This window comes from Polynucleobacter sp. JS-Safj-400b-B2 (genome assembly GCF_018881975.1).
Lineage (GTDB): Bacteria > Pseudomonadota > Gammaproteobacteria > Burkholderiales > Burkholderiaceae > Polynucleobacter.
In genome coordinates, this window is record NZ_JACVPJ010000012.1 from 1 (window position 1) to 56769 (window position 56769).

Below are 56769 nucleotides of genomic sequence, written 5' to 3' on the forward strand. Positions count from 1 at the left end.
TTACTCACAGGCTAAGCTTAATGCCATAGCTAGGAAACTGAATGAGCGCCCTAGAAAGACACTAAACTATCAAACACCGGCAGAACGTTTTGCCCAATCTGTTGCGTTGACCGGTTGAATCCAAGGTCGATAAGAGCCATTCAACCGTCAATGGATTTAGAGTTTTTTTGCCTGCCTCTGAAATCTGGTTGCAGTACCTTCTGCACGAATGCGCTGCCATACAGAATCTTTTTCTTCTTGCGAGAAGAATACCCAATTACTTACCTCGCCAAGCGTTCTTCCACAGCCTTGGCAGATCTCGTCGTAAAGGGTGGTGCATACACCAATACACGGTGAGTCAGAGTCTGCATCCCCGGTTGAGAGGGAGTGCGAGCCATCTTGCACAATAGATTTGGTGTCTTCAGAATTCATGGCTGTACTTTAGACGATTTCAAAGGACTGTGCTCGGCGAGCTCATCAACATAAGCTCCGATTCCTTGGTGTTCGCGATCTAGAAAGTGTTGTACGGCTTTGGCAAACTGAGGATCCGCAATAAAATGGGCGGATTGAATAGTTGTTGGCAAGAAGCCGCGCGCCATCTTGTGTTCGCCTTGTGCGCCACCTTCAAAGGTTTGAATCTCATTAGAGATGCAATATTCAATTGCTTGGTAGTAGGCGGTTTCAAAGTGCAAGCAGAGTATATGTTCGATTGCACCCCAATATCTGCCATAAGCCTTAGAGCTTGTGGGGTCAACAACTAGCAAAGATGCTGCAATCGGATTTTCATTGCGCTCTGCAATGATGAGATGTAAGTTTTCAGGCATACGCTGTGCCCATAACTTCAAGAATGTCTCATTAAGATAGGGACTAGATCTATGCTCTAAGTAAGTGTTTGCGTAACAGCGATAAAAGAATTCCCAATCGGCATTGGTTGAAGATATCCCTGGTACATGTCTAAAAGTAATCCGCTCTCGTGCTACCTGTTCTCGTTCGCGTCGAATATTCTTGCGGCGCTTCATAGTGAGGACTGCTAAAAATTGCTCGAAATTTTCAAAGCCTTGGTTATGCCAATGAAATTGCACCGAGTCTCGCAACATGAACCCCTGATCCTCGAGTCCCTTTGCTTCTGAAGCATGGGGAAATAAGACATGTGCTGAAGATAGATTATTTTGCAGAACTAAAGTCTTCAAGCCTATGATTAATTGTTGCTTTACTAAATCAGCATCTATATCTCTGGCGCTCAAAATCCTTGAGCCTTGAACTGGTGTAAACGGAATGGCGCAAAGCGCTTTCGGGAAATACTGCATGCCTTGTTGCTCATAGGCCTGTGCCCAAGACCAGTCGAAGACAAATTCTCCGTAGGAGTGTTGCTTCAAATATAGGGGCATTGCGCCAATGAGCTGGCCGCTATCTTTTAGAAGTAGGTGAGCTACTTGCCAACCAGTATTAGCTCCAACGCAGCCAGTTTCCTCTAGCGCACTGAGAAACTCATGGCGAAGAAATGGCCCTGCGTCTGCAGGAAGCAAGGCGTTCCAGTCGCTACAGGGGATATCGCTTAAGCGATCAACTATTTCTAATCGAAACGAATCGGGCCCTGCCACGATTAGCGCTGAATGAGCTCTATTTTGTAGCCATCAGGATCGGTTACAAAAGCAATGATGGTATCTCCGCCAGCCACGGGCCCAGCTTCACGAGTGACATTGCCTCCAACTGCCTTGATGGAAGCACAAGCAGCATAGGCATCGGGAACTTCTATTGCGATATGTCCGTAGGCTGTACCTAGGTCATAGGACTGAACGCCATGGTTGTAGGTAAGCTCAATCTCAGACTGACCATCACCATTCCCTTTACCAAAACCAACAAAGGCGAGTGAGTATTTTTGCTCGGGACGCTCAGTCGTACGTAGTAAGTTCATACCCAATACTTTGGTGTAGAAATCAATGGAGCGATTAAGGTCGCCGACGCGCAGCATTGTGTGTAGGATCATCATGACTTCAATATACCGCTATTTATTTTTTTGTGTTGAGATGAAAAACCCCGGTATATGACCGAGGTTTGCTGTATGACATTACCTCACATGGATGCGTAGTTAGGGCCACCCCCACCCTCAGGGGTAACCCAGACAATATTTTGAGTTGGGTCTTTAATGTCACAAGTTTTGCAATGCACACAGTTTTGCGAATTAATTTGCAAACGAGGCTTACCATCCGTTTCTACATACTCATACACTCCGGCAGGGCAGTAGCGTTGCTCTGGGCCTGCATAGGTTTTGAGGTTGATATCTACCGGCACAGAATCATTTTTCAGGGTTAAGTGAATCGGTTGATTCTCAGCGTGATTGGTGTTGGAGATAAATACAGAGGATAGGCGATCAAAAGTAATCTTGCCATCTGGCTTTGGATAGTCAATTGGCTTGTGCTGTGCTGCTGGCTCTAAGCATTCATGATCGGCGTGTTTTAAATGCACAGTCCATGGCATATTGCCGCCCAAAACCTTTTGCTCCAATCCCACCATCAATGTACCGAGATAGAGGCCTTTAGACATCCATGGCTTGAAGTTGCGCGCTTGATTGAGTTCGGTATGCAACCAACTGTTTTGGAATGCAGTAGGGTATGCAGACAAAACATCCCCAGAGCGGTTTTCATTAATAGCAGCTACCGCAGCTTCAGCAGCAAGCATGCCGGTCTTAATCGCCGCATGGCTTCCCTTAATGCGTGAGGCATTTAGGAAGCCCGCATCGCATCCAATCAGGGCGCCCCCAGGAAATACTGTTTTGGGGAGACTATTTAATCCACCAGCGGTTAAGGCGCGAGCTCCATAAGAAATACGTTTGCCACCTTCAAATGTTTCACGGATCCTTGGGTGAAGCTTATAGCGTTGGAATTCTTCAAAGGGGGAGAGGTAAGGGTTCTTATAGGAAAGTCCAACCACCAAACCAACGGCAACTTTATTGTCACCAAGGTGGTAGAGGAATGAACCGCCATAGGTATCGCTTTCTAATGGCCAGCCTGCAGTGTGTACAACAAGACCAGGATTGCTCTTAGACGGCTCTACTTCCCAGAGCTCTTTAATACCAATGCCATAGCTCTGTGGATCCGCATCTTTGTCTAATGCAAATTTGGAAATGAGCTGCTTGCCAAGATGACCACGTGCGCCTTCAGCAAAGAGGGTGTACTTGCCACGTAATTCCATGCCAAGCTGAAACTGATCGGTTGGATTACCTTCTTTATTCAAACCCATTGAGCCGGTAATCACGCCACAGACTGCGCCTTGCTCGTTATAAAGAATTTCTGCGGCCGGAAAGCCGGGGAAAATTTCTACACCAAGGTTCTCAGCTTGTTGCCCCAACCAACGGGTCACGTTAGCAAGACTGACAATATAGTTGCCTTCATTCTTAAAGCAGTGCGGCAAAATCCAGTTTGGAACCTGGTATGAGTTATCGCTAGTTAAAAATAGAAATTGATCTTGCGTTACCGGCGTATCGAGTGGTGCACCCAGTTCTTTCCAGTTTGGAAATAGCTCAGTAAGTGCTTTCGGATCCATAACAGCGCCAGAAAGAATGTGGGCTCCGATTTCAGAACCCTTTTCTAGAACGCAAACGCTAATTTCTTTTCCGGAGGCGCTAGCCAATTGCTTGGCTTTAATGGCGGCCGACAAACCTGCAGGACCACCCCCAACAATGACTAGGTCATAGTCCATGGAATCTCTGGGTCCAAATTGCTCAACCAGCTCTGCTGCATTCATACAATTTCTCCGAAATTTCTCAAAAATAGGGCATTTAAGCCCTAATAGTTTAGTTCTAACTGTCAAAAACCAATTTAGTGCCAAGACGGCCTTGATCGTTGGGTCTGAAGCGTTATGATTACTTTTCTACCCATTTTGGCAATATTAGGACAAAAGTAATGAATAAAACTTACCCATCGGCAGTAGATGCCTTGCGGGATATCTTAAAAGACGGACAAAAATTGGCTGTTGGCGGTTTTGGTCTTTGTGGCATTCCAGAAGCTTTAATTCAAGCGGTTAAGGATCTGGGCGCTCAGAACCTCACCGCAATTGCTAACAATGCTGGTGTAGATGGTTTTGGCTTGGGCTTGTTGCTCAATTCACGTCAAGTGAAAAAGATGGTTGCCTCCTATGTTGGTGAGAACAAAGAATTCGAGCGACAGTACTTAGCTGGTGAATTGGAGTTGGAGTTCACGCCACAAGGTACTTTGGCTGAAAAATTACGTGCCGGTGGTTGCGGTATTCCTGCTTTCTACACAAAAACTGGTGTGGGCACTTTAGTTGCTGAAGGCAAAGAGGAAAAAGAATTCGATGGTGAGAAATACATCATGGAGCGTTCAATCATTTCCGATATCTCTTTAGTAAAAGCTTGGAAGGCGGATAAGTCTGGCAACTTGGTCTATCGCTACACAGCACGTAACTTCAATCCAGTAGTTGCAATGGCTGGCAAGATTACTGTTGCAGAGGTAGAGGAGATTGTTGAGAACGGCCACCTGCATCCTGATGAGATTCATACGCCTGGTATCTATGTGCATCGCTTGGTGCTTCATAAGACGCCAGAAAAGCGTATCGAGCAGCGTACTTTGACTGCAAAAGCGTAATTCCCCTAACAGTAAAGCCATAGAACAGCAATAGAACAGAATATTTAGGAAGATTGAGATGCCTTGGACTAGAGATGAGATGGCAGCACGTGCTGCTAAAGAATTAAAAGACGGTTATTACGTGAATTTGGGCATTGGTATGCCTACATTGGTAGCCAATCACGTACCAAAAGATATGGAAGTGTGGCTGCAATCTGAAAATGGGTTATTAGGTATTGGACCATTTCCAACCGAAGAAACCATTGATGCTGACTTAATCAATGCTGGCAAGCAAACGATTACGACTTTGCCTGGCTCATCAATCTTTTCTTCTGCTGATTCATTCGGCATGATTCGTGGTGGCAAAATCAACATCGCAATCTTGGGTGCAATGCAGGTAAGCGAACATGGCGACTTAGCTAACTGGATGATTCCGGGAAAAATGGTTAAGGGTATGGGCGGTGCAATGGATTTAGTTGCAGGCGTAAAGCACGTTGTTGTGTTGATGGAGCACGTTGCTAAGAAAAAAGATGGTACGGAAGAGCTGAAGATTTTGCCGAAGTGCACCTTGCCTTTGACCGGGGTAGGTGTAATTAGCCAGATCATCACCGATTTGTGTGTTCTTGATATCACTCCTAAAGGTTTGAAGTTAGTTGAATTGGCTCCAGGCGTGACTAAGGAAGAAGTCATTGCTAAAACGGGAGCCCCTGTTGACACAACAGGTTTTTAATAGGTTTTATCAATTAATGGAATAATGGGTTCACCATGTCGGGCTCCCATCATTTTCACTCGAGGCCATCTAAGCCCCAGAATCAATCTGGGGCAGATCCTTCCTTACATGCCCATAAAAAGGGCGATGCGCAGCATACCCACAGCAAGCAAGTTTCCAATCAAAACCTTCTATTAATTGCCTTAGTATTGACCTTAGGTTTTTCAGGGGTTGAGGGCGCTGCAGCCTATTTTGCCAATTCACTAGCTTTGATATCAGATGCGGGTCACATGGTGACCGATGCAGCAGCTCTAGGATTGGCGTTATTAGCGCAAATTATTTCTCGTCGTCCACCATCTCCAAAACATTCCTTTGGTTTTGGACGCGCTGAAGCGCTAGCTGCTTTTGTAAATAGTATTGCGATGCTTGCTTTAGTAGTGTGGATTGTTATTGAGGCAATTAGTCGCTTCTATGATCCTCATAAAGTAGATGGCTTTACAGTTACGGTTGTAGCTGCTATTGGCTTGCTAATGAATATCGTAGTGGCTTGGGTGTTATCGCGAGACAAGAAGAGTGTTAATACTCGTGCTGCCTTAGTCCATGTGATGGGTGATCTATTGGGCTCTGTGGCAGCATTGATTGCAGGTGTCGTGATTCAGCTGACAGGCTGGATGCCAATCGATGCCATCCTCTCTATTTTGGTCTCACTCCTTATTCTGAAATCCACCATCTCTATTCTTCATGAGTCTTATCACTTCTTGATGGAAGGCGTACCGCTTCACATTGACTACTTACAAGTAGGCACTGATTTGAAGAATATTCCAGGTGTGCTAGCAGTACATGATCTGCACGTGTGGGAGATGACGCCTAGTTTCCCAGCCTTGATCGGCCATATTGAAATCGCCGAGATGCAAGAGTGGCCAGAAATTATGGCCAGAATTAATGCGATGCTCTTAAATGAGCACGGCATTGATCATGTGACACTACAACCAGAGGAGGTTGGCGATGAGCATGATCACGAGCATGGTCATGCAGACCATGAAATTCATAATGAAGCTCAGGCAGCAAATGTATTTCATGATGGCGACACTTTCTTTGTAGATTGCACTAGCGGAGATGAAAAACACCGCATGGCTTATCACGCTTGGGGAAACCCCGGCAATAAGGTATTGCTGTGTGTTCATGGCCTAACAAGACGAGGCAGTGACTTTGAGACTCTTGCAAAGGCGATGTGCAAGGACTATTACGTTGTTTGTCCAGACATAGTTGGAAGAGGTAAATCAGATCGCTTAACTAACCCAATGCTATATGCGGTCCCACAGTATGTTGCCGATATTGCTGCGCTGGTTAAGAAGTTGGGTGTGTCACAAGTTGATTGGTTAGGCACTTCTATGGGCGGATTAATTGGCATGGTGTATGCCGCAATGTCTAACTCTCCGATTCGTAGAATGATCATCAATGATGTGGGTCCAAAGATTGAACCGGAGGCAATTAAGCGTCTAGGTTCGTACGTAGGGCAACCATTTACTTTTGCAGATCGCACGCACGCACTCCAGCGCTTAAATGAAATCTGTGCCACTTTTGGTGACCACACTGCAGAGGAGTGGGAGACTTATAACGGCCCCATGTTGATTCAGAAGGATGGTAAATGGATCATGCATTACGACCCTGATATCGCTGTGCCATTTGCCTCTGTTAATCCGATCATGGCAAAAGCCGGCGAGATGGCAATGTGGCACGCCTTTAAACAAATCCATATTCCGATGTTGATCGTGCGTGGTGGTGATTCAGACCTGCTGTCAGCAGCAACTGTTGCAGAGATGTGCAAAGTTAATCCTTATGCACGCAGTATTGAGATTCCTAATGTGGGTCATGCGCCTGCATTTGTAAAGACAGAGCAAATTGCTTTAGCAAAAGAGTTCTTCGGTTAATTATTTTTAGTTGCCAATGGCAAACGCTTCCCCTCAATCAGAAAAAGTAGCGCTATTTCAAGACGCCTGGTATGGGGAGCCAGCTGAGCTGCACTCGGCTGGTGTTTCGCAAATACTGCAAACCCTTAATTTAGATGAAGCTACATTAACTGCAGCAAGTAACATTGCTCGCACGCATGGTAAAGAGGCGCTCATTAAACTGATTGGTGAGGAATCTGCAAAATTACTCATTGGTTATCGTGGCTTGCGTCAAGCGCAAGGTAAGTTGGTGCGTGATGATGGTGGTTTAAGTGTCACCGGCCAAGAAGAAATGTTGCGAAAAATGCTATTGGCATTTGGTGATGATCTGCGAGTAGTTCTCATTTACCTCGCATCCCGCTTGCAGACCTTGCGCTGGATTACACAGGAAAAGATAGAGATGCCCGCTCCGTGGGCGCAAGAGATTCTAAATATTGATGCTTCACTAGCCAACCGGTTGGGTATTTGGCAAATGAAGTGGGAGATGGAGGATTTGGCATTCCGAGCCTTATCTCCCCAGACTTATCGTGACATTGCCACAATGTTGGATGCGAAACGGATTGAGCGTCAATCATTTATCGATCAAATTGTCTTGCAGCTACAGGGCGAACTAAAAGCAGCGCAGATTGAGGGTGAAGTGCTTGGTAGGCCAAAACATATTTACAGTATTTGGAAAAAGATGGAAGGCAAAGCATTAGACTTTGCAAATCTTTATGATGTCCGAGCATTTCGGGTATTGGTTGATGATGTCAAATCCTGTTATGCCGTATTAGGAATTGTCCATAACGTTTGGCAACCAGTGCCAAGAGAGTTTGACGATTACATCGCTCGTCCTAAGCCTAACGGATATCAATCTTTGCATACTGTAGTGATGAATGATGACGGTACGGCATTTGAAATTCAGGTACGTACACAAGAAATGCATCAGCAGGCTGAGTATGGTTTAGCTGCCCATTGGCGATATAAAGAGGGTGCTTATGTTGGTATAGCAACTCCGCCTAATCCTGCAAAAACGAATAAGCCTAACGTCAATCATCAACAAGGCACGCATAGCGCAGAGGAAGCCTACGAGCGGCAAATTGCTTGGGCCCGTCAGCTCATCTCCTGGAAAGAAGACGCTTGGGAGCGGCTCAAGCACCATGAGATAGATGATCATATTTACGTGCTCACCCCCCTAGGAAAAGTAATCTCTCTGGAAAAGGGTTCTACACCAATTGATTTTGCTTATGCAGTTCATACCAACCTGGGTCATCGCTGTAGGGGTGCTCGGGTAGATGGTGCAATGGTGCCTCTTGAGACGGCATTGAAGAATGGCCAGACCATCGAGATCATTGCTGTCAAACATGGTGGACCATCACGAGATTGGATCAGCCCCGATAAACACTATGTTCGCTCGCAAAGGGCACGTCAACGAGTGCGGGCCTGGTTCAATGCCCTTGATGACGAGGAAGCTGGTCAGCCTGCTAAGGTTGTTGATAACAAGGCTGAGTCAAATCCAGAAATAAAACCAGCGACACCAGAAATCGTTTTACGTCATAGCAGTCATAAAGCGGGGCGGGGTGGTGATGTTTTAGTGGTTGGGGTAGATTCGTTGCTAACGCAGTTGGCGCGTTGCTGCAGACCCGTTCCACCTGACGCCATTGCGGGATTTGTGACACAAGGTAGAGGCGTTTCGATTCATCGTCGCTCCTGCAAAACATTTAGAGGTCTTCTCGAAAGGGCGCCGGAGCGAGTAATTCAAACGGCCTGGACAGCTTCGGCTGCAGATCCGGTGGCTAATCAAGAGCAAAAACGCGTATTTCCAGCGGATTTAGTGGTGATAGGCTTAGACCGTCCTGAGTTAATGAGGGAGCTCTTTGAGATTCTGACCCGTCAAGGCGTCCATGTCATCGATCTACGTAAATCGGCTAAAAAAGGTCTTGCCCAGATCCTTTTAACGATTGAGGTAAAGGATTCAGAAGTGCTTCGACTGGTTCAAAATAGCCTAGAAGAGGTTAAAGGGGTCACCCAAGTACGCCGCCGGTGATAAACTCTATGGCTGTATAGGCTCGTAGCTCAGCTGGTTAGAGCACCACCTTGACATGGTGGGGGTCGTTGGTTCGAGTCCAATCGAGCCTACCAACGAATAGGACCCAAAGCGCGGTTGCCCAAAAGCTACCGCGCTTTATTTTTAGGTCATCGAAGTAAAACGGAAGTTTAGTAAATAAGATGGAGTCGTCATGCTTGTAGTTACTCTACCCGATGGATCAAAACGTGAGTTTGAGGCCCCAGTTCGTGTTGCAGATGTTGCGCAAAGCATTGGTAGTGGTCTTGCAAAAGCTGCTTTAGGTGGCATCGTCGACGGCAAGATGGTCGATACCAGTTTTGTAATCGACAAAGATAGTCAGTTAGCTATCATCACTGACAAGAGTCCAGAGGCGCTCGAGATTGTGCGTCACTCCACAGCACACTTATTGGCTTACGCAGTAAAAGAATTATTCCCAGAAGCGCAAGTAACAATTGGACCAGTAATCGAGAATGGTTTTTACTATGACTTCTCTTACCACCGCACATTTACTCCAGATGACTTAGTCGCTTTAGAAAAGAAAATGACTGAGCTCGCTAAAAAAGATGAGCCAGTGACTCGTACCGTAATGCCGCGCGATGATGCAGTTGAGTTTTTCAAGAAGCAAGGGGAAAACTACAAAGCAGAATTGATTGCCAGCATTCCGCAGGGCGAAGATGTTTCTTTGTACGCTGAAGGCAAGTTCACCGATTTATGTCGCGGCCCGCACGTGCCATCTACTGGGAAGCTCAAGGTATTTAAGCTGATGAAGCTTGCAGGCGCTTACTGGCGTGGCGATAGCAAGAATGAGATGCTGCAGCGGATTTACGGCACAGCATGGCTTCGCAAAGAAGATCAAGACGCTTACTTACATATGCTTGAAGAGTCTGAGAAGCGCGACCATCGTCGCCTTGGTAAGCAACTTGATTTATTTCATTTCCAGGAAGAAGCACCAGGTTTAATTTTCTGGCATCCAAAGGGATGGTCAATTTGGCAAGAGGTTGAGCAATACATGCGTCGCGTGTATCAGCAAGAAGGCTACCAAGAAGTCAAGGCGCCACAGATTTTGGATCGTGCGCTTTGGGAGAAATCTGGTCACTGGGAAAACTATAAAGAAAATATGTTTACGACTGAGTCGGAGAATCGTGCTTATGCATTAAAGCCGATGAACTGCCCAGGTCACGTTCAAATTTATAACTCTGGTTTGCATAGCTATCGCGAACTGCCATTACGTTTTGGTGAGTTTGGACAATGTCATCGTAATGAACCATCAGGTGCATTGCATGGTTTGATGCGTGTGCGTGGTTTCACGCAAGACGATGGTCATATTTTCTGTACAGAAGATCAAATTCAGTCTGAAGTGGCCAACTTTGATAAAGCAGTACGCGCCGTGTATCAAGATTTTGGATTTACTGAAGTGGCTGTGAAGTTAGCCTTGCGTCCAGCAAAGCGCGTTGGTGATGATGCGATTTGGGATAAAGCAGAAGAAGCCCTCCGTGGAGCCTTAAAGGCTTCGGGTCAAGAATGGGAAGAATTGCCAGGCGAAGGCGCTTTTTACGGTCCTAAGATTGAATACCACCTTAAGGACTCGATTGGACGTACTTGGCAGTGCGGCACGATTCAGGTGGATTTCTCGATGCCAGCCCGTTTGGGTTCTGAATATGTGGCTGAAGACAACAGTCGCAAGACCCCTGTCATGCTTCATAGGGCAATTGTGGGCTCTTTAGAGCGTTTTATCGGCATTTTGATTGAAAATCACGCTGGAAACATGCCGGTTTGGCTAGCTCCAACCCAGGCTGTAGTGCTCAATATCTCCGGAAATTCTGCTGCATATGCACAAAAAGTGCAGCAATTACTGAAAAAACAAGGGTTTAGAGTTGAATCCGATTTGCGGAACGAGAAAATTACGTATAAAATACGCGAGCACGCATTACAGAAGATCCCATTTTTGCTAGTTGTAGGTGATAAAGAATCTGAAAGTAATACGGTGGCCGTTCGTGCCCGTGGCGGAGTGGATTTAGGTGTAATGCCTCTTGATGCCTTCGTTGCCCGACTCCAGCAGGATATATCCCAGAAAGTCGGACCCGAGCCTAGCTAGGGCTCAGGTGGATATTTGTACGGTTTGTTATTGAATTTTTAAAGGAATTAAGAAGATCGCTACTGAAAAATTGCAACGCATTAACCGGGAAATTACTGCTCCTGAAGTGCGTTTGATTGGAATCGATGGGGAGCCCATCGGTGTAGTTAAGTTGAGTGAAGCCTTGGCTTTAGCAGAAGAGAAAGAAACCGATTTGGTTGAAATTGCTCCTACGGCTGTGCCACCTGTAGTCCGCATCATGGACTTCGGCAAATTCAAATACCAAGAAGCCAAGCGGATGCATGAAGCTAAGCTGAAGCAAAAAGTAATTCAGGTGAAGGAAGTGAAGTTCCGCCCTGGTACTGACGATGGCGACTATGGTGTAAAGCTACGAAATCTAATCCGCTTTTTGGAAGATGGCGATAAGACAAAGATTACGCTGCGGTTTCGGGGTCGTGAAATGGCCCACCAAGAAATCGGAGTCAGAATGTTGGAGCGTTTGAAGTTGGACCTCGTTGAGTTTGGTCAAGTCGAACAGTTTCCAAAAATGGAAGGCCGCCAGATGGTGATGGTATTAGCCCCCATTCGTAAGGCTAAGTAACTAGGTTCTACCTGGTTCTTATGTAGGGAGGTGTTCTTAGTGAATAACTAAGGATGCCGGTAGTTTGAAGTGCTTCTGGGTACAGGAAGAGTAACCGTCGGTTACCACCTATGTTGCACAAGTAATTGAAGGGGTGCTTTATGCCCAAGATGAAGAGCAAGAGTAGCGCTAAAAAGCGCTTCACGGTTCGCGCAGGCGGAACGATTAAACGAGGACAGGCTTTCAAACGCCACATCCTCACCAAGAAGACCACAAAGAATAAGCGTCACCTCCGTGGTTCCACAGAAGTTGCGAAAGCTGACGTTAAGTCAATTCGCTCCATGCTTCCATACGCTTAACCTCAGACTAGATTAGGAGAATTAAATGCCAAGAGTCAAACGTGGGGTTACAGCAAGAGCCCGTCATAAGAAAATCACCGATGCTGCTACAGGTTACCGTGGCCGTCGTAAGAACGTATTCCGTATTGCTAAGCAAGCGGTTATGCGTGCTGGTCAATATGCATATCGTGACCGTCGCAATAAGAAACGTGTATTCCGCGCATTGTGGATTGCCCGTATTAACGCGGCAGTTCGTCAGCATGACATGACCTATAGCGTATTCATGAATGGCATGAAGAAAGCTGCGATCGAACTCGACCGCAAAGTACTTTCTGATATGGCCATTGCTGACAAAGCGGCTTTTGCTGCTTTGGTTACTCGGATCAAATCCGTAGTAAACGCTGCAGCTTAATCTTAGTTTTCTAAACTAAGCTGCAATGGTTTCTCTCGACCACATTGTCGAGGATGCTAAACGTGATTTCCTCGGAGCTGCCGATGCGGCAGCTCTAGAGGACGCGAAAGCCAAGTATCTCGGTAAGTCAGGTGTTCTCACTGAGCGTTTAAAAGCGCTTGGTGGAATGTCGCCTGATGAACGCAAGAGTGCTGGCGCCCAAATTAATCAAATCAAAACTCAAGTAGAAGCTGCATTACAAGAGCGTCGCCAAGCTTTGGCTGATGCTGTGTTGATGCAACGTCTTGCGGCCGAGTCTATCGATGTTTCCTTGCCTGGCCGTGGCCAAGCAGTAGGTAGCTTGCATCCAGTGATGCGCACCTGGGAGCGTGTTGAAGAGATCTTTCGCTCAATTGGTTTTGATGTAGCAGACGGCCCTGAAATTGAAACCGATTGGTTTAATTTCACCGCTTTAAATAGTCCTGAGAATCATCCTGCACGTTCGATGCAGGATACGTTTTATATCGATGGCAAGGATTCTAATGAGAAGCCTTTGTTATTGCGTACGCATACCAGCCCCATTCAAGTTCGCTATGCAAGTGAGCACGTTAAGAAATACGCTAACGCTGATGTTATGCCACCAATCAAAGTGATTGCGCCAGGCAGAACCTATCGTGTAGACAGCGATGCAACGCATTCGCCGATGTTCCATCAGGTGGAAGGTCTTTGGATTGCAGAAACGGTTTCTTTTGCAGATCTCAAGGGTGTTTATACCGACTTCTTGAGAACCTTCTTTGAAACGAACGAATTACAAGTGCGTTTCCGCCCATCGTATTTCCCATTTACAGAGCCTTCCGCGGAGATTGATATGGCCTTTGGTAGCGGCAAGCTTGCCGGCCGTTGGTTGGAGATATCTGGAGCAGGCCAGGTTCATCCAAATGTATTGCGCAATATGGGTATTGACCCAGAGCGTTACACCGGTTTTGCTTTTGGATCTGGTCTTGAGCGCTTAACGATGTTGCGTTACGGAGTGGATGATTTACGTCTCTTCTTTGAAAATGATCTGCGTTTCTTGGCGCAGTTCCCCGCATAACCAAATCAGCATTACTAAATCTTAGATCGCGCTATGCAATTTTCTGAATCTTGGCTTCGTCAGTATGTAAACCCATCACTCGATAGTGATGCGCTTGGACATGCAATGACAATGGCCGGTTTAGAAGTTGAAGAGCAACATTCAGTAGCACCTGCATTTACTAAGATCGTCATTGCGCAGATATTGTCTGCAGAGCAACATCCTGATGCAGACCGTTTACGTGTTTGTAAAGTAGACGCCGGTACTGGTCAAGAGTTACAAATTGTTTGTGGTGCGCCTAATGCGCGTGCTGGTATTAAGATTCCGTGCGCTATGGTTGGCGCTGAATTGCCTCCTGCCGAAGTCGGCGGCAAGCCATTCATGATCAAAGTAGGTAAGCTGCGTGGCGTAGAAAGCCAAGGCATGCTGTGCTCTGGTCGCGAACTTGGATTAGGCGATGATCACGAAGGCATCTTAGAGTTACCTGTGGATGCGCCAGTTGGCAAAGATATTCGTGAGTATCTGGATCTTGATGATCAAATCTTCGTTATTAAGTTAACCCCCAATAAAGCTGATTGCCTCTCATTGATGGGTATGGCAAGAGAAGTTTCTGCTATTACAGGTGCTGCACTCTGCGCGCCAAAGTGGACTCCGCCAGCAGTATCCATCGACGATAAGCGCAAAGTAATAGTAGAAAATAAAGAGCTTTGTGGTCGTTTTGCAGGACGTGTGATTCGCAGTGTCAATCCACAAGCTAAAACGCCCGACTGGATTGTGCAGCGTTTATCGCGCGCCGGCCAAAGAAGCATTTCTGCTTTGGTGGATCTCTCCAATTATGTAATGTTAGAAATGGGTCAACCTACCCACGTATTTGATATCGATAAGTTAAATGGCGATATCACTGTTCGTTGGGCTAAGGCAGGTGAAACCCTTGAGCTTTTGAATGGTCAGACAGTCACCTTGCAGGGCCCTGACTCTGCAGGCAAGATTCAAGACGCAGGCATAGTTGCTGACCAGACTGGTCCAGTTGCATTGGCCGGCATTATGGGCGGCAACCATTGCGCTGTATCTGATAGCACTCAAAATATCTATGTTGAAGCAGCCTATTGGCTGCCTTCAGCAATTCAGGGTCGTGCCCGTCGCTTTAATTTCAGCACCGATGCAGCTCACCGTTTTGAACGTGGCGTAGACCCGCAAAATACGGTGAATTGCTTAGAGTATCTCAGTGCCTTAATTATTGAGGTCTGCGGTGGTCAAGCTGGCCCAGTAGATGACCAGATATTGAATGTACCTGAGCGCAAGCCAGTCAAAATGCGTTTGGCTAGGGCTGTGAAGGTAATTGGTATTCCGCTTACTAGTGATGTCGTTGCTGACGTATTTAAGCGTCTTGGTTTTGAATTCAAGCAAGAGGGTGATGCATTTGTTGTAACCCCTCCAAGCTATCGTTTTGATATTGAGATTGAAGAAGATTTAATCGAAGAAGTCGCACGCATGTACGGCTTTGAAAATATTCCTGATCAACCGCCTGTTGCTTCATTGAAAATGAGTGCTAAAGCGGAAGCGAAGCGCGGTATTCACTTGCTACGTCAGCGCTTAGCTTTGCAAGGCTACCAAGAGGCAGTGAACTTTGGATTCACCGATCTCGAGAGTGAACAGCGTCTTGCAGGCGCACAAGAACAAGACCTTATTAAGGTGCTTAATCCGATCGCCAATCAATATGGTTTCATGCGTAGCACCCTATGGGGTGGTTTATTGGGCAATCTCAAGGCTAATTTGAACCGCGGAGCAGGGCGTGTCCGCCTGTTTGAGACTGGTCGTGTATTCAAGCGTGACGCTAACGTTCAAGAAGAGGCTGGCAAGGTAGCCGGCTTTTATCAGCCACAAAAAATTGGCGGTCTTGCTTATGGGTCATTTGTGCCCGAGCAATGGGCTAATGCAACCCGTGCAGTCGACTTCTTTGATGTGAAGGGCGACCTTGAGCGCGTTTTAGATCCGCTGCATTTTGTAACTGAAGCTGCACAGCATCCCGCCTTGCATCCAGGTCGCTCAGCTCAAGTTTTATTAAAAGCAGGTAAGTCCAATATTGCAATTGGTTGGATTGGTGAATTGCACCCTGGATTACAACAAGCCTATGAGTTGCCTCAAGCACCAGTCTTATTTGAATTAGATTTAGATCCGATTCGTGAACTTGGCTTACCTGTGCCTGAAGAGTTGAGTAAATTTCCAGCAGTGCAACGTGACCTTGCCTTAGTGGTAAAGCAAAGCGTCTCAGCGCAATCATTACTGGATGCAATGGCTGCTAGCAAACAAAACTTCGTACGCAACATTGAACTCTTTGATGAGTTTAAGCCTAAGGCAGGATCAAGCAGCATGGCGGATGATGAGAAGAGTTTGGCTTTCCGCGTCACCCTGTTAAACCCTAATGAAACATTGCAAGATCCCCAAATTGATGCAGTGATGGCAGCTTTATTGGGTGCAGTAGAAAAAAAGTGCGCAGCCCGTTTGCGCTAGGTTTAATATTAGGCATAAACCAGATAATTAATTAGTTACCAAAGAGACTAGCAATGACTGAATTGATTTCGAACGATACCGTTACCAAGAATGAGCTTTCTGAAGCTCTTTTTGATCAAGTCGGACTAAACAAACGCGAAGCAAAAGATATGATTGATGCGTTCTTTGATCGTATTGGCCAATCCCTTGAGGCGGGCGTTGAAGTTAAGATCTCTGGTTTTGGCAATTTCCAGTTGCGCAATAAGTCGGCTCGTCCTGGCCGAAATCCAAAGACAGGCCAAATGATTCCGATTGCTGCGAGACGCGTTGTTACTTTTCACGCAAGTCAAAAGCTTAAAGATGTAGTGGAGTCACATGCTCGAGAAAACCGAGTTTGATGCCAGCTCAGCACTGCTGAGCTCTCAACTTCTTCCGATACCCGCTAAGCGTTATTTCACGATTGGTGAAGTGGCGGATCTTTGCGGTGTTCGCTCACATGTACTACGTTACTGGGAGCAAGAGTTTTCACAGCTTAGCCCCCAAAAGCGTCGTGGTAACCGTCGGTATTACCAGCACCACGAGGTAGTCTTGATTAGAAAAATCCGCTCACTACTTTATGAAGAGGGTTTTACGATCAGTGGTGCGCGCAATCGCCTAGAAGAAGCTCGCGGCGACCTGCGTCTGCGTGAAGAATTGCAAGCTGTCCTGCAGATTCTCTCTAAATAGTTACTGATACAATTTTGTCTTTCGTCGGGGCGTAGCGCAGCCTGGTAGCGTACATGCATGGGGTGCATGTGGTCGGAGGTTCAAATCCTCTCGCCCCGACCATTCAAATTCATCCCCTTATTTCTAAAACAATTTCTCTCCATGACAAGCATTGATAAATCCATTGAATATTTTGGGCTCAAGATCCCTTTTTTAGCTCACTTGGGTGTAGTTCCTGAGTTTGCCAAAGATGGCAAGTCACGTATTAGCCTGCAATTGAAACCTGAGTATGAAAATAGTTTTGGGATTGCCCATGGCGGCGTCATCATGACCCTGTTGGATTTTGCGATGGGAGCGGCAGCCAGAAGTATTTCCGAGGTTCCTTTGGGTGCGATGACCATCGATATGACGGTTAGTTTCTTGCGTCCCAGCATCGGCAAAATCATAGTTGAGGGCACTATCCTTAAACCAGGTAAAACGATTAATTACTGCGAGGCGATTGTGTTGAATGAAGCAGGGGAGATAACCGCTAAATCGAGCGGTACCTTTATGTTGAGAAAATCCAAAACACCTTAATTAAATATGGTAATTATAAAGATTATGTCTTTTATTAACCTTAATTGATTTAGTGCTAATAAATATAGGTTAATATCTGACTAATAAATATTGCGAGTTAGATTAGTTTCTATATAATCAAATCTTAATACAGTCAATATAGGCTGTATAAATCAACTTATTATTCGGAGATAGAAAACAATATGCCTTCTTATAAAGAGCTTTTAGCCCAACGCGAACAGTTGGATAAACAGATTAAAGAAGCAATTGCCCATGAAAAGGCGGATGGTATTGCCAAGGCAAAGCTCATTATTGAGCAGTATGGATTAAATGCTTCAGACTTATTCAGTCGTAAAGCTGGCGCTAAGAGTGCTGGAGGCAAGGTAGCTCCTAAATACCGTAACCCATCTACAGGTGAAACTTGGACTGGTCGCGGTAAAGCGCCTAAGTGGATTGAAGGCAGAGATCGTAGTAGCTATTTGATCTAAGTTATTGTATTTAGTAAGCTTTAATTCAAAAGGCCGCTTATAGCGGCCTTTATCTTTACATAATCCGTTGCTCTTGATGGATCATCAGGCGCACTTCCTAGCTAATGCCTCCGCGAATAAAGGCTCCAATAACTCATGGGACCAGTTGCCTTCGGCCTCTGGGTCGGTGGCAGGGTAGCCAATAATGAGTGGATTGAGGTCAATTAAGCCATTAGCTAGCTCTTGCTTAATGCTTTCACTTAAGGGGTGTTTGCCACCAGAGTTTTCATCCGCTAGCGCAACAACACCGGGGTGAAGCTTGATAAAACCCTCATCTACTAGAATAGGTATCCTCTGTATGTCCTTGTTTTTACTAAGATAATGAATTAAATGAACTTGCTCTACTGGTGGTATGAGGGCGTCCAAGAATATGAGGTCCGGGGCTATGGAAACAGCCATCATTAAGCCCTCTAGGCTATCCACAGAAATTTCCATATCTACTTTAAGTTGCCAATCGGCAATGGATTCCATTAATTCCTGCCCATTTTCAGATCTTCTGAATATCCCCATAGCTACACAATTTTGGGTAGTTTTTTGTCGCATAGCTCTTTTTCTGCGTTGTAATTGCTGTTCTAAGGAGCTTGCCAATATGCGTCTATGACCGCCACGGGTTTTCCAAGCGATGAGTTCGCCTAATTCCACCATTTTCTGAACGGTGCCTAGGGAAACCTGCAAAATCTTGGCGCTTTGACGGGTGCTGAGGTATTCCGCTTCTGGGGTAATCGATTTCATATTTCCCTTAATTTCATTTAATTGTTTGAAGATTTAGAGAATAAAAATCAAAATCATTTGAATCTGTCGGTAAACCCTTAAAGCAGAGTAGGAAAGTTCTTATTAATTCTGTTTATTAGGGAAATACCCCCAATTCCCATGAAATCAGGGAAAGCCCTTTATGTATCCATGGCTATTCGTGTTAAATTAGTGATGTAGCAACAGTATTCGCACAGATCAATTCGCCAAACGGTCGAGCCGTGTAACGAATGGTTTTAACCACAGTTTTTATTCGGGAAACCCGATGAAAGGTGAGCATCATGATGCAGGATCAAAGAGATAACTCCTATCTCTTCGGCGGAAACGCACCCTACGTAGAGGAACTCTACGAATCCTACTTGCACGATCCAGCTTCTGTAGCTGACCATTGGCGAGATTATTTCGATAACGTGAAACAAGTTCCAGCAGTTGACGGTTCATCTCGAACTGACATTGCCCATGGACCAATTGTTGCTTCATTTGCTGAGCGCGCAAAGCAAGGCCCCATCAGAACGATTTCTGATTCGGCTGACTCAGAGATGGGTCGCAAACGCGTTGCTGTTCAGCAGTTAATTGCCGCATATCGTAACGTCGGTAATCGCTGGGCAAATTTAGATCCATTGAAGCGGACAGAGCGCCAGGACATTCCTGAGTTAGATCCCGCTTTCTATGGTTTTACTGACGGCGATATGGATATCGTCTTCAATACTAGTAATACATTCTTCGGTAGAAACGAAATGTCCTTGCGCGATTTGCTTCAAGCATTGCGCGAGACTTACTGCGGCACGATTGGTGTCGAGTTCATGTTTATTGCTGACCAGAAAATTAAGAAGTGGTGGCAAGAAAAATTAGAGTCCATTCGCTCAACCCCACAATTTAATGTGGAAGAGAAGCGTCAAATCTTGGATCGCGTAACCGCTGCCGAAGGTCTGGAGCGTTATCTTCAGGCTAAATATGTTGGTCAAAAACGCTTCTCCCTTGAGGGTGGCGAAAGCTTTATTGCCTGTATGGATGAGCTGATCCGTGACTCTGGCAACAAAGGCATTCAAGAGATGGTGATTGGTATGGCCCACCGGGGTCGCCTTAACGTATTGATTAATACATTAGGCAAGATGCCAAAAGACTTATTTGCCGAGTTTGAGCATAAGGGTCCAGAAACATTGCTTGCAGGCGACGTTAAATACCATCAAGGTTTCTCTAGTGATATTTCGACTCCTGGTGGTCCGGTTCACTTGTCATTGGCATTTAACCCATCTCATTTAGAAATCGTTAACCCGGTAGTTGAGGGTTCTGCACGTGCTCGTATGGAGCGTCGTGGTGATATGTTGGGTGAGCAAGTAATGCCAGTCCTAGTTCACGGTGATGCTGCGATTGCAGGTCAGGGTGTGATGCAAGAAACATTGGCGATGTCGGAAGTTCGTGGCTACTCCACTGGTGGTACGGTTCACATTGTCATTAACAACCAAATTGGTTTCACAACATCAGATCCACGTGATTTGCGCTCAAGCTTGTATTGCACAGACATCATGAAGATTGTGGATGCCCCTGTGTTGCACGTGAATGGTGATGATCCTGAAGCGGTGGTATTGGCAACGAAGTTGGCTGTTGAGTTCCGCATGAAGTTTCATAAGGATGTTGCGATTGACATCATCTGCTTCCGTAAGCTTGGCCATAACGAGCAAGATACGCCAGCAATGACTCAACCATTGATGTACAAAATCATTGCTGCGCACCCAGGTACCCGTAAGTTATATGCTGATAAATTAGAAGCTCAAGGTGTATTACCTGCTGGCACAGGCGATCTGATGGTCAAAGAGTATCGCGCTGCCATGGACGAAGGCAAGCAGACTTCAGATCCAGTCTTGAGTAACTTCAAAGGTAAATTTGCAGTGGATTGGTCTCCATTCCTTAATAAGAAGTGGACCGATGAATCCGATACAGCGATTCCATTAACTGAGTGGAAGCGCCTAGCTGAAAAGATTTCTACTATTCCAGAGGGTTTCAAGGCGCATCCATTAGTAGCTAAGGTATTTAATGACCGTGCCGCTATGGGTCGTGGCGAAATTAATGTTGACTGGGGTATGGGTGAGCATATGGCTTTCGCATCCTTGGTTGCTAGTGGCTATCCAGTTCGTTTATCTGGCGAAGATAGCGGACGCGGTACCTTTACTCACCGCCATGCGGTCTTGCATGAGCAAAACCGTGAGAAGTGGGATACCGGTACTTACATCGCTCTTCAGCATGTGACTAAAGATCAAGCGCCATTTGTGGTGATTGACTCCATTCTTTCTGAAGAAGCTGTGCTTGGTTTTGAATATGGCTATGCCGCCGCAGAACCAAATACTCTAACTATTTGGGAGGCTCAGTTTGGCGACTTCGCTAACGGTGCACAAGTGGTTATTGACCAGTTCATCGCGTCAGGTGAAGTGAAGTGGGGTCGTGCCAATGGTTTAGTCATGATGTTGCCGCACGGCTATGAAGGCCAAGGTCCAGAGCATTCCTCTGCACGTCTTGAGCGCTTTATGCAGCTATGTGCTGATACCAATATGCAAGTAATTCAGCCAACAACAGCGGCGCAAATCTTCCATGTCTTGCGTCGTCAGATGATTCGTCAGTTCCGTAAACCGCTGATCTTGATGACTCCAAAATCATTGTTGCGCAATAAAGAAGCTGCATCACCTTTGTCTGAATTTACTAAAGGTGGTTTCCAAACCATTATTGGTGAGCGTGATGATTCTATCGATGCTAAACAAGTAACTCGTTTGGTAATGTGCTCCGGTAAGGTCTATTACGACTTGGTTAAGCAGCGCACTGAGAAGAAGATTGGTGATGTTGCCATTATTCGCTTGGAGCAACTGTATCCATTCCCGCACAAAGCATTGATTGCTGAGTTGAAGAAATATCCAAAATTGGAAGACGTAGTGTGGTGTCAAGATGAGCCACAAAACCAAGGCGCTTGGTTCTTTGTACAGCACAACATCTTGGAAAACATGTCTGATGGTATGAAGTTGGGCTATGCGGGCCGTCCTGCATCAGCATCACCAGCTTGTGGTTACGCCCATCTCCACCAAGAACAGCAGAAGTCTTTATTGAATGCGGCGTTTGCCAAGCTCAAAGGTTACGTGATCACGAAATAATCGTTTTCATAATTGAACATACATATAAACAGGATTAATCATGGCTATTTTCGAAGTTAAAGTTCCACAACTCTCAGAGTCAGTTGCTGAAGCAACTTTGTTGCAATGGAAAAAGAAAGTTGGCGACGCCGTAGGTCAAGACGAGATCTTGATCGAAATCGAAACCGATAAAGTGGTTCTCGAAGTCCCAGCTCCTTCAGCTGGTGTTTTGACAGAAATCATCGTTGCCGATGGTGGTACTGTAGTTGCTGAGCAGTTGATTGCAAAGATTGATAGCACTGCTGTCGCAACCGCCGCTCCGGCCGCACCGGTACCCGCAGCTGCTCCTGCAGCTGCAGCCCCAGCAAAAGCAGCAGCACCTGCTGCTAAAGCTGGCGCAGCCGCCGCTCCTTCAGCAGCAAAAATTCTGGCAGAAAAAAATATCGATGCTGGTCAAGTTGCCGGTTCTGGTCGTGATGGCCGTATCACTAAAGGTGATGCATTAAATGCTTCTGCTGGTGGCGCTAAGTCTGCTGCATTGCCAAGTGCACCAATTCCAATGGGTGATCGCCCAGAAGAGCGAGTGCCAATGAGCCGTTTGCGCGCTCGTATTGCTGAGCGTTTGTTAGAGTCCCAAGCAAATAACGCTATCCTGACTACATTTAATGAAGTCAATATGGGTCCAGTGATTGCATTGCGTAATAAATACAAAGATCAGTTTGAGAAGACTCATGGCGTGAAGTTAGGCTTTATGTCTTTCTTCGTTAAAGCAGCAACTCACGCTTTGAAGAAATTCCCACTCTTGAACGCTTCTGTTGATGGCAATGACATCGTTTACCACGGTTACTTTGATATCGGTATTGCAGTGAGCTCACCACGCGGCTTGGTAGTTCCAATTTTGCGTGATGTTGACCAAATGAATTTGGCTGATATCGAGAAGAAGATCGCTGAGTTCGGCGCTAAGGCTCGCGATGGAAAATTGTCTATTGAAGAGTTGACTGGCGGTACATTCTCCATCTCTAACGGTGGCGTATTCGGCTCTATGCTTTCTACTCCGATCATCAACCCACCACAATCTGCAATCTTGGGTATCCATGCAACTAAAGACCGTGCTGTAGTTGAAAATGGTCAAGTGGTTGTTCGCCCAATTAACTACTTAGCTTTGTCATACGATCACCGCATCATCGACGGTCGCGAGGCTGTGCTCGGTTTGGTTGCTATGAAGGATGCTTTAGAAGATCCTTCACGTCTTCTCCTTGATTTGTAAGAAGGGAAGATCATGAGCCAAGCTTTTGACGTAGTAGTAATTGGTGGTGGCCCTGGTGGCTATATTGCCGCAATTCGTGCAGCGCAACTCGGCTTTAAGGTTGCCTGTGCTGAATCTCAATCCTATGATGACCCTAAAGGTGAGCCCCGCTTGGGCGGCACTTGCTTAAACGTTGGCTGTATTCCTTCTAAAGCCTTGCTGGCATCTTCTGAAGAGTTTGAGAAGATTAACCATCACGCTGCCGACCATGGAATTAAAGTTGGTGCAGTTAGCATCGACACTGGCAAGATGATTGCCCGCAAAGATGACATCGTTACCAAGATGACTGGTGGTATTCAGTACTTGTTCCGCAAGAACAAAATCACCTTGTTAAAAGGTTACGCTTCATTTGAGGGTAAGGGTGCAGATGGTTATCAAGTGAAGATTGATGGCAAAGATAAAGAAACAGTTACTGCAAAGAATGTGATTATTGCTACTGGTTCTAAGGCCCGTCACCTCCCAGGGATTGCTGTTGACAATGTCTTGATCTGCGATAACGAAGGCGCTCTGAAGTTTGACTCCGCCCCCAAGAAAATGGGTGTCATCGGTGCCGGTGTCATCGGCTTGGAGTTGGGTTCTGTATGGCGCCGTCTCGGTGCTGAAGTGACTGTACTTGAAGCTATGCCTTCATTCTTGGGTGCTTGCGATATTGGTATTGCAAAAGAAGCCCAAAAGCTCTTCGCTAATCAAGGCTTAGATATTCATACTGGCGTGAAGATTGGCGATGTTAAAGCAGATAAAAAAGGTGTAGTAGTAAATTACACCGATAGCGCTGGTAAAGCTGCTAAGTTGGAATGCGATCGTTTAATTGTTTCTGTTGGTCGTGTACCCAATACTGATAAATTAGGTTTAGACAAAATTGGCCTCAAAGTGGATGAGCGTGGTTTCATTCCAATTGATGATCACACTTGTGCTACTGCAGCTCCAGGCGTTTACGCTGTTGGTGACGTAGTGCGTGGCCCAATGTTGGCACACAAAGCAGAAGACGAAGGTGTCTTGGTTGCTGAAGTGATTGCTGGTCAAAAACCCCATATTGATTACAACTGCATTCCTTGGGTTATCTATACTGACCCTGAAATTGCATGGGTTGGTAAGACTGAACAAGCACTCAAAGAGGCTGGCATTGCTTATAAAGCGGGTCAGTTCCCATTTGCTGCTAATGGCCGTGCCTTAGGTATGGGTCGTGCTGATGGTTTCATCAAAGTGTTGGCTGATGCTAAGACTGATGAGATTCTTGGCGTACACATCATCGGCGCTAATGCATCTGACTTAATTGCAGAGGCAGCGGTTGCGATGGAATTTAAAGCAGCAGCAGAAGATATTGCTCGTATCTGTCATGCACATCCAAGTTTGTCTGAAGTGATGCGCGAAGCGGCATTGGCGACAGACTCACGTGCATTAAATATGTAATTGAAAACCATTGAGTTTTACCAACAAGAGTTAAAGGCGCGTGGGTATCACAGTGATCCCGCGCAGCTTCGTGCTGTTGAGCGTCTTCAGGAGTGTGAAGACGAATGGATTGCTTACAAAGAAATCCGCAGCAATACCTTAAAGAAGAAGATATTCAAACCAACACTACCCAGAGGCTTGTATCTGTGGGGTGGGGTAGGGCGTGGCAAATCTTTCTTAATGGACTGCTTCTATGCAGCCTCCCCTTTAGAAAAGAAAATCCGTATTCACTTTCATGAGTTCATGCGGGAAGTGCATCGTGAGTTGCATGAGCTTTCAGGAATGGCAGATCCGCTAGATGAATTAGCAAAGCGGATTTCTAATCGTTATCGTCTCATATGCTTTGATGAGTTTCACATTAATGATATCGCTGATGCGATGATTTTGTATCGCCTACTTGATGCACTTTTTGTGGATCGTGTGCAATTTGTGATGACATCAAACTATCGCCCCGATCAACTCTATCCAAATGGATTGCATCGCGATAGATTAATTCCTGCTATTAAGCTACTGGAAGAAAAGCTCGATGTTCTAAATGTAGATGCAGGTAATGATTACCGCCGTGTACAGATGGCGCAAGTTGAAGCCTATCTCACTCCGGTTAATGCGGAAACACAAACAACCCTTGGTCAAATGTTTCAAACCCTGATTGGCAATCAAAAAGAGGCCCGCAATCCCGTCTTAAATATTGAGTCTCGTGAGTTACGTCCCTTGCACATGGCCGATGGCGTAGTGTGGTTTGACTTCAAGACCCTCTGTTGCGGCCCGCGTTCCCAAAATGACTATCTTGAAATTGCAAACCAATTTCATACGGTGATTCTGTCGGGGGTGCCCTATATGCCCCCCAGAATGACTAATGAAGCCCGTCGCTTTATATGGTTAATCGACGTCTTATACGACCATAAGATCAAATTAATCATCTCTGCAGAGGTTCCAGCCCCCGATTTGTACACAGAGGGCCAAATTACTGCGGAATTCTCCCGAACCGTATCCCGTTTGATCGAGATGCAGTCTCGTGACTACCTCGATGCACCGCGCCGGGTAATTGATACCAGCTTGACCTAAAATAAGGTCATGAGCAGCTTTTCACCCCTCAATGCCGATTTACATTGCCATTCAGTGATTTCTGACGGGACTTTGACGCCTGAGGATTTAGCTGAGCGCGCCAAGGCAAATGGCGTCCATTTGTGGGCGCTGACCGATCATGACGAGCTGGGTGGGCAAAAGCGTGCGCGTGAAGCGGCAAGCACTTTAAACATGGATTACCTTGCCGGCGTAGAAATCTCGGTTACTTGGATGGGTGAGACCATTCACATTGTTGGTCTTGGAATTGATGCGGACCATATTGGAATTATTGAAGGCTTGCGTCGTACGCGTGATGGTCGGGCAAATCGTGCGCAACTGATGGCCGAGCAATTATTAAAAGCAGGTATTCCTGGCGCTTATGAGGGCGCACTGCATTTTGCTGGCAATCATGAATTGATTTCCAGAACTCACTTTGCTCGCTTCTTGGTGGAGCAGGGCGTCTGCCGTAACACTGAGCACGTATTTAAAAATTATTTGATTGAGGGTAAGCCAGGATATGTTCCCCATCAATGGGCTACGCTAGATAACGCTGTCCATTGGATTAAGTCTGCAGGTGGTGTTGCTGTGATTGCCCACCCCGGTCGTTACAGCAGGTTGAATGACATGCAAATGGATGAGCTCTATAAGCACTTTAAGGACATTGGAGGCTTGGCCATTGAAGTGATTACGGGAAGTCATAGTCCAGATCAATACAAAACTTTTGCAAAGATTGCGCAGCAATATGGCTTCTTGGCTTCTCGTGGTTCGGATTTTCACGATCCGAAAGAGAGTCATATTGATTTGGGTAACTTGCCTCACTTACCAGACCATCTCACTCCGGTTTGGTCTGCTTTTCACTAATCTATTAATTACTTAACCATTTAGAAAAAGAATACAGATGTTTGCTGAACGCGTTCTCTCTGGCATGCGACCAACTGGTAGCTTGCACCTTGGTCATTACCACGGTGTTTTAAAGAACTGGGTGCGCTTGCAGTCCGAGTACCCTTGTTTCTTTTTTGTGGCCGATTGGCATGCATTAACTACCCATTACGAGACTCCGGATGTCATCGAGCAATCCGTATGGGAAATGGTGATTGATTGGTTGGCAACTGGCGTAGATCCAAATCAGGCAACTTTGTTTATTCAAAGCAAAGTGCCAGAACACGCTGAACTCTTTTTATTGCTCTCCATGGGAACCCCTCTAGGCTGGCTGGAGAGGGTGCCTACCTATAAAGATCAAATCGAGAAACTCAAGGAAAAAGACCTTCAAACTTATGGTTTCTTGGGCTATCCATTGTTGCAAGCTGCTGATATTTTGATTTATCGCGCACAGTTTGTGCCCGTAGGCGAAGATCAGGTGCCGCACGTAGAAATGACTCGTGAAGTGGCCCGACGCTTTAACTATCTGTATGGCCGCGAGCCAGGCTTTGAAGAAAAAGCTTTAGAGGCTGTCAAGAAGCTTGGTAGTAAACGTGCCAAGATGTATGCCGAATTACGCGTTGCTTTTCAGGAGCGTGGTGACGATGAGGCCTTGGAGCAAGCTAAGGCCCTGTTGCAGGAAGCACAAAGTCTATCTATGGCTGATCGCGAGAGACTCTTTGGTTTCTTGGAAGGTTCTCGCAAAATTATTCTTCCTGAACCCCAAGCGTTGCTAACAACTGCATCACGTATGCCTGGCATTGATGGACAGAAGATGTCTAAGTCCTATGGAAATACTATTAGCATTCGTGAAAATCCAGAAGACGTGATTAAAAAGATCCGGACTATGCCTACTGATCCTGCTCGTGTCCGCAGAACCGATGCGGGTGACCCAGCGCGTTGTCCTGTATGGCAACTGCATACCGTGTACTCGAATGATGAGACAAAACAATGGGTTGATAAGGGGTGTAAATCGGCAGGTATTGGCTGCTTAGAGTGTAAGCAGCCTGTCATTGACGCTATTCTGGCAGAACAACAGCCGATGTTTGAGCGTGCTCAGAAGTACCTAGATGACCCAAGTTTGCTGCGCTCCATCATTGCTGATGGCTGCGATAAAGCGCGTAAGGTTGCACAAGAAACCATGCGAGAGGTTCGCGAAGCTATGGGTCTTGCTTACGATTGAGGATTGACCTTGCCTAATATGCATGATGTGATTGCGAGCGCTTCACCTTGGGTGAGGCGATTTGCACCGCTTATTCCAAAGGATGGGGTGGTTCTAGATTTAGCCTGTGGATCAGGCCGACACTCTGAGTTGCTGGCTAGTATGGGCTATCAGGTGCTAGCAGTTGATCAGGACATTGAAGCTGTAGAGGCGCTAGGCAATCCATTCATTACCCCTAAGCGCTTTCATCTTGAAGAGGTCGAATGGCCGCTAATAGGTTCTGAGTTCAGCGCCATTGTGGTGACAAACTATCTTTATCGTCCCCACCTCGATGAACTTCCCAAAATGCTGGGAAAAGAGGGTGTTTTGATCTATGAAACCTTTGCCGTGGGTAATGGAGATTTCGGAAGGCCATCAAACCCCAATTTCCTCTTAAATCCAGGGGAATTGCTTGCTTTTGCCTCCCGCCATGGGCTTTATGTGGCGGCTTATGAGGATATTTACGTGGATCAGCCCAAACCAGCTATGGTTCAGCGCCTATGTGCTGTAAAAGGTGAGCCAAAACAGCGCATTCCGTTACAATTTCAGGGTTAAGACAGCTAAAAATCGGTGCATATTCGGTGACAAATACAGCGCATTCCAAAGGTAGCAAAAAGCCCATAACCGGTAGCATGCCGGCTATTGTTACTCCTATGTTCGAGGATGGCAGTTTGGATTACGTTAGCTTGCGTTCTTTGTTAGATTGGCATGTATCCGAAGGTACGGATGGCATTGTCATTGTTGGGACAAGTGGCGAGTCTCCAACGGTTTCAGTCGAAGAGCATTGCGAACTGATTCGCGTGACGGTAGAGCAGATTGCTGGACGCATTCCGGTAATCGCAGGCACTGGTGGCAACTCAACGATTGAAGCAATTGAATTAACCAAATTTGCTAAGCAAGTTGGCGCTAATGCTAGCTTGCAAGTAGTGCCGTATTACAACAAGCCGACACAAGATGGCATGTTTGCTCACTTTAAAAAGATTGCTGAGTCAGTTGATCTGCCAGTAATTTTGTATAACGTTCCTGGTAGAACGGTCGCCGACTTAGCTGGTGACACTGTGGTTCGTTTAGCGGATGTTCCAGGCATTGTTGGAATCAAAGAAGCAACTGGTAGCTTAGAGCGCGGAACCTTATTGATTAATGATCTCAAGCGTGCTGGGCACGAAGACTTTGCGGTGTTTTCTGGTGACGATCTCACAGCAGCTATGTTGATGCTGATGGGTGGCAAGGGCAATATCTCTGTAACCGCAAATATTGCCCCACGTTTAATGCACGAACTTTGTGTTGCAGCCATGTCGGACGATGTGAAGAGAACTCGTGAAATCCAATACCAATTGATTGCAGTTCATAAGGCGATGTTCACTGAAGCTAACCCAATCCCAGTGAAGTGGGCATTACACGAAATGGGCAAGATTACTGCTGGCATTCGTTTGCCATTAACACCTTTAAGCAATTCCTTGCGCGAGCCTTTGAAGGCAGCATTAAAACAGGCCAACTTATTATGATGAATTTGCTCCAACTATTGCGTCGATACTTATCGATATTGGCTCTACTATTAACTACATCCATTGTTCTAACAGCCTGTAAATCAGTTAATAGTAGCGATACTGTTGACTACAAGAGCTCTGGCGCTGTCCGTGGTCCTAATTTATCTTACCCTCCCGACTTGATCACCGCTCAAGCTGATCGCCGTTACATCGTTCAAGATGGAACAGCCACAATGTCTGAGTACAACGCTGCCGTTAAGAAGTCGGTACAAATGCGCAGTAATGTGATGACCGGTATTCCTGGTATGCGTATTGCGCGTGATGGCGAGCGTCGTTGGTTGGTGGTTGAAAAGCCAGCGCCCGAACTATATCCACAAGTGAAAGATTTCTGGCAAGAGAATGGCTTCCTTTTGGTAGTCGATTCTCCATCTACTGGAATCATGGAAACAGACTGGGCAGAAAATCGCGCAAAGATTTCTCAAGATTGGATACGTTCAACTCTTGGCGGCGCCTTAGATACGCTCTATGACACAGGTGAGCGTGATAAATATAAGACGCGCTTAGAGGTTGCTAAACCCGGTGAGACTGAGGTCTACATTACACAACGTGGCGCTATTGAAAAGTGTACTTCTGATTCCACTGGAAACTGTATTTCTACTGTATGGACACCTCGTCCAAATGATCCTGAGCTAGAGGCCATTTTCTTGGCGCGTTTGATGGAGCGTTTGGGTATGACTCAAGAGCAAGCTAAGGCAATGGTAGCCGTTCCGCTGGGCCCTAAAACCCCTAAGGCGAAGTTTGTGCAAGAAGGTAGCAATCAGGCTTATATTCAGTTAAGCGCTGGTTTTGATCGCGCATGGCGTGATGTTGGCCTAGCGCTTGATCGCTCTAACTTTACTGTTGAGGATCGCAATCGCTCTAGTGGTGTTTACTATGTGCGCTACGTTAATCCAAAAGATTTGGGTGATACCAAAGGTTTCTTCACCAATCTCTTTAGCAGTAAAGATGATTCAAGCTTGAAGGCTAAAAAATATCAGGTGGTTGTGAAGAGTACTGGCGAGAATTCTGCAAATGTCTACGTGCAGAATGCTGATGGCAAGCCAGAAAATACGCCTGCAGGATTTCAGTTGTTAACCTTGTTAACGGATCAGCTGTCTAAGTAAGTGTTTTTTATAGCTAATAAAAAAGCCGCTTTTCAGCGGCTTTTTTTCTTCATGAAGAAGATTACTTCTTAGCGTCAGCAGCTGGCGCAGCTGGAGCAGCAGCAGGAGCTTCAGCAGCAGGAGCAGCAGCAGGAGCAGCTTCAACAGGTTTTGCTTCTTCTTTTTTACCGCAAGCGGCCAAGGCGATTGCTAACATAGCAGCGAATACGAGTGACTTCTTCATTTGTAGATTCCTTTAAAAAAAATTAACAACAATTACCGGTAATTGTTTTCTGGATTCACCAAGGGATTATCCCTAAGTAGTTTCCAGCAATTATTATATCCATCTGGGAATTCATGTCTGAAAAACCAGCCATCCAGCCAAATAGGCCACATAAAGACTGGATTTATCGAGATGCTTGAGTTTGTTAGTTTTAAGACCCTTTTGTGCAGAAAGCCCCTGCCAAGCGGAAATAATGTCAGGAGCTTGCCCCTTGGTCATATTTTCCCCATTGCAATAAATCTGCTTTCCAAGGGCTAAAATCCGGGTTTGAGGGTGGGGAATTAGGCTAGTAGCACCTAATTTCTTTAAAAATTTACCTGGGTTAAGGGGGTCTTCTGGGCCGTCAAAAAAGGCTTGTTGTTTAGGCTCTGAAAGATAGGCGGTGATTCCTGGTAGAAAGCCGTCAATTTGATCTAACTTCAAACCCTTGAGTTTCGATTCAAGCTGTTTGATGAGTTCATCAGGAAGCTGATCGGCAAGTTGAGTGGCATTTTGTTTGGGGTCTGCAAACTTATTTTCTAAAGCAGGAATATCTTCCAAAGACTCTGCAAGGCGCCACAAACCTTCTTGTAATAATTCCTTAAAGCTAGGCGAACGAAATCCTACTGACCATGTTTGACAGCCTGCATCTAGGGCGATTCCATCGTGTGCTACATGTGGTGGCAAATACAGCATGTCGCCTGGCTCTAAAGTCCATTCTTGCTCGAGCTTAAAGTTCTGCAGAATTTTTAGTGGCAGATTTGGGTTAAGGCTTAAATCTTCTTGTTCTGAAATTCGCCATTGCCTTCTTCCGGACATTTGAATTAGGAAGACATCGTAAGAATCAAAGTGTGGGCCAACGCCGCCGCCAATGCCAGCAATGCTGACCATCAAGTCATCCAGGCGAGCATCGGGAATAAAGCGAAACCAAGAGAGGATTTTGGCCGCAGCAGGGTGACGCGCTTCCATTCCTTGGAGCAACAAAGTCCAATTGGGTTTATCAAGCGAGGGAATCGATTTTTTGACAAATGGTCCACTGCTAAAGCTCCAAGGCTTGGATTTCACCAGACGCGATTCCACTTGATCTTGCAGAGCAAATTTGAGCAATTCTTGGGCGGGTATAGGGCTATCCAGTTGCTCGCCTGACTGGGCTGAGAGGGCAAATGCCGGAATTGCTCCTCGGATGAGTAAGGGCTTTTTATGCCAGTAGCGAGCCATGAACTGATTTGGGCTAATACCCCCAAATAAGGCCCAGGGCTCACTTAAAGGGAGCTTTAAAGGGGCCTGAGGTGGTTCGTAGGGTTTGCTCAAGTAAAATGAGGTCATAAAGTAAAAGGTAAATGCTTTTTAGAAACTGATTAAAAACAAATGTTCGACAAATTCCGCATGAAGATTGAAAAAAATACTATCGTATCCCTTCGCTATAAGTTAACCGATGCGCAAAATAATGTCATCGAAGAACCAGATTCTCCGATGGTATACCTGCATGGTGGTTATGAAGGTACTTTCCCCAAAATTGAAACTTTGCTAGATGGTCAAGATATTGGCTATGAGGCCACGATTCAACTTGAGCCAAATGAGGCGTTTGGTGAGTACGATCCTGAGCTATTGAAGATTGAGCCACGCACGCGTTTTCCTGAGCCCCTGGAAGTGGGTATGCAGTTTGAAGGCATCCCCGATACCGAAGAAGGTGCTAATGCTGAGGATGCGGATACTGATGATGAGCCTTTAATCTACACCGTTACCGATGTTGCCGACAATCAAGTAGTGCTCGATGGCAATCATCCTTTGGCGGGTATGGCATTGCGTTTTTGGGTGCAGGTCGAAGATGTTCGCGTTGCCACTGATGATGAGATCGAAAATCGTCATCCAGAAGGTGGTGATAGTTTTTCATTTGGTATGCCAAATGATGATGACGATGATGAAGAATTTCCAGGCGGAGTATTAGGTGGTGATAACGCTGGTCCACGCACACTGCATTAATTCTGAGATCTACTAAAGTAAAAAAGGAATAGCACGCTATTCCTTTTTTGTTTGCATCATTTCTTTTACGCCGCCCCTAAGGCCCTACTCTCTCAGCCATTCTTTAATAGCATCAAGATCACGCTTTGTATCGCTTGAGGCTGCTGCATCATGGCCTGTAGGGGTGTTGCTTAACTTAGCAATTGCTTTCTCTAGTGCTGCAATTTTGGCTTCTTGCTCGATCGTCGCATCGATTAAACCCTTGAGGGCCATTGATACTGGATCATCTACATTGGGCGTAACGCCATAGGCGGAAAAATATTCTTTTGTTTTGCTATCAGGACTTTGCGGCAAGTCTGGATGTAAGATGCGCGCAGGTATGCCAACAGCAGTAGCGCCAGCAGGAATCTCTTTTAGAACAACAGCATTGGAGCCAACACGCGCACCATCGCCAACCGTAAATCCGCCAAGTACTTTTGCGCCAGCACTAACGACTACACCTTTGCCTAGAGTGGGGTGACGTTTAACACCTTTGTAGAGCGAAGTGCCACCTAAGGTTACGCCTTGATAAATAGTGCAGTCATCACCAATTTCAGTAGTCTCACCAATCACAATACCAAGCCCATGATCTAGGAATACTCTACGACCAATTTTTGCGCCAGGATGAATTTCAATACCCGTCAGAATGCGTGCAAACATGGAGAGTACGCGTGCAATCCATTTCAGACCTAGATTCCATAAAAAATGGGAGAGGCGATGAAACCAAACTGCATGCAAACCTTGGTAGCAAGTGATGACCTCGAGACGATTTCGCGCTGCTGGGTCTCGGGCAATGATGGAGTCGACTTGGTCGAAAAGGGGATTAGACATAACTTGATTTTAACGGGATGCGCTCATTTTCTCAGGAGCATCTGTTTTGCAATTCCTCGCAATAGGTCAATCTCTTCTTTATGCAGGCGGCTACGTGCAAATAGAGCCTGTAATCGGGGCATAAGCTTCTTGGGGTTGGTTGGGTCAAGATAGCCTATCGCCTCAAGCCCTTCGCGCCAATGATCCAGCATGGCGGCAACGGCAACGGGATCAGCAAAATCAGCCATTTCTTCGCGATTTGCTAAAGAGTGAGACTCTCCAGCACTCTGAAGCAAAGTTGCTCGGAGGGTATAGGCGCATACCATCAATGCCTGGGCAAGATTAAGAGAGGGGTAAGTGGGATTGGCATCTAGCCAGACTCTGTGTGTACACAGGGCTAAATGATCATTATCTAGCCCTGTTCTCTCTGGGCCAAAGAGGAGGGCAACCTTTCCACCGCTCATAGTTGTATCTGATATCAATGAGCGGGCAGTCTCCCAATCTAAGGCGGGAGGACCAAACTCCCGATCACGGCTGGTGAGGCCTAAAACAAGCGCGCACCCCTCTACCGCAGATGCTAAAGAAGCGCCTTCCAAGGAAGTCTCTAGGATATCTACAGCTCCGCTAGCCAGGGCTATTGCTTCAGGATTAGCAGCCACGCCCTTGACCTTGGGGTTGATAAGGCGCAAATCGCCAAAGCCCATCGTTTTGAGGGCGCGAGCGGCTGAACCTACGTTTCCAGGATGGCTAGTCTCCACTAAAACCCAGCGAAGTAATTTGGATAAATCGATATTCATCAATGCGCTTTAGGGTAGTTTTAGGGTCGTTATTGGGGGGTTATGGATGCTAATCGTTTAGAATCAATCTGTTAGCTTCGTATTGTCATGCAATTTACTCTAGTTGTAGACATTACAAGGAGCTTGTTCTTATTTAATTTGTCCATCAATACTATGCATCCCATGTTAAATGTGGCCGTAAAGGCCGCCCGTCGCGCTGGAACAGTCATCAATCGAGCTTCCCTGAATTTGGAGCGCTTGCAAGTTGACCGTAAACAACATAATGATTTTGTAACCGAGGTGGACAAAGCCGCAGAAGCGGCCATCATTGAAACGCTCAGCGAAGCCTATCCAACCCACGGATTTTTGGCAGAAGAAACAGGCGAGCGTAATGCCGATGCAGAAAATGTTTGGATCATTGATCCTCTTGATGGCACAACCAATTTCATTCATGGTTTTCCGCAATATGCCGTATCCATCGCGCTTGCAGTGAATGGCGTAACTCAACAAGCCGTGGTTTATGACCCAACTCGCGATGAATTATTTACCGCGACACGTGGTGCTGGCGCCTACTTGGATCGTCGGCGTTTGCGTGTAGCGGCGCAAGATCGTCTGGCTAATTCTTTACTTGGTACGGGCTTTCCATATCGTGAAGATCAAGATTTAGAAAAATATTTAAAGATTTTTGCAGAGATGTCACGTCAATGTGCAGGCTTACGTCGCCCAGGCGCAGCATCACTAGACTTAGCCTATGTTGCAGCCGGACGTTACGATGGCTTCTTTGAGAGCGATCTCAAGCCATGGGATATGGCGGCCGGTGCATTGCTTATTACTGAAGCAGGTGGATTGGTAGGAAACTATCGTGGTGAAGAAGGCTTCCTGAAAAGTGGTGAAGTGATGGCAGCAAACCCACGCATCTTTGCGCAGATGGTGCAATCGCTTTCTAAATACTCAGTTTCTTAATAGAAACCACTCGACCTGTGTGCTTAATGGAGCTTAGCTCTTAATCAGGTCGAGATATCGCGCTCCAGCACTATCAATAAGTAAGGCGCTTGCCCTAGGGGGCAGGCACTCTGGGTGATCAAGATCCCAGTCTGATAACACCCACCGTTGCCAATTTTGAGCGCCCATAGATTCTTCATGATGGGCGGGTAAGTGGGTATGCCCATGAATCAATCTGTTTCCAGGTTGATCTTTCATTACAGCAGCGCAAGCTTGTTGCGTCACATCCATTTTGGCTTGATGTGAAATAGAGCGTTGTTGTGCTTGGTATTGACTATGACTATTGCTACGCAAATGTTGGGCAATATCTTTGCGCCAATTAAGAGGCAGACCTAAGAACATTTTTTGTATCCAAGGCTTTCGAACCCAATGACGAAATACTTGATATCCGATATCGGCGGTGCATAAAGCATCACCGTGTGCAAGCACCCATTTTTGTGAAGCAATCTCAACCGTACTCGGGTCTGACAAAAATTTCATGCCCGTTTTTTTAATAAAACTTTTACCGATTAAAAAATCTCGATTGCCGTGTAAGTAGTATGTTTTTACTTTGGCAGAAAGATTGGCGATTGCGCGCTGAACTTCTTGCTGGAAGGGGGAAGATGCTGATGCATCATCACCCACCCAGTATTCAAATAAGTCACCCAGAATAAAGACTGCCTCTACTTTTGGAGCTTCTTTTTCGCAGAAGTCAAAAAAACGTTGCGCCGTCAAGGGCATTGACGGCGTCAGGTGTAAATCCGATATGAGCAGCGCGCTCGCGTATTGCGGAATCATTCCTCGAGAACAGTAGCCTTATCGATAACGACATCTTCCGTTGGAACGTCTTGATGAAAACCAGAGCTTCCGGTCTTTACTTTGCGAATGGTGTCGACAACATCCATGCCGTCTGTGACTTTGCCAAATACAGCATAGCCCCAGCCTTGAGCATTGGGAGCTGTGTGGTTCAGGAAATCATTGTCATTGGCATTGATGAAGAATTGAGCAGTGGCAGAATGTGGGTCGCTAGTACGAGCCATAGCTACTGTGTAGCGATCATTCTTGAGGCCGTTATTCGCTTCGTTTTCAATTTCTGCACCAGTTGGCTTTTGCTTCATGCCAGCAGTCATACCGCCACCTTGAATCATGAAGTTATCAATGACGCGATGAAAGATCGTGCCATCGTAATGACCACTTTTTACATACTGTAAAAAATTGGCAACACTTTTGGGTGCTTTAGCTGCATCTAGAGTCAGGGTGATATCGCCCTTATTGGTTTTTAGGAGTACTTTCGCCATTATTAGATCTACTTTCTGGAAGGTTAGTGGATGGGTTGTTGCTTGGTAGTGAATCCGAAGATGGATTTACTGTAGGGTTGACTGCGGGATTGGGGGTGCGACTTACAGGACGTTTCGCCGGGGGTTTCAAGACATCTAGAAGTGCCTTAGCCCGGTTAGCGTACTGTCGTTGATTTAACTGTGCATTCTTGGCGGCATCTTCATAGGCTTGGGCACCAAGACGAATGTAGATCTCACCTAAATTGGCAGAGGCAATGGCATAACTAGGACGCAGCTTTAACGCCAGTTCTAAATAATCTCGCGCTTCAATCCATTGACCTTGGTTAGCTGCAATCGCTGCTAGATTGTTATATGGCTCAGGTAATTCAGGGAACTGCTGAGTAATCTCAATCAAAGTCTTTTTGGCTTGATCAAATTGACGCATCTCGATTTGCAAACGCGCCTTCACAAAACGCAACTGAACATTACGCGGTGTTTTTTTCAGATCCACATTGATCTGCGTTACAGCATCTTGATATTTGCGCGCCTTAATGAGTTTCTCTACATCCGAAGGAACGGCATTCTTGGTAATGGGGTCTGGCTCAATAATCAAGAAAGATAAAAATGGAACGCCAACGGTCTCAGAGAGTTCTGGATTGAGTGGGTCATATCCAATATCTGCCGACAGTCTTGGCGGATCAATGGGGCTATAGCCACCTAAATAAGGTTGAGCTGGGGTCTGTGAGGCGCCCACTCCTTTGGCGTTCATTGCCGCAATTTCTGCATCAGCACGCTGCTGGGCAGGGGTGCTGCAGCCCGATAGGATTGCCAGAATTGCCAAAGTGGCAAAAGCTGGGATAAAGACCTTATTGAGGGCAAGACGTGGCGCTGGGGCGTTGTAGGGCATAGGTACAGGGGTGTGAAACGGGCTCATTCGATATACTCAGCGCTCAGTCTAACAAATTGGCGCTACTTGCCCACCTTTATAGTCCTATGCTGCAAATCTATAACACCCTTAGCCGTTCAAAACAGGCCTTTAAGCCCATAGTCCCGGGTAAGGTAAAGATGTACGTCTGCGGCATGACGGTTTATGACTTTTGCCACATTGGCCATGCCAGGGTCATGATTGTCTTTGATATGGTGGTTCGTTGGCTTAGGGCTAGCGGCTATGAAGTGCTATATGTCCGCAATATTACGGATATTGACGACAAGATTATCAAAAGGGCCATTGAGAATGGCGAGCCAATTTCCGCACTAACCAATCGCTTTATTGACGCCATGCATGCTGACTCTGATGAGTTGGGTTTGATGCATCCCGATCAAGAACCGCGCGCTACAGATTACATTGCACAGATGCAAGGCATGATTGGCAAACTAATTGAAAACGAATTGGCATATCAGGCAAATGATGGTGATGTAAATTTTGCTGTGCGCCTATTGCCGCGCTATGGTCAGTTATCGGGCAAGACATTAGATGAGTTAAACGCTGGCGAGCGCGTTGCAGTCGGTGACGGCAAGCGTGACCCACTAGATTTTGTTTTGTGGAAGAGCGCAAAAGTGGAAGAACCAGCAGACACCCGCTGGAATTCTCCTTGGGGTGAGGGCCGCCCAGGCTGGCACATTGAATGTTCGGCAATGTCATGCGATTTATTGGGCGAGCACTTTGATATTCATGGGGGTGGTGCAGATCTGCAGTTCCCACACCACGAAAATGAAATCGCCCAAAGCGAAGGTGCCCTGTATGGCAAAGACCGCAAAGAAGACGATCCCCCCTTTGTTAATTACTGGATGCATAACGGACATATCCGCGTAAATGAAGAGAAGATGTCTAAATCGTTGGGCAATTTCTTTTTAATACGTGATGTCTTAAAGAGTTTTGATCCTGAAGTACTGCGCTTCTTTATGTTGAAGGCACATTACCGTAGTCCGATTAATTACAGCGATGCACAACTTGAAGAGGCTCGTTCTGGACTGGCGCGTCTATACACAGCCTTGGCTCAGGCTCCCAAGGCTGAATCATCATTACTGAACCCTCATAATCCGTGGGCAAAGCGCTTTGCTGACGCTATGAATGATGACTTCAATACGCCAGAAGCGATTGCTGTGTTGTTTGATTTGGCAAGTGAAGTGAATCGTGCCAATGGAGATGAAAAACAATTGCTCGCAAACACAATGAAAGCTCTTGGAGCTTACTTGAATTTCTTGCAACGTGATCCAACCGCCTTTTTGCAAGCGGGCACTAAAGATCAGGATGGTTTAAGCGCCGATCAAATAGAAGAGCAGATTGCGGCACGGGTTGCCGCTAAGCAGGCAAAAGACTTTACTAAGGCAGACTTGATTCGCAAGACATTGCTAGAGCAGGGCATCGTTTTAGAAGATAAACCCGGCGGCTTAACAGAATGGCGTAGGGCTTAATGACAGTAGCGAAAGAAAATGCTGAGAAAGCAGAATCTATTTTGCAAGAAGTTGCACCTGACTATTGGGAGCAAGCTTGTAAAGAATTGATGAAGCATGACCGTATTATGAAAAAACTGATTCCTAAAATTGGATCCGGATTTTTAGTGACGCGCGGTGATTCATTCAATACTTTGGCGAGATCTATTGTTGGACAGCAGATTTCAGTTGCTGCAGCACAATCCGTTTGGAACAAAGTAGTTGCTGCTAGCAAAAAGAAGGTGACCCCTAAAAATATCCTAGCGCTAACTGTGGAAGAATTGCGTGCAGCCGGATTGTCTGGGCGTAAGGTCGAGTACATCCGAGATTTAGCCGATCACTTTGATTCTGGTCGGCTACATGCCAATCAGTGGAAAGATATGGACGACGAAAGCGTTATTAAGGAATTAAGCTCAATTCGGGGAATTGGCCGCTGGACGGCAGAAATGTTCTTGATTTTCAATATGGTTCGCCCCGATATCCTGCCTTTAGATGATGTCGGTCTCATTAAGGCTATTTCTCTTAATTACTTCAGTGGAGAGCCTGTCAGCCGCCATGAGGCGAGGGAGGTGGCTGCTAATTGGGCACCGTGGCGCACGGTTGCAACCTGGTATATGTGGAGAAGTATCGACCCAATCCCAGTTGAATATTAAAATCAGACTATGAAAACGACTTTCCTGGATTTTGAGCAGCAAATCGCCGAATTAGAGTCAAAGATTGAAGAGCTGCGTTTTGTGCAAGATGAGTCATCGGTAGATATTTCCGATGAGATCAAAACGCTTTCTGAAAAAAGTCAGCAGCTTACCAAAGACGTTTACGCCAATCTCACGCCATGGCAGGTATCTCAAGTCGCGCGTCATCCGCAGCGTCCATACACATTAGATTATGTTGGCGCATTATTTACAGACTTTCATGAGCTGCATGGTGATCGTACTTTTGCAGATGATCAATCGATCATCGGTGGTTTAGCCCGTTTCGAAAATCAACCTTGCATGGTGATCGGACATCAAAAAGGCCGTGATACTAAAGAGCGTGCCCTACGAAACTTCGGCATGAGTCGTCCTGAGGGTTATCGCAAAGCAATGCGCCTCATGCGCCTGGCAGAAAAATTTGGCATCCCGGTATTTACCTTTGTTGATACGCCAGGTGCATTTCCAGGCATTGATGCGGAAGAGCGTAACCAGTCTGAAGCGATTGGGCGCAATCTATTTGTACAAGCAGAACTCGAAGTTCCAATCATCGCCACGATTATTGGCGAGGGTGGTTCTGGTGGTGCTTTAGCGATTGCGATGGGTGACGTAGTTCTGATGCTGCAAAACTCTACTTACTCAGTAATCTCACCTGAGGGTTGCGCTTCCATTCTCTGGAAGACGGCTGATAAGGCTCCAGAGGCTGCAGAGCAGCTGGGCCTCACGGCACAACGCTTAAAAGCATTGGGCCTCATTGACAAGATTGTGGCTGAGCCTATTGGTGGTGCGCATCGAGATTACGACAATATGATGAGCAATATGCGTAAAGCACTTGCAGAATCTTTAAAAACTTTTGACGGCATGAAGGTGGATGCATTACTGGAGCGTCGTCATGAACGTTTGATGAGTTATGGCAAGTTCAAGGAAATCACAGCAAAGTCCTAATCTAGGAAAGCGAATTGCGGTTGCCTTAAGTGGCGGCCTCGATTCGGTTGTATTGCTCGACACGGTTTGCAAAGCGCAAGCTAAAGAAGTAACGCAAAACAAAAACCAAACCAAGGACCAGATTTACGCTTTTCATATCCATCATGGCTTACAAAAGCCTGCTGATGAATGGCTGATCTTTTGCGAAACGCTGGCTAAAAAATATAAGATTCATTTTGATTTCAGACTTCTTCATCTCAGCACCGAAGAATCTCAAGGTAATATCGAGGCAAAAGCAAGGGCAGGGCGTTACGAAGCACTCGCCGACCTCTGCGAAGAATATGGCATCGAAGATTTACTCTTAGCGCATCACCAAAATGATCAAGCGGAAACAGTTCTCTTGCAGCTCCTGCGGGGCTCTGGCGTAGCTGGCTTATCTGGTATGCCAACAAGCAGGGGAGTTTCAAACAAACAAAGTCTCACCCTATGGCGGCCACTTTTAAATCAAAGTAGACAAGAGCTTGAGGCTTATGCAAAAGAGCATAAGCTTAAATGGATCGAAGATCCCAGCAATCAAGATACTAAGTACCGTCGTAATGCGGTTCGCAAAAGAATCATTCCAGCGCTCGAGAAGATTCAGCCAGAGGCATTGGCCAATATGGCACGTAGTGCAGAATTACTTGGGGAAGCGCAAACACTGCTTAACCGACTAGCAACACAAGATGGCAAAAGTATTCTCAACAAAGATCAATTGAAAGTAAGGCCATTACTAGCTCTTTCTAAAGATGATTTACCGGCAGCCAATAACGTATTGCGTTACTGGTTACAAACGCAACAATTAGCGATGCCATCTCAAGAGCGTTTGCAAGCTTGGTGGCGTGACCTTGCAAAAGTCAAAACAGATGCAAAACTGGAGTGGCTGCATGACGAGAGAAAAATCTACCTATGGCGTGGGGCACTGCAAGTATCTAATTCAGAGGAGGGGCGTTGGGTTCTCAAATCATTGCCAGCCAATTCCAAGCAAATGGGTCTTCCAGCGGATTGGGTAAAAACCGCCCAAGAGAACAATCAAATCACTCTTAGAGAGCGCCTAGGCTCTGAGAAGATTCAGATTAAGCATAAGACACCCCGTAAAACCCTCAAAAACCTCTATCAGGAGGCTGATATTCCACCCTGGGAGCGTCAGGCACCCTTGCTCTATATCAACGATGAATTGATCGCTGTAGCCGGAATTGGGCTGAGTTACCCGCATCTGACCTCGGTTGGTAACCGCGTTCTGCCGATATGGACTAAGGCGTAATCCCAGATTCTTTTTGATGGCGTATGGTGCAAATGAGCACGGCATTTTTAGCTTCATCAAAGCTATATAGCGCTACATAGCCAGACTTTCCGCGGGAGATGATTAATTCCCTGATATGGATATCGCAGGTGCGACCGATATAAGGGTGTTCTGACAATATCTGAATTGCACCCTCAATAATCTCTAACGTAGCTAGAGCAGCATTTTTGTCAATTGCAACTAAAAAGTCAGTAAGTCTCTCGAGATCTAATAGGGCTCTTGGGGAGAAAACAATTCTTACCAATTCGTAGCTTTCAAGGTTGACTTCTTGCCGGCAATACGTGCTTTTAAATGTTTGAAGACTTGATCCGCATCGTGTACTTTACCGTCTTGTAAAACCTCGTTGCGAGCATTGTTAGCGTCTTCAATAAAAGATCTTCGCAATTCCGCATTGATGCTTGCTTGCTTAATTGCTTCCACCATAAAGGCGTGAGTAGTAATGCCAAGATCTTTAGCCGCATTGGCTGCTCGGAGTTTGATTTCAGCGGTGAGTTTGAGGGAGGTCGTGCTTATAGGGCTCATGGAAGCTCCAAAGGAAACATTGAGGTAACACTTGAGTAACACCATGCTAAACCGGTCCTAATGCAAAGTCAACGAGTTGGGCTTAAGCCCTACAAAACCCTGTAAAATAGGCCCTTTTTAGAACTCCAAGGAATCATTTCCTTGTTACAGATAGTTAAATAGACGGTTTTTATGGCTCTTATCGTTCATAAGTACGGCGGCACCTCAATGGGCTCAACTGAGCGCATTGCCAACGTTGCCAAGCGCGTTGCCAAATGGATGCGCGCAGGCCACCAAGTGGTGGTTGTGCCCTCAGCCATGTCTGGCGAAACCAATCGCTTGCTTGGCCTTGCAAAAGAAATCAATCCTGATGCACATCCCCGTGAGCTTGATCAAATTGCATCGACTGGTGAGCAGGTTAGTTCAGGCTTGCTGGCACTGGCATTAATGCGCGAAGGTATTGACGCGGTGAGTTACGCAGGCTGGCAGGTAACTGTACATACTGACTCATCATTCACCAAGGCTCGTATTAAGAGCATTGATGACAAAAAAATCTTAGCAGACCTCAATGCAGGTCGTGCAGTTGTAGTTACTGGTTTCCAGGGTGTTGATCCAAGCGGCAACATCACTACCCTAGGTCGTGGTGGTTCTGATACCTCAGCAGTTGCCATGGCAGCAGCTCTGAAGGCCGATGAGTGCTTAATCTACACAGACGTTGATGGTGTTTATACAACTGACCCCCGTGTTTGCGAAGATGCACGTCGCCTAGACAAGATTACTTTTGAAGAGATGCTAGAAATGGCAAGCTTAGGTTCAAAGGTATTGCAGATTCGTTCAGTAGAGTTTGCAGGTAAGTACAAAGTTAAAACCCGGGTCCTGTCTTCTTTGACAGACCCGTTGATGCCTTTAGACCAAGAGATGAAGTCGGGCACCTTGATTACATTTGAAGAGGACAGCACTATGGAAGCCGCAGTTATTTCCGGCATCGCCTTTGCGCGTGATGAAGCGAAGATTACCGTTCTTGGAGTTCCTGATCGTCCAGGCATTGCATATCAAATTCTTGGCCCAATTGCGGATGCCAATATTGATGTGGATATCATCATTCAGAACCAATCTGTGGATGGTAAGACGGACTTCACATTTACAGTGCCACGTGCCGATTATCAAAAGGCTTTGGATATTCTGAGGAATACTGTTCAAGCGCACATCGAAGCAAAGGAAATTTCTGGTGATCCAAAGGTTTCCAAAGTTTCAGTTGTAGGCGTGGGCATGCGTTCACATGTTGGTATCGCCAGTAAGATGTTCCGCACTTTGTCAGAAGAGGGTATCAATATCTTGATGATCTCCACCAGTGAAATCAAGATCTCAGTGGTGATTGATGAGAAATACATGGAATTGGCTGTACGTGCCTTGCACAAGGCATTTGAACTGGACCAGAAGTAAGCTAAAAGCGCAATTAACCCCTCAGAAGCGGTTATCCGTTAAACTGTGGGGCGTTGTATAAGTAAGAAGTACGGAGACGTGGCCGAGCTGGTCGAAGGCACTCCCCTGCTAAGGGAGCATCGGGGCTAAAACTCTGATCGGAGGTTCGAATCCTCTCGTCTCCGCCAGTACTTTTGGTATTTTTTCTGTTTTTCACTATATGCATCAATGACTTAGCCCCATAACCGGGGCTTTTTCTTTATCACTCCCGCTTACCAGTACGCTTACCACTCAAGCAATATTTGATTCCGGATGTGTGGCTAATGCAATTTAAGCTAACGATTACTCAGCACACCTTGATGGCATGGTTAATTAATTGTTGAGAAGCTAAAAACGTTCAATAGATTCGGTTAGAAAACAGAACTATAAGAATTTGCATCAGGCCTTTGCTTATTGGGCTTATGAACCGAGATAGTGCCGATAGTGATGAAGCACAGAGGCTCCTCTTTATCCTTAAGTAAAAATAACTCCCTCATCTTTTGGCTGTATAGAGCCTTACCGCTTGATAGTCCTGAACCAAATCCTAAAGAATTAGCCATTAGTAAAATATTTTGAATTGCACATCCTGCGGAGATGAGTTTTTCTTGCTCGGGAATGTTGTCAAGTTCATTGTTCAGCTTAGCAGTTGCCAATAAAAGCAAGGGGCCTCGAAAAGCTTTCTGCTTTGCTTCATCAATTTGAGTTGGCGTTGCGCTTGGGTCTCTTGCTATGAGCGCGTCTGCAAACAAGTCGCCTAATAAATTACGACTTTCGGGGCTGACTTCATAAAAGTGCCAAGGCGTTACCTTTCCATGGTCGGGGGCGGCTCCAGCCGCATTCAGAATTTCTAATTTCTGGGGTAGGTTAGGGCCTGGTGCAATCAGTCTTTTAGGAGAAACATGCTGGCGACTATGGATCAGCGCATGAGCAAAGCCTCCGAGTGAATCTAAATTATCAGAAGCCAAAATCACTTAGTCCTGGATGGTCATCAGGTCTTCTTCCTAGGGGCCAAAAAAACTTTCGGTCAGATTCTTTAATGGGTAAATCATTGATGCTAGCGAAACGTCTCATCATGAAACCATTTTCATTGAACTCCCAATTCTCATTACCAAAGCTTCGCGACCAGTTACCAGAGTCATCATGACATTCGTAGGCAAAACGAACCGCAATGCGGTTATCTGTAAATGCCCATAATTCCTTAATCAGGCGGTAGTCAAGCTCCTTGGCCCATTTGCGGCGAAGAAACTCTTTTACTTGCTCTCTACCTTTTGGAAATTCAGCCCGATTTCGCCAAATAGTGTCTTCCGTATAAACCAAGGAAACCTTCTCGGGATCTCTGGTATTCCAAGCATCTTCAGCCATCCGAATCTTCTGAATAGCGGTTTCTTTAGTAAAAGGGGGTAATGGCAGTTTCTGTTCCATAATTCGCTTTATTGAGGGTTATATAGCTCTAAGGTTACACAAAAGACTTTATACAATATAGATAAATATGCCATTTTTGGTGCATTCACCGTTCAAATAGATGGAATTTTTTTCTGCAAAAATTATTTAAAAGCTTGATTGAGTATTTCAATAGGATTGCTCCACGACAAGACCAATATTCTTGGTTTGATAGGTTGCGAGTATCGATTGGTGTTGGCCTAACTATTTTTGCGATAGCCCTATTGAATCTTCTATGGGGTGATATGACTCAAGATGAGAACATGGTGACGGCAGTTTTTGGGGTCAGTGCTTTATGTATATTCCTATTTCCTAATAGTAAATTCTTCTCGCCCCTAGCTTTAATAGAGGCAAATCTATTAGCTTCCTGCGTAGCCTTCATTTGTGTTTATCTGATGCCATCGATTTCTGTGGGCATTCCATTCGCCGTCATTGGCACGATGTTTGGAATGTATTTGCTGGGGTGTATGCACCCGCCAGCGGTTTTCTTAAGTATTTTTATAGTAATGGCTGGAACTAATAGCTATGACTTTGCCTTGCATCCTGTTTTGGCCTACTCTCTTGTATTGACCTTGGCGAGTTTTTTAAATAAAGCTTTAATAAAGCGTTCGTTAGGCTAAGCTGTGCTACCCCCAAACACTCCAATCCTTGGATTGTGGTGAGGGTTCATTCCACTTCACTGGGTAATGCAGGGCTTTCCCGGGAGTGAGGCGACTCCAGATGGCTGCTACAACCGCAAGAATTGTCACCCCTACCAAGACTACTACTACGAGATGGCCAAAGCCAGCGTGCGCCTGGATCATGATAAGTGGATTTGCACCAGCTGGCGGATGTACAGTTTGTGTAAGCAACAAGACTGCCAAAGTAATTACCTCCGCAAGCAAGTAAACCCATAAAGCATCATCAAAGAGCTGGTAGCAGACAATACCAATAAGTGCGCTGATGAGGTGCCCGCCAAATAAAGCTCTTGGCTGTGCTGCAGGAGCGCCAGTCAAGCCAAACAGAAATATCGTAGAGCCACCCAGTGATGCAAGCAGTAATGGTGATGCCGGTGGTTTTGTAACAATTAAAGCCAATCCAAGTGCAACCATTGCGCCTAGCGAAACCCATGCCAAACGTTTAACTATTTTAAGCATGACTTAGTGTAATCCAGCCATCGTAGATATTTGAATGGCTTGCCTGAGAATTGAGCTCGGACATTTGACTTGCCCAGATAGAATTTGCTCGGTAACGGATGCCGTTGAAATGGCGTCAATCTCTAAAAAAGGACTGAGATCTTCAAAGCGCTCTTCGGGGGTTGTCATTTCATTCGCATTTGGAAGCAAAAAATGCATTTCTGGCAATCGCTGCAGAGAAGCGGTTGGCTCACCCTCGCTTCCCCTCATCAAAATTGCATTTGCTGAGCGAAGTTGAAAAAATTCTCGTAGTTTTTCTGGATATTCTGGATGGGTGTAGTTGGAAACTTGCCAAGGCTTCTGAAGGGTTGGATTAATGAGTTTTGCCAATACATGACCAGTATTCCGCAGACCAATTCTTTCCCTGATATCTAATAATTTTTGAAGGGCTGGGGAAATAACATTAAGAGGGCAAAAGATCGGTTGATTCAATGCCAGGAGGGCGCCAAATTCATCTTTGGTCTCGAGAATTGGCCAGCCAAGAGACTTAAAAATTTCATGGCTTGTTACCCTGGTTAGATCTTTTTCGACCCCCTGAACAAGCACTGTAAAACCATAACTAGACAGCATGCCAGCAAGAAGTGGCGTTAAGTTTGCTTGTTTTCTAGCCCCGTTATAACTTGGTAAGACTATGGTGGGTCGTGTGCCAAGATTGAGTAAATTCAGATGCGGTTGTAGGGCGTCCATAAAGCCCATGAGCTCAGAGACAGACTCGCCCTTGATGCGCATAGCAATACAAAATGCACCCAGCTCTAGATCGCTGACATTGCCATCTAGAATTTGTGTGAAGACTTCTTTTGCCTGATAATGATCAAGGTGGCCGGCGCCTTTGCTGCCTCGGCCAATGACTTTTAAGAATGATGTGATGCTCATTGGAGGATTATGCCGCTACTTCCACTTTCTTGAGAAAGCTGACAATAATTTGCTTGACTTCGGGTTTGCAGGAACCACAATTGGTTCCACATTGCGTTTCAGATTGAAGAGAGGTCATGGCGTCTTCGGGGGAGGTTCCTGCTGGCATCTTGCTTAAGCATTGCTTCATTGTGTCTGCAGATACATTAAAGCAATTACAAATTGCCTTACCTTTGGGTTTAATTTCTATAGGGGGTTTGCTGACAGGCATCAACAAAGACCGACCAAGGGCTTTTGCATCTAAGCCGCTTTCTAGGTACTCTCTTAACCAGGTAGTGCTTGCTAGGCTTTCAATGGAGCCAGTCAGCATTGCAGATAGAACCTTCTCTTGAGCGCGAACAAGTCGTACTACGCCTCTGCGCTTATCGATATAGCGCATCACGGGCTCTCCAGATTCCTCATCCAACTTAAATTTACGTATTATTTGCTTTAAAGCTTGCGCGGCAAGAGAGTCTGATTCTTCTAGCGGGTCATCGTGGTGGGCGGCCTTGAATGAAATCCCAATGAGGTCACCATCCTGCTCTCTACCAAATAGAACGCATTGGGCGGAATCGAAATGAGGCAAGATACTGCGCAAACTGTTTTGAGCAGAAAATACCTCATCTTTTGGAAATAAACCAAATGCCACTAATTGCCAAGGAAGATTAGCGGGCAAAATCTTGACGGCTGAATGTTTCAGTTCGGGCTGACCGGATACAGGGTCGATCATGTTGCAAGTAAGGCCGTTGACTCCGCGGCCCGGTGTTTTACCAGCAGCGCCTGAAATAAATTCAGAACCCCAGTGCATGGCAATAAAGGCTTGCGAGGAGGCGATATCGTCTGAGACTTTGATTGGGAAGATCTCACTACCCCTGCGACTGGTGACATGAACTAAATCACCATTTTCTAAATTCATCCTGCCAGCATCTTTGGGTGACATCTCCACACAAGGCTCTGGTGCATGTCCATAAAGTGTTCCAATGGTTCCCGTTCTACTCATCCCATGCCATTGATCTCTAAGGCGCCCAGTATTTAAGGCAAATGGGTAGCGAGCATCTACAGATTCTGCGGTTGCTTTATAGGGTGCAGCAATAAAGTGCGCTTTTTTATCTTTGGTAGGAAAAACGCCATTTTCATAAAGACGTTTTTTGCCAAAGAAATCTCCTTTGGGCATAGGCCATTGCTGTGGTCCGCGTTCCTCAAGGATTTTGTAGCTTAAACCAGTAATATCGAGATCGCGACCGGCTGTACTCTCACGATGCTCATTCCAAATATCCTCAGGTCCGGCGTAAGGAAATAGAGTGGATGTTCCTTCCTTTCTATTGCCTGGTAATAGCGCTTCAAGAGCTATTCCAATTTCAAGAGCGATCTGCCAATCATGTTTAGCAGACGCATAGGGATCAATTGCGGGATTTACTTTGGAAATTCTTCGTTCTGAATTTGTAACTGCCCCCACTTTTTCTGCCCAGGTAGTGGCGGGCAACAACACATCTGCATACAGGGTGGTGGCTGTATGCGCATAAGCTTCCTGCACTACAACAAATTCTGCTTTACTTAATCCCTCGTGAACTGCATTGAGATCAGGCATTGATTGTGCAGGGTTTGTACAGACAATCCATATGGCTTTTAGTTTTTCAGTACGCAATGCCTCAAACATGGGAATGGCACTAAGACCTGGCTTTTCGGGAACTGAATCCACCCCCCACAGGTTTGCAACTTCTGCACGATGTTCTGGGTTGGCAAGATCACGGTGTGCGGATAGTAGATTGGCTAAACCTCCAACCTCCCGGCCACCCATGGCATTGGGTTGTCCAGTCAAAGAGAATGGGCCAGCACCAGCCTTTCCTATTTGACCGGTGGCCAAGTGTAGATTTACTAAAGCAGCATTCTTGGCTGTACCTGATGCTGATTGATTTAATCCCTGGCAGTACATCGATAGGGTTGCGGGAGAAGTTGCAAACCATTGCGCTGCTTGGAACAAGTCTTTTTCGTTAATGCCACAGATCTGGCTAACTGCCTTGGGCGTGAAATCTCTAACCAAATCACGTAGCGCATCAAAATCCGCCGTATACGAGTTGATATAAGACTCATCAATCCATTTCTCCCAGAGCATGATGTAAAGCATCCCGTGATAGAGGGCAACATCAGTACCAGGTTGTATCTGTAGGTAGAGATCAGCTTCTTTGGCGGTATCGGTTTTTCTGGGGTCAACAACAATAACTTTGAGATCCGGATTATTTTTACGGGCATCCTCAAGACGTCTATACAAAATCGGATGAGCAAAAGCGGTATTTGATCCCGTAATAAAAATAGTGGATGCAGAATCAATATCTTCATAGCAACAGGGTGGGGCATCCATCCCCAAGGTTTGCTTGTAGCCAGCTACCGCACTAGACATACATAGGCGTGAGTTGGTATCAATATTGTTAGAGCCAATCAAGCCCTTCATTAACTTATTGAAGATGTAATAGTCTTCGGTCAGTAATTGACCAGACACATAAATGCCAACAGATTCTGGACCATGCTCTTGAATGATGTCAGCAAATTTTTGGGCAACAGTTTGAATTGCCTCGGGCCAAGAAATATCTACCGGCTCTTCACCCCTTGTTTTGCGGATGGCTGGTGAACCCAGCCGAGCCTGTATCTGAAGGCTTGGGTTTGCAGTGAGATGAAGGGTGGAGCCTTTACTGCAGAGTCTGCCAAAGTTTGCAGGATGATCGGGGTCGCCGCGAACCCCGGTTACCTCGATCTTTCCGTTACTTTCTGCGGTTTCAATAATGACGCCACAGCCAACACCGCAATAGCAACAGGTGCTCTTAACTTCAGCCATGAGTAGCTTGCAATTCCTCGCGGCTTAGCCAAACCACACCAGACTCTACTTTGACTGCAAAGGATTTAGCACAGCCTTCATCTGGGGCAACTGCACAGCCAGTGGAGAGATCTATATTCCAGGAATGCAGTGGACAGGTTACAGATTTTCCATGGACAATGCCCTGAGACAGGGGGCCACCCTTATGCGGGCACTTATCCAATACGGCAAATACTTCGTCTTCTGAATTTCTGAAAATAGCTATTTGACCAGCTGGCGCTTCAATAACCCGAGATCCCAGAACAGGAATCTCATCAACTGTTGTGATTTTTTGCCACTGATCAAGTTGGGCGGTATTAGACATTTCCAACCTCGACAATAGGGATGGTTTTAAATTGACGAACATCTACACCAGCACGTTCAAAGTCTTTCCAGGGATCTGGAGCATCTTTTAGATCAAACAGCAGTCTTTCGTAGAGAGCTTTACGACTTTCAGCATCGTCGACCACTTTTTGCTTAATGTATTCCATGCCAACTCTTGCCAAGTAATGGACAGTTCGATCCAAATACCAAGCTTCTTCGCGGTACAGCTGTAAGAAGGCACCAGAATATTCACGAACTTCCTCATCAGTTTTAACTTTACAGAGAAATTCCGCTACTTCAGTTTTAATGCCGCCGTTACCACCAATATAGAGTTCCCAGCCAGATTCAACACCAATGATTCCAACATCTTTGATGCCAGCTTCTGCGCAGTTTCGTGGGCAGCCAGATACTGCAAGCTTCACTTTGTGAGGTGCGTACATACCAAAGAGCATTCTCTCTAGATCTACGCCCATTTTCATGGAGGACTGGGTACCAAAACGACAGTGCTCATCACCAACACAAGTTTTCACTGTGCGAATTGATTTGCCATAGGCATGACCTGACGGCATATCCAACTCTTTCCAAACCGCTGGGAGATCATCCTTCTTGATGCCAAGTAAGTCAATTCGTTGGCCGCCAGTGACCTTCACTGTGGGCACTTGGTATTTCTCAGCAACGTCAGCAATTCTTCGTAGTTCAGAAGGAGTAGTTAGACCACCAAACATCCGCGGAATAACTGAGTAGGTGCCATCTTTCTGGATATTGGCATGAGCACGTTCATTAATGAAGCGGGATTGTGGATCATCTTTTGCTTCATGTGGCCATGTGGAGATCAAATAATAATTTAAGGCAGGGCGACAAGTCGCGCAACCGTTAGGTGTTCTCCAATTCAGCTCGGTGCGAACTTGCTCTTGAGAAATTAAGTGACCGGAGCGTATGGCTTGACGAATTTCATCATGAGAAAGATCGGAGCATCCACAAATTGATTTCTTTCTAGGGGTTGCTGAATAGTCTGTGCCAAGAACATTCATCAGCACTTGCTCAACTAGGCCTGTACATGAGCCACAGGAGCTGCTTGCTTTAGTACATTTCTTCACTTCATCTAGTGTGAATAGACCCTGTTCGCGAATAGCCTTGACAATGGTGCCTTTGGTAACCCCGTTGCATCCGCAGATTTCATCTGCATCAGTCATTCCGGCCGCTTTATTGTGACCTTGATGGCCAACATCACCAATATTAGATTCACCAAACATCAATGTGTCACGAATTTCTGCAATGCTTTGTTCGTCACGCATGAGCTTGAAATACCAAGTACTGTCTGCTGTATCGCCAAACATGCAGGCGCCAATTAAACGATCATCTTTTAAAACTAATTTTTTATACACGCCACCAATAGGATCGGCTAGAGTAATTTCTTCAGTGCCTTCGCCTCCCATAAAGTTTCCAGCGGAGAAGAGATCAACACCCGTTACTTTCAGTTTTGTTGACGTTACGGAGCCCTCATAGCGACCGATACCGTGTTCGGCAAGGTGATTTGCACAAACCTTAGCCTGCTCAAATAAAGGCGCAACTAAACCATAGGCAGTTCCTCGATGGCTTGCGCACTCGCCAACTGCATAGACTCTTGGATCAAACGTTTGCAAAGTATCGTTAACAACGATACCTCTTTGGCAATGTAAACCTGCAGATTCGGCTAAAGCTGTATTGGGCTTAATGCCCGCCGCCATAACAACTAAGTCAGCCGGTATTTCTAGCCCACCTTTAAAGCGGATATGGCCGACACGATCGCCGGTGGCATTAGGGGTAATTGCCTCGGTAGAAGTTTTCAGTAAAAACTTAAGACCCTTTTCTTCCAAGGATTTTTGTAGTAAATCAGCCGCTGTTTTATCTAGCTGTCTTTCCATCAACCATTCAGCCAGATGGACCACAGTCACACTCATACCCCTGAGAGCCAAACCATTTGCAGCTTCTAGACCAAGTAGGCCGCCACCAATGACAACGGCATTTTTGTAACGCGTTGCCACATCAATCATCTCATTGGTATCTTTGATATCACGATACGCAATCACGCCAGGTAAATCATTTCCTGGAACAGGCAAGATGAATGGCAAAGAGCCGGTAGCCAGTAATAAGCGATCATAGCTTTCAACAGTGCCATCATCGGCAATAACCGTGCGCTCTTTGCGATCAATCTTAGTTATGGTTTTGCCAAGATGAAGATGGATGCCATTGCTCTTGTACCAATCAAGGTCATTTAGAACAATTTGCTCAAGAGTCTGTTCGCCTGCCAATACTGGGGACAGCAAAATGCGGTTGTAGTTGGGATGGGGTTCAGCACCAAAGATGGTGATGTCATAAAGCTCTGGGTCGAGCTTTAATAGTTCCTCGATGGTCCGAACGCCGGCCATCCCATTGCCAATCATGACGAGTTTTTGTTTTTTCATGCTTTGATCTTGAAGCTATCTGCATAAGCAGCAGGGTTGGAGCCATTCCACACAACACCATCAAATAATTTGCTGGAGCGCATATCGCTTTTTGGTAGTGGTGTCTTTGAAGCAGTAGCAGCCTCTTTGTAAAGCGCAATGTTGTTTACTTTTTTTGCTACAGCCAAGTAATCTGGGTGCTCTTTGAGTAAACCCCAGCGCTTGTGCTGAGTCATAAACCACATGCCATCAGATAGGTAGGGGTAATTAGCCATACCATCGTTATAGAATTTCATCGCATGGGGATCATCCCAAGTTTTGCCGATACCGTTGTTATAGCGACCCATCATGCGGTCTTGAATCACACTAACATCAGTATTGACAAATGAAGGTGCAGCTACAACTTCCGCAGTTGCATGCTTATTCGAAGTCGATGCATCAATATATTTTCCAGCCTCTAATATTGCTGCCGTAACTGCGCGACAAGTATTGGGATACTTCTTGGCAAAGTCGGAGGTTGTTCCTAAAGCCTTTTCTGGATGATCTTGCCAGATTGCTTGTGTAGTAATGGCTGTAAAGCCAATGCCGTCAATGATTGCGCGGGCATTCCAGGGTTCACCTACGCAATAGCCATCCATATTTCCGCTACGCATATTCGCGACCATTTGTGGGGGCGGAACGGTGATAATTTTTGCGTCTTTAAATGGATTAATGCCATAGTTCGCTAACCAGTAGTAAAGCCACATAGCGTGTGTACCAGTTGGGAAAGTTTGCGCAAAAGTGTAGTCACGCTTTTCTTTATCCATGAGCGCTTTAAGACTGGCGCCATCACTTACACCTTTTTGATAAAGCGCTTTTGATAAGGTTATTGCCTGACCATTATTATTTAGAGACATCAGAACTGACATATCTTTTTGTTGGCCACCAATACCCATCTGCAATCCATAAACTAAACCATAGAGGATGTGAGACATATCATTCTCGCCATTTACAAGCTTGTCACGGATTGCAGCCCATGACGCTTCTTTAGTGGGGATGATCTTAACGCCGTACTTCTTATCTAGACCAAGATGGTTAGCCATGACAACCGATGAGCAGTCTGTAAGGGCAATGAAACTGACCTTTACATCCGTATTCTCAGGGGCGTCGGAGCCTGCTGCCCAAGCTCCCGCTTTAACCATTGGGTCTATTAAGGACAGAATGCTGGCAGAGCCAATGCTTTGGATAAGTTTGCGACGCGTAGGATTCGCATCAGCAACAGTCGGGGTAGTAGCTTCTGGTAATAAACCGCTAATGCTTGTTTTCTCTTTCATGCTGAGCTCCTTTAGTCGATAACTAACAATAAAGAAGTTATGAGTCCCGAGATAAGATTGGTGGCTCAGTATTGGTGCACTAAATCAAAGCATGGGCACTTTTGGTTCACACAGAGAATTTAGGGCTATTGCTGACTGTTACAAATGATGCATGGAACAAATTGCACCAATAGCAGTTAAAACACCCAAATTAAATGGGGCGTTGCCTGGCGTCTACCTTATTGGTGCTGGGCCTGGAGCCTCTGATCTCATTACTGTTCGGGGCTCAAGAATTTTGGCTCAGGCAGACATTGTTTTTTATGACGCACTCATTGATATTTCTATGTTGGAGTGGTGTCCTAGCACTAGGTTGGTGCAGGTAGGCAAAAGATGCGGATCGCATTCAAGCTCTCAGCACTTCATCAACAAGCAATTGGTGGATGCTGCAGGTAAGTACTCAGTAGTTGTGCGCTTAAAAGGCGGAGATCCAATGATCTTTGGTCGTGCACAGGAAGAGATTGATGCTCTTGAGAAAGCAAACGTGCGCTATGAGATTGTTCCAGGCATCACTACTGCCTTAGCGGCCTCGGCAGAATTAAAGCAGCCTCCAACTACGAGAGAGTTAAGTAGAACCCTGACGCTGACTACACTTCCAGGCCGTTGTGCACACGAAGATCATAAAACCGCTATTTACTATATGGCGCGTGATCAGCTATCTGAGGTTGCGACAACATTGATTGCTCAGGGCTACACGGTAGATACCCCTGTTTGCTTGATGGAATCAGTTAGCCTGCCAACGCAACGTAGCTTTGGCTGCACATTAGATGAATTGCGCTTTGGTGATGTTCATCATCATTTTTTAGATAAGCAACCTGTTGTGGTGATGGTCGGAGAGGTTTATAGAAAAAAACTGCATACGCTTATCCCATTAATCGAGTCACAAAATCATTTCAACGTATTTCAAGCGGCATCTTAATTACTTACTAGGAGCTATAAATGAATTCATATCGTCCTTTTGATCCAGATAGACCTCTGTTTAGCAACCGCTGCAGCTGTGGACATCATGCATCTGAGTTAGATCATGCAAACTCGCTTTCAGCAATGATGGATGCCGAGCAGCAAAGCGCAGATTTTGTTGAGGCCAGCTTAGTTAAGGCTCTTTTTCCTCAAGAAGATCGTAGACGCGCGTTTTTAAAGGCTGTTGGAGTAGGTGGAGCAATGAGCGCTCTCTCGGGCTTCTTGCCGGTAGGGTCCTTGCAGGCAATGGCGCAAGAAAAAGCGCCATTAGAAAAACCAGACCTAAAAATTGGCTTTATCGCAATTACTTGTGCGACTCCACTCATCATGGCTGACCCACTAGGTTTTTATAAAAAACAAGGCCTGAACGTTACGCTTAATAAGACCGCAGGTTGGGCTTTAATTCGTGACAAGATGCTCAATAAAGAGCATGATGCCTCACACTTTTTATCACCAATGCCGATCTCAATGTCAATGGGCTTGGGTTCTGATCCTTCTCAGATGCGTGTGGCCACAATTCAGAACGTGAATGGTCAGGCTATTACGTTAGCTAACAAGCACAAAGATAATCGTGATCCGAAAAACTGGAAAGGCATGAAGTTTGCTGTTCCATTCGAATACTCAATGCATAACTTCTTGCTGCGTTATTACGTAGCTCAAGCTGGCTTAGATCCAGATAAAGATATTCAGATTCGCGTTACACCTCCACCAGAGATGGTGGCTAATTTACGTGCCGGAAATATTGATGGTTTTTTAGGGCCTGATCCATTTAACCAGCGCGCAGTGTATGACGAGGTCGGATTTATACACATTCTGACTAAGCAGATTTGGGACGGTCACCCTTGCTGTGCTTTTGGAACCTCAGAAGATTTTATCCGCAAGAATCCAAATACCTTTGCAGCCCTCTATCGTGCAGTCTTAAATGCTTCAACGATGGCGCGTGATCCTGCGAATAGACCTTTAATTGCTAAAGTAATTTCTACGCCAAATTACCTTAACCAGCCAGAGACAGTTGTAATGCAAGTTCTCACTGGTAAGTTTGCAGATGGTCTAGGCAATGTGCAAAACGTACCAGATCGCATCGACTTTAACCCAATTCCTTGGTACTCCATGGCAACCTGGATGTTGACCCAAATGCAGCGCTGGGGCTATGTCAAAGGCGATGTGAATTACAAGGACATCTCTGAAAAAGTATTCTTGTTGACCGACGCTAAAAAGTATATGGGCGAGACTGGCATTGCAGTTCCACCATTAGCTAAAGTGGGATACAAAAAAGACAAGATTATGGGTAAAGAGTTTGACCCTAGTCAGCCAGCAGCCTATTTGAAATCTTTTCAAACTAATAAAGCATGAATGTAAGGTAAATGAATGAAAACAGTATCAATTAAGGTTAAAGGCGCAATTCTATCGGTTGTGATTTTGCTCATGTGCTTATTTATCTGGCATATGGCGACAACACAAAAAGTTACACC

56 protein-coding genes, 3 tRNA genes and 1 pseudogene (1 of these 60 only partly in view) are annotated in these 56769 nt (G+C 45.9%); 38 read left to right on the forward strand and 22 right to left on the reverse strand.

Features of this window, described 5'->3' with window-relative positions:
* Window positions 1-118: pseudogene (locus tag ICN48_RS11000) on the forward strand (IS30 family transposase); the annotation flags it as partial.
* 38 nt (window positions 119-156) lie between these two features.
* Here ICN48_RS11000 and ICN48_RS11005 read toward each other — a convergent pair.
* The 4 genes from ICN48_RS11005 to ICN48_RS11020 all read right to left on the reverse strand — a co-directional run bounded on the left by ICN48_RS11005 (window position 157) and on the right by ICN48_RS11020 (window position 3723).
* Window positions 157-411, reverse strand: a complete 255-nt coding sequence (locus ICN48_RS11005) for a DUF1289 domain-containing protein (protein WP_216153740.1) — start codon at window positions 409-411, stop codon at window positions 157-159.
* Window positions 408-1580, reverse strand: a complete 1173-nt coding sequence (locus tag ICN48_RS11010) for a GNAT family N-acetyltransferase (protein ID WP_216153741.1) — start codon at window positions 1578-1580, stop codon at window positions 408-410. Before ICN48_RS11010 ends, ICN48_RS11005 begins: the two co-directional genes overlap by 4 nt.
* 2 nt (window positions 1581-1582) lie before the next feature.
* A complete protein-coding gene (gene gloA, locus ICN48_RS11015) occupies window positions 1583-1969 on the reverse strand; it encodes a lactoylglutathione lyase (protein ID WP_216153742.1) in 387 nt (128 codons plus the stop codon).
* 83 nt (window positions 1970-2052) lie between these two features.
* Complete coding sequence (locus tag ICN48_RS11020; protein WP_216153743.1) at window positions 2053-3723, reverse strand: electron transfer flavoprotein-ubiquinone oxidoreductase; 1671 nt, start codon at window positions 3721-3723, stop codon at window positions 2053-2055.
* Between the two features lie 158 nt (window positions 3724-3881).
* Between ICN48_RS11020 and ICN48_RS11025 the strand changes: the two genes are divergently transcribed.
* The 16 genes from ICN48_RS11025 (at window position 3882) to ICN48_RS11100 (ending at window position 17960) form a co-directional block, all read left to right on the forward strand.
* Window positions 3882-4583, forward strand: coding sequence for a CoA transferase subunit A (locus ICN48_RS11025; RefSeq protein ID WP_216153744.1), 702 nt, complete (start codon window positions 3882-3884; stop codon window positions 4581-4583).
* A 58-nt stretch (window positions 4584-4641) separates the two neighbouring features.
* The gene (locus ICN48_RS11030) at window positions 4642-5292 is read left to right on the forward strand and encodes a CoA transferase subunit B (RefSeq protein ID WP_216153745.1); all 651 of its coding nucleotides are present in this window, start codon (window positions 4642-4644) and stop codon (window positions 5290-5292) included.
* Between the two features lie 35 nt (window positions 5293-5327).
* Window positions 5328-7202, forward strand: coding sequence for an alpha/beta fold hydrolase (locus ICN48_RS14120; protein ID WP_216153746.1), 1875 nt, complete (start codon window positions 5328-5330; stop codon window positions 7200-7202).
* Window positions 7203-7218: 16 nt separating this feature from the next.
* On the forward strand, window positions 7219-9246 hold the full coding sequence (locus ICN48_RS11040) for a bifunctional (p)ppGpp synthetase/guanosine-3',5'-bis(diphosphate) 3'-pyrophosphohydrolase (protein ID WP_216153747.1): 2028 nt from the start codon (window positions 7219-7221) through the stop codon (window positions 9244-9246).
* An 18-nt stretch (window positions 9247-9264) separates the two neighbouring features.
* Window positions 9265-9341 (forward strand) — tRNA-Val (locus tag ICN48_RS11045).
* 98 nt (window positions 9342-9439) lie between these two features.
* Window positions 9440-11362, forward strand: coding sequence for a threonine--tRNA ligase (gene thrS, locus ICN48_RS11050; RefSeq protein ID WP_216153748.1), 1923 nt, complete (start codon window positions 9440-9442; stop codon window positions 11360-11362).
* A 55-nt stretch (window positions 11363-11417) separates the two neighbouring features.
* Complete coding sequence (gene infC / locus ICN48_RS11055) at window positions 11418-11942, forward strand: translation initiation factor IF-3 (RefSeq protein WP_216153784.1); 525 nt, start codon at window positions 11418-11420, stop codon at window positions 11940-11942.
* 140 nt (window positions 11943-12082) lie between these two features.
* Window positions 12083-12280: a 50S ribosomal protein L35 gene (gene rpmI, locus ICN48_RS11060; protein ID WP_011902674.1), complete on the forward strand. Its 198-nt coding sequence runs from the start codon at window positions 12083-12085 to the stop codon at window positions 12278-12280.
* 25 nt (window positions 12281-12305) lie between these two features.
* Window positions 12306-12671, forward strand: coding sequence for a 50S ribosomal protein L20 (gene rplT, locus ICN48_RS11065; protein ID WP_011902675.1), 366 nt, complete (start codon window positions 12306-12308; stop codon window positions 12669-12671).
* 25 nt (window positions 12672-12696) lie between these two features.
* Window positions 12697-13743 carry a phenylalanine--tRNA ligase subunit alpha gene (pheS, locus tag ICN48_RS11070; protein WP_216153749.1) on the forward strand — a complete coding sequence of 349 codons (1047 nt, stop codon included), beginning with the start codon at window positions 12697-12699 and terminating at the stop codon, window positions 13741-13743.
* A 33-nt stretch (window positions 13744-13776) separates the two neighbouring features.
* Entirely contained in the window at window positions 13777-16233 is a 2457-nt protein-coding gene (pheT, locus tag ICN48_RS11075) for a phenylalanine--tRNA ligase subunit beta (RefSeq protein ID WP_216153750.1), read from the forward strand.
* Window positions 16234-16286: 53 nt separating this feature from the next.
* Window positions 16287-16610 carry an integration host factor subunit alpha gene (locus ICN48_RS11080; protein WP_215392528.1) on the forward strand — a complete coding sequence of 108 codons (324 nt, stop codon included), beginning with the start codon at window positions 16287-16289 and terminating at the stop codon, window positions 16608-16610.
* Complete coding sequence (locus tag ICN48_RS11085) at window positions 16588-16938, forward strand: MerR family transcriptional regulator (protein WP_216153751.1); 351 nt, start codon at window positions 16588-16590, stop codon at window positions 16936-16938. Before ICN48_RS11080 ends, ICN48_RS11085 begins: the two co-directional genes overlap by 23 nt.
* A gap of 25 nt (window positions 16939-16963) precedes the next feature.
* Window positions 16964-17040 (forward strand) — tRNA-Pro (locus ICN48_RS11090).
* A gap of 39 nt (window positions 17041-17079) precedes the next feature.
* Window positions 17080-17493 carry a PaaI family thioesterase gene (locus ICN48_RS11095; protein WP_216153752.1) on the forward strand — a complete coding sequence of 138 codons (414 nt, stop codon included), beginning with the start codon at window positions 17080-17082 and terminating at the stop codon, window positions 17491-17493.
* 182 nt (window positions 17494-17675) lie between these two features.
* Window positions 17676-17960, forward strand: a complete 285-nt coding sequence (locus ICN48_RS11100) for an H-NS family nucleoid-associated regulatory protein (RefSeq protein ID WP_216153753.1) — start codon at window positions 17676-17678, stop codon at window positions 17958-17960.
* An 84-nt stretch (window positions 17961-18044) separates the two neighbouring features.
* On the opposite strand, the gene ICN48_RS11105 is transcribed toward ICN48_RS11100, so the two are convergent.
* The gene (locus ICN48_RS11105) at window positions 18045-18731 is read right to left on the reverse strand and encodes a helix-turn-helix domain-containing protein (RefSeq protein WP_216153754.1); all 687 of its coding nucleotides are present in this window, start codon (window positions 18729-18731) and stop codon (window positions 18045-18047) included.
* A gap of 299 nt (window positions 18732-19030) precedes the next feature.
* Here ICN48_RS11105 and ICN48_RS11110 point away from each other — a divergent pair, with 299 nt between their 5' ends.
* From ICN48_RS11110 to bamC, 9 genes are all read left to right on the forward strand, one after another.
* Window positions 19031-21886, forward strand: coding sequence for a 2-oxoglutarate dehydrogenase E1 component (locus tag ICN48_RS11110; RefSeq protein ID WP_216153755.1), 2856 nt, complete (start codon window positions 19031-19033; stop codon window positions 21884-21886).
* Window positions 21887-21926: 40 nt separating this feature from the next.
* Entirely contained in the window at window positions 21927-23132 is a 1206-nt protein-coding gene (gene odhB / locus ICN48_RS11115; RefSeq protein WP_216153756.1) for a 2-oxoglutarate dehydrogenase complex dihydrolipoyllysine-residue succinyltransferase, read from the forward strand.
* A 12-nt stretch (window positions 23133-23144) separates the two neighbouring features.
* Window positions 23145-24581: a dihydrolipoyl dehydrogenase gene (gene lpdA, locus ICN48_RS11120; RefSeq protein ID WP_216153757.1), complete on the forward strand. Its 1437-nt coding sequence runs from the start codon at window positions 23145-23147 to the stop codon at window positions 24579-24581.
* Window positions 24582-25685, forward strand: coding sequence for a cell division protein ZapE (zapE, locus tag ICN48_RS11125; protein WP_216153758.1), 1104 nt, complete (start codon window positions 24582-24584; stop codon window positions 25683-25685).
* Window positions 25686-25694: 9 nt separating this feature from the next.
* The gene (locus tag ICN48_RS11130; protein ID WP_216153759.1) at window positions 25695-26546 is read left to right on the forward strand and encodes a 3',5'-nucleoside bisphosphate phosphatase; all 852 of its coding nucleotides are present in this window, start codon (window positions 25695-25697) and stop codon (window positions 26544-26546) included.
* Between the two features lie 37 nt (window positions 26547-26583).
* Window positions 26584-27786, forward strand: coding sequence for a tryptophan--tRNA ligase (locus ICN48_RS11135; protein ID WP_216153760.1), 1203 nt, complete (start codon window positions 26584-26586; stop codon window positions 27784-27786).
* 18 nt (window positions 27787-27804) lie between these two features.
* Window positions 27805-28359: a bifunctional 2-polyprenyl-6-hydroxyphenol methylase/3-demethylubiquinol 3-O-methyltransferase UbiG gene (locus ICN48_RS11140; RefSeq protein WP_216153785.1), complete on the forward strand. Its 555-nt coding sequence runs from the start codon at window positions 27805-27807 to the stop codon at window positions 28357-28359.
* A gap of 77 nt (window positions 28360-28436) precedes the next feature.
* Entirely contained in the window at window positions 28437-29309 is an 873-nt protein-coding gene (gene dapA / locus ICN48_RS11145) for a 4-hydroxy-tetrahydrodipicolinate synthase (RefSeq protein ID WP_216153761.1), read from the forward strand.
* Window positions 29309-30454: an outer membrane protein assembly factor BamC gene (gene bamC / locus ICN48_RS11150; RefSeq protein WP_216153786.1), complete on the forward strand. Its 1146-nt coding sequence runs from the start codon at window positions 29309-29311 to the stop codon at window positions 30452-30454. The genes dapA and bamC overlap by 1 nt, the downstream gene beginning before the upstream one ends.
* Window positions 30455-30515: 61 nt before the next feature.
* On the opposite strand, the gene ICN48_RS11155 is transcribed toward bamC, so the two are convergent.
* Both ICN48_RS11155 and ICN48_RS11160 read right to left on the reverse strand, forming a co-directional pair.
* Window positions 30516-30677 carry a hypothetical protein gene (locus tag ICN48_RS11155; protein WP_216153762.1) on the reverse strand — a complete coding sequence of 54 codons (162 nt, stop codon included), beginning with the start codon at window positions 30675-30677 and terminating at the stop codon, window positions 30516-30518.
* A 111-nt stretch (window positions 30678-30788) separates the two neighbouring features.
* On the reverse strand, window positions 30789-32021 hold the full coding sequence (locus tag ICN48_RS11160; RefSeq protein ID WP_216153763.1) for a cupin domain-containing protein: 1233 nt from the start codon (window positions 32019-32021) through the stop codon (window positions 30789-30791).
* A 60-nt stretch (window positions 32022-32081) separates the two neighbouring features.
* On the opposite strand from ICN48_RS11160, the gene ICN48_RS11165 reads away from it, so the two are divergent.
* Window positions 32082-32678: a peptidylprolyl isomerase gene (locus ICN48_RS11165; protein WP_216153787.1), complete on the forward strand. Its 597-nt coding sequence runs from the start codon at window positions 32082-32084 to the stop codon at window positions 32676-32678.
* Window positions 32679-32762: 84 nt separating this feature from the next.
* Here the strand turns inward: ICN48_RS11165 and cysE are convergent, their stop codons facing one another.
* Window positions 32763-33527, reverse strand: coding sequence for a serine O-acetyltransferase (gene cysE / locus ICN48_RS11170; protein ID WP_216153764.1), 765 nt, complete (start codon window positions 33525-33527; stop codon window positions 32763-32765).
* A 23-nt stretch (window positions 33528-33550) separates the two neighbouring features.
* Entirely contained in the window at window positions 33551-34303 is a 753-nt protein-coding gene (locus tag ICN48_RS11175; protein ID WP_216153765.1) for an RNA methyltransferase, read from the reverse strand.
* A gap of 153 nt (window positions 34304-34456) precedes the next feature.
* On the opposite strand from ICN48_RS11175, the gene ICN48_RS11180 reads away from it, so the two are divergent.
* A complete protein-coding gene (locus ICN48_RS11180) occupies window positions 34457-35245 on the forward strand; it encodes an inositol monophosphatase family protein (protein WP_216153766.1) in 789 nt (262 codons plus the stop codon).
* Between the two features lie 33 nt (window positions 35246-35278).
* Here the strand turns inward: ICN48_RS11180 and ICN48_RS11185 are convergent, their stop codons facing one another.
* From ICN48_RS11185 to ICN48_RS11195, 3 genes are read right to left on the reverse strand one after another with little or no spacing between them, the layout of a single operon-like run.
* A complete protein-coding gene (locus ICN48_RS11185) occupies window positions 35279-36061 on the reverse strand; it encodes a UDP-2,3-diacylglucosamine diphosphatase (RefSeq protein ID WP_216153767.1) in 783 nt (260 codons plus the stop codon).
* Window positions 36058-36561, reverse strand: a complete 504-nt coding sequence (locus tag ICN48_RS11190; RefSeq protein ID WP_216153768.1) for a peptidylprolyl isomerase — start codon at window positions 36559-36561, stop codon at window positions 36058-36060. Before ICN48_RS11190 ends, ICN48_RS11185 begins: the two co-directional genes overlap by 4 nt.
* A complete protein-coding gene (locus ICN48_RS11195; RefSeq protein WP_216153769.1) occupies window positions 36533-37474 on the reverse strand; it encodes a M48 family metallopeptidase in 942 nt (313 codons plus the stop codon). Before ICN48_RS11195 ends, ICN48_RS11190 begins: the two co-directional genes overlap by 29 nt.
* A 59-nt stretch (window positions 37475-37533) precedes the next feature.
* On the opposite strand from ICN48_RS11195, the gene cysS reads away from it, so the two are divergent.
* The 4 genes from cysS to tilS are packed head-to-tail and all read left to right on the forward strand — an operon-like array spanning window position 37534 to window position 41886.
* Window positions 37534-38955 carry a cysteine--tRNA ligase gene (gene cysS, locus ICN48_RS11200; RefSeq protein WP_216153770.1) on the forward strand — a complete coding sequence of 474 codons (1422 nt, stop codon included), beginning with the start codon at window positions 37534-37536 and terminating at the stop codon, window positions 38953-38955.
* On the forward strand, window positions 38955-39626 hold the full coding sequence (locus tag ICN48_RS11205) for a DNA-3-methyladenine glycosylase (protein ID WP_216153771.1): 672 nt from the start codon (window positions 38955-38957) through the stop codon (window positions 39624-39626). Before cysS ends, ICN48_RS11205 begins: the two co-directional genes overlap by 1 nt.
* Window positions 39627-39635: 9 nt before the next feature.
* Window positions 39636-40607, forward strand: coding sequence for an acetyl-CoA carboxylase carboxyltransferase subunit alpha (locus ICN48_RS11210; RefSeq protein ID WP_216153772.1), 972 nt, complete (start codon window positions 39636-39638; stop codon window positions 40605-40607).
* Window positions 40573-41886, forward strand: a complete 1314-nt coding sequence (gene tilS, locus ICN48_RS11215; RefSeq protein WP_216153773.1) for a tRNA lysidine(34) synthetase TilS — start codon at window positions 40573-40575, stop codon at window positions 41884-41886. Before ICN48_RS11210 ends, tilS begins: the two co-directional genes overlap by 35 nt.
* Here tilS and ICN48_RS11220 read toward each other — a convergent pair.
* Both ICN48_RS11220 and ICN48_RS11225 read right to left on the reverse strand, forming a co-directional pair.
* A complete protein-coding gene (locus ICN48_RS11220; protein WP_216153774.1) occupies window positions 41876-42169 on the reverse strand; it encodes a type II toxin-antitoxin system RelE/ParE family toxin in 294 nt (97 codons plus the stop codon). The two genes, tilS and ICN48_RS11220, sit on opposite strands and share 11 nt — an antisense overlap.
* Window positions 42163-42447, reverse strand: coding sequence for a hypothetical protein (locus ICN48_RS11225; RefSeq protein ID WP_216153775.1), 285 nt, complete (start codon window positions 42445-42447; stop codon window positions 42163-42165). Before ICN48_RS11225 ends, ICN48_RS11220 begins: the two co-directional genes overlap by 7 nt.
* Window positions 42448-42618: 171 nt before the next feature.
* Here ICN48_RS11225 and ICN48_RS11230 point away from each other — a divergent pair, with 171 nt between their 5' ends.
* Both ICN48_RS11230 and ICN48_RS11235 read left to right on the forward strand, forming a co-directional pair.
* Window positions 42619-43869, forward strand: coding sequence for an aspartate kinase (locus ICN48_RS11230; RefSeq protein ID WP_216153776.1), 1251 nt, complete (start codon window positions 42619-42621; stop codon window positions 43867-43869).
* Window positions 43870-43941: 72 nt separating this feature from the next.
* Window positions 43942-44036: transfer RNA gene (locus tag ICN48_RS11235), tRNA-Ser, on the forward strand.
* Window positions 44037-44258: 222 nt separating this feature from the next.
* Here ICN48_RS11235 and ICN48_RS11240 read toward each other — a convergent pair.
* A complete protein-coding gene (locus tag ICN48_RS11240; protein ID WP_216153777.1) occupies window positions 44259-44852 on the reverse strand; it encodes a nitroreductase in 594 nt (197 codons plus the stop codon).
* On the reverse strand, window positions 44842-45309 hold the full coding sequence (locus ICN48_RS11245) for a nuclear transport factor 2 family protein (protein ID WP_215360111.1): 468 nt from the start codon (window positions 45307-45309) through the stop codon (window positions 44842-44844). The genes ICN48_RS11240 and ICN48_RS11245 overlap by 11 nt, the downstream gene beginning before the upstream one ends.
* A 263-nt stretch (window positions 45310-45572) precedes the next feature.
* On the opposite strand from ICN48_RS11245, the gene ICN48_RS11250 reads away from it, so the two are divergent.
* Window positions 45573-45947, forward strand: a complete 375-nt coding sequence (locus tag ICN48_RS11250) for an HPP family protein (RefSeq protein ID WP_216153778.1) — start codon at window positions 45573-45575, stop codon at window positions 45945-45947.
* 6 nt (window positions 45948-45953) lie between these two features.
* Here the strand turns inward: ICN48_RS11250 and ICN48_RS11255 are convergent, their stop codons facing one another.
* Genes ICN48_RS11255 through ICN48_RS11280 form a run of 6 tightly spaced genes read right to left on the reverse strand, consistent with a single transcriptional unit; the run spans window position 45954 to window position 54301 of the window.
* Window positions 45954-46463 carry an HPP family protein gene (locus ICN48_RS11255; RefSeq protein WP_216153779.1) on the reverse strand — a complete coding sequence of 170 codons (510 nt, stop codon included), beginning with the start codon at window positions 46461-46463 and terminating at the stop codon, window positions 45954-45956.
* A 3-nt stretch (window positions 46464-46466) separates the two neighbouring features.
* Window positions 46467-47375 (reverse strand): DNA-binding protein YbiB, encoded by a 909-nt coding sequence (gene ybiB / locus ICN48_RS11260; protein WP_216153780.1) that lies wholly within the window; start codon window positions 47373-47375, stop codon window positions 46467-46469.
* A 7-nt stretch (window positions 47376-47382) separates the two neighbouring features.
* Window positions 47383-50223: a nitrate reductase gene (locus ICN48_RS11265; RefSeq protein WP_216153781.1), complete on the reverse strand. Its 2841-nt coding sequence runs from the start codon at window positions 50221-50223 to the stop codon at window positions 47383-47385.
* Entirely contained in the window at window positions 50216-50566 is a 351-nt protein-coding gene (gene nirD / locus ICN48_RS11270) for a nitrite reductase small subunit NirD (RefSeq protein ID WP_011902842.1), read from the reverse strand. The genes ICN48_RS11265 and nirD overlap by 8 nt, the downstream gene beginning before the upstream one ends.
* The gene (gene nirB, locus ICN48_RS11275) at window positions 50559-53009 is read right to left on the reverse strand and encodes a nitrite reductase large subunit NirB (protein WP_216153782.1); all 2451 of its coding nucleotides are present in this window, start codon (window positions 53007-53009) and stop codon (window positions 50559-50561) included. Before nirB ends, nirD begins: the two co-directional genes overlap by 8 nt.
* A complete protein-coding gene (locus ICN48_RS11280) occupies window positions 53006-54301 on the reverse strand; it encodes a CmpA/NrtA family ABC transporter substrate-binding protein (RefSeq protein WP_216863797.1) in 1296 nt (431 codons plus the stop codon). The genes nirB and ICN48_RS11280 overlap by 4 nt, the downstream gene beginning before the upstream one ends.
* Before the next feature lie 151 nt (window positions 54302-54452).
* Between ICN48_RS11280 and cobA the strand changes: the two genes are divergently transcribed.
* The 3 genes in view from cobA to ntrB are tightly spaced (at most 20 nt apart) and all read left to right on the forward strand, a layout consistent with a single transcriptional unit that may run on beyond the window.
* Window positions 54453-55256, forward strand: coding sequence for a uroporphyrinogen-III C-methyltransferase (gene cobA, locus ICN48_RS11285; protein ID WP_255539553.1), 804 nt, complete (start codon window positions 54453-54455; stop codon window positions 55254-55256).
* Window positions 55257-55276: 20 nt separating this feature from the next.
* Window positions 55277-56650 carry a CmpA/NrtA family ABC transporter substrate-binding protein gene (locus tag ICN48_RS11290; protein WP_216153783.1) on the forward strand — a complete coding sequence of 458 codons (1374 nt, stop codon included), beginning with the start codon at window positions 55277-55279 and terminating at the stop codon, window positions 56648-56650.
* A gap of 15 nt (window positions 56651-56665) precedes the next feature.
* A protein-coding gene (gene ntrB / locus ICN48_RS11295) for a nitrate ABC transporter permease (protein ID WP_071467218.1) crosses the window boundary here: on the forward strand, window positions 56666-56769 show its 5' end (the start). It continues 757 nt past the right edge of the window; the window shows 104 of its 861 coding nt (coding positions 1-104); the start codon lies at window positions 56666-56668; the stop codon falls past the right edge of the window.

Excerpts from the sequence above, each read along its gene's own strand:
- ICN48_RS11110 (WP_216153755.1), top strand. The coding sequence starts at position 19,031 with ATGATGCAGGATCAAAGAGATAACTCCTATCTCTTCGGCGGAAACGCA.
- dapA (WP_216153761.1), top strand. The coding sequence starts at position 28,437 with ATGCCGGCTATTGTTACTCCTATGTTCGAGGATGGCAGTTTGGATTAC.
- ICN48_RS11225 (WP_216153775.1), bottom strand. The coding sequence starts at position 42,447 with ATGAGCCCTATAAGCACGACCTCCCTCAAACTCACCGCTGAAATCAAA.
- ICN48_RS11040 (WP_216153747.1), top strand. The coding sequence starts at position 7,219 with ATGGCAAACGCTTCCCCTCAATCAGAAAAAGTAGCGCTATTTCAAGAC.
- ICN48_RS11265 (WP_216153781.1), bottom strand. The coding sequence starts at position 50,223 with ATGGCTGAAGTTAAGAGCACCTGTTGCTATTGCGGTGTTGGCTGTGGC.
- ICN48_RS11155 (WP_216153762.1), bottom strand. The coding sequence starts at position 30,677 with ATGAAGAAGTCACTCGTATTCGCTGCTATGTTAGCAATCGCCTTGGCC.
- ICN48_RS11210 (WP_216153772.1), top strand. The coding sequence starts at position 39,636 with ATGAAAACGACTTTCCTGGATTTTGAGCAGCAAATCGCCGAATTAGAG.
- tilS (WP_216153773.1), top strand. The coding sequence starts at position 40,573 with ATGGCAAGTTCAAGGAAATCACAGCAAAGTCCTAATCTAGGAAAGCGA.
- ICN48_RS11105 (WP_216153754.1), bottom strand. The coding sequence starts at position 18,731 with ATGAAATCGATTACCCCAGAAGCGGAATACCTCAGCACCCGTCAAAGC.
- cysE (WP_216153764.1), bottom strand. The coding sequence starts at position 33,527 with ATGTCTAATCCCCTTTTCGACCAAGTCGACTCCATCATTGCCCGAGAC.
- ICN48_RS11020 (WP_216153743.1), bottom strand. The coding sequence starts at position 3,723 with ATGAATGCAGCAGAGCTGGTTGAGCAATTTGGACCCAGAGATTCCATG.
- bamC (WP_216153786.1), top strand. The coding sequence starts at position 29,309 with ATGAATTTGCTCCAACTATTGCGTCGATACTTATCGATATTGGCTCTA.
- cysS (WP_216153770.1), top strand. The coding sequence starts at position 37,534 with ATGCTGCAAATCTATAACACCCTTAGCCGTTCAAAACAGGCCTTTAAG.
- odhB (WP_216153756.1), top strand. The coding sequence starts at position 21,927 with ATGGCTATTTTCGAAGTTAAAGTTCCACAACTCTCAGAGTCAGTTGCT.
- ICN48_RS11080 (WP_215392528.1), top strand. The coding sequence starts at position 16,287 with ATGACTGAATTGATTTCGAACGATACCGTTACCAAGAATGAGCTTTCT.
- ICN48_RS11085 (WP_216153751.1), top strand. The coding sequence starts at position 16,588 with ATGCTCGAGAAAACCGAGTTTGATGCCAGCTCAGCACTGCTGAGCTCT.
- cobA (WP_255539553.1), top strand. The coding sequence starts at position 54,453 with ATGGAACAAATTGCACCAATAGCAGTTAAAACACCCAAATTAAATGGG.
- ICN48_RS11140 (WP_216153785.1), top strand. The coding sequence starts at position 27,805 with ATGCATGATGTGATTGCGAGCGCTTCACCTTGGGTGAGGCGATTTGCA.
- ICN48_RS11290 (WP_216153783.1), top strand. The coding sequence starts at position 55,277 with ATGAATTCATATCGTCCTTTTGATCCAGATAGACCTCTGTTTAGCAAC.
- ICN48_RS11250 (WP_216153778.1), top strand. The coding sequence starts at position 45,573 with ATGACTCAAGATGAGAACATGGTGACGGCAGTTTTTGGGGTCAGTGCT.
- thrS (WP_216153748.1), top strand. The coding sequence starts at position 9,440 with ATGCTTGTAGTTACTCTACCCGATGGATCAAAACGTGAGTTTGAGGCC.
- ICN48_RS11205 (WP_216153771.1), top strand. The coding sequence starts at position 38,955 with ATGACAGTAGCGAAAGAAAATGCTGAGAAAGCAGAATCTATTTTGCAA.
- ICN48_RS11030 (WP_216153745.1), top strand. The coding sequence starts at position 4,642 with ATGCCTTGGACTAGAGATGAGATGGCAGCACGTGCTGCTAAAGAATTA.
- ICN48_RS11230 (WP_216153776.1), top strand. The coding sequence starts at position 42,619 with ATGGCTCTTATCGTTCATAAGTACGGCGGCACCTCAATGGGCTCAACT.
- ICN48_RS11130 (WP_216153759.1), top strand. The coding sequence starts at position 25,695 with ATGAGCAGCTTTTCACCCCTCAATGCCGATTTACATTGCCATTCAGTG.
- gloA (WP_216153742.1), bottom strand. The coding sequence starts at position 1,969 with ATGATGATCCTACACACAATGCTGCGCGTCGGCGACCTTAATCGCTCC.
- ICN48_RS11025 (WP_216153744.1), top strand. The coding sequence starts at position 3,882 with ATGAATAAAACTTACCCATCGGCAGTAGATGCCTTGCGGGATATCTTA.
- rpmI (WP_011902674.1), top strand. The coding sequence starts at position 12,083 with ATGCCCAAGATGAAGAGCAAGAGTAGCGCTAAAAAGCGCTTCACGGTT.
- ICN48_RS11135 (WP_216153760.1), top strand. The coding sequence starts at position 26,584 with ATGTTTGCTGAACGCGTTCTCTCTGGCATGCGACCAACTGGTAGCTTG.
- ICN48_RS11195 (WP_216153769.1), bottom strand. The coding sequence starts at position 37,474 with ATGAGCCCGTTTCACACCCCTGTACCTATGCCCTACAACGCCCCAGCG.
- ICN48_RS11190 (WP_216153768.1), bottom strand. The coding sequence starts at position 36,561 with ATGGCGAAAGTACTCCTAAAAACCAATAAGGGCGATATCACCCTGACT.
- nirB (WP_216153782.1), bottom strand. The coding sequence starts at position 53,009 with ATGAAAAAACAAAAACTCGTCATGATTGGCAATGGGATGGCCGGCGTT.
- pheS (WP_216153749.1), top strand. The coding sequence starts at position 12,697 with ATGGTTTCTCTCGACCACATTGTCGAGGATGCTAAACGTGATTTCCTC.
- ICN48_RS11095 (WP_216153752.1), top strand. The coding sequence starts at position 17,080 with ATGACAAGCATTGATAAATCCATTGAATATTTTGGGCTCAAGATCCCT.
- ICN48_RS11255 (WP_216153779.1), bottom strand. The coding sequence starts at position 46,463 with ATGCTTAAAATAGTTAAACGTTTGGCATGGGTTTCGCTAGGCGCAATG.
- ICN48_RS11005 (WP_216153740.1), bottom strand. The coding sequence starts at position 411 with ATGAATTCTGAAGACACCAAATCTATTGTGCAAGATGGCTCGCACTCC.
- rplT (WP_011902675.1), top strand. The coding sequence starts at position 12,306 with ATGCCAAGAGTCAAACGTGGGGTTACAGCAAGAGCCCGTCATAAGAAA.
- ICN48_RS11160 (WP_216153763.1), bottom strand. The coding sequence starts at position 32,021 with ATGACCTCATTTTACTTGAGCAAACCCTACGAACCACCTCAGGCCCCT.
- lpdA (WP_216153757.1), top strand. The coding sequence starts at position 23,145 with ATGAGCCAAGCTTTTGACGTAGTAGTAATTGGTGGTGGCCCTGGTGGC.
- ybiB (WP_216153780.1), bottom strand. The coding sequence starts at position 47,375 with ATGAGCATCACATCATTCTTAAAAGTCATTGGCCGAGGCAGCAAAGGC.
- ICN48_RS11180 (WP_216153766.1), top strand. The coding sequence starts at position 34,457 with ATGCATCCCATGTTAAATGTGGCCGTAAAGGCCGCCCGTCGCGCTGGA.
- ICN48_RS11245 (WP_215360111.1), bottom strand. The coding sequence starts at position 45,309 with ATGGAACAGAAACTGCCATTACCCCCTTTTACTAAAGAAACCGCTATT.
- ICN48_RS11280 (WP_216863797.1), bottom strand. The coding sequence starts at position 54,301 with ATGAAAGAGAAAACAAGCATTAGCGGTTTATTACCAGAAGCTACTACC.
- ICN48_RS11165 (WP_216153787.1), top strand. The coding sequence starts at position 32,082 with ATGAAGATTGAAAAAAATACTATCGTATCCCTTCGCTATAAGTTAACC.
- ICN48_RS14120 (WP_216153746.1), top strand. The coding sequence starts at position 5,328 with ATGTCGGGCTCCCATCATTTTCACTCGAGGCCATCTAAGCCCCAGAAT.
- nirD (WP_011902842.1), bottom strand. The coding sequence starts at position 50,566 with ATGTCTAATACCGCCCAACTTGATCAGTGGCAAAAAATCACAACAGTT.
- ICN48_RS11100 (WP_216153753.1), top strand. The coding sequence starts at position 17,676 with ATGCCTTCTTATAAAGAGCTTTTAGCCCAACGCGAACAGTTGGATAAA.
- pheT (WP_216153750.1), top strand. The coding sequence starts at position 13,777 with ATGCAATTTTCTGAATCTTGGCTTCGTCAGTATGTAAACCCATCACTC.
- ICN48_RS11185 (WP_216153767.1), bottom strand. The coding sequence starts at position 36,061 with ATGATTCCGCAATACGCGAGCGCGCTGCTCATATCGGATTTACACCTG.
- ICN48_RS11175 (WP_216153765.1), bottom strand. The coding sequence starts at position 34,303 with ATGAATATCGATTTATCCAAATTACTTCGCTGGGTTTTAGTGGAGACT.